Source organism: Gillisella taibaishanensis, assembly GCF_001938985.1.
Classification (GTDB): Bacteria; Pseudomonadota; Alphaproteobacteria; order Rhizobiales; family Rhizobiaceae; genus Allorhizobium; species Allorhizobium taibaishanense.
Genome location: NZ_MKIN01000016.1, coordinates 1 through 56,196, shown reverse-complemented (window position 1 = coordinate 56,196; position 56,196 = coordinate 1). Strand labels below are relative to the sequence as shown.

57 protein-coding genes and 1 tRNA gene are annotated in these 56,196 nt (G+C 58.2%); 38 read left to right on the top strand and 20 right to left on the bottom strand.

The window, feature by feature from the left end; all coding sequences use genetic code 11:
• Positions 1-15 precede the first annotated feature (15 nt).
• A tRNA-His gene (locus BJF91_RS01365) sits at positions 16-92 on the top strand.
• 167 nt (positions 93-259) lie between these two features.
• Here the strand turns inward: BJF91_RS01365 and BJF91_RS01360 are convergent.
• A complete protein-coding gene (locus tag BJF91_RS01360) occupies positions 260-991 on the bottom strand; it encodes a HupE/UreJ family protein (protein ID WP_234801507.1) in 732 nt (243 codons plus the stop codon).
• 241 nt (positions 992-1,232) lie between these two features.
• Between BJF91_RS01360 and BJF91_RS01355 the strand changes: the two genes are divergently transcribed.
• The 3 genes from BJF91_RS01355 to BJF91_RS01345 are packed head-to-tail and all read left to right on the top strand — an operon-like array spanning position 1,233 to position 3,312.
• Positions 1,233-1,841: a HupE/UreJ family protein gene (locus BJF91_RS01355; RefSeq protein ID WP_075612698.1), complete on the top strand. Its 609-nt coding sequence runs from the start codon at positions 1,233-1,235 to the stop codon at positions 1,839-1,841.
• Entirely contained in the window at positions 1,841-2,701 is an 861-nt protein-coding gene (locus tag BJF91_RS01350) for a hypothetical protein (protein ID WP_075612697.1), read from the top strand. Before BJF91_RS01355 ends, BJF91_RS01350 begins: the two co-directional genes overlap by 1 nt.
• Entirely contained in the window at positions 2,698-3,312 is a 615-nt protein-coding gene (locus BJF91_RS01345) for a DUF1007 family protein (protein WP_075612696.1), read from the top strand. The genes BJF91_RS01350 and BJF91_RS01345 overlap by 4 nt, the downstream gene beginning before the upstream one ends.
• A gap of 13 nt (positions 3,313-3,325) precedes the next feature.
• Here the strand turns inward: BJF91_RS01345 and BJF91_RS01340 are convergent, their stop codons facing one another.
• Both BJF91_RS01340 and BJF91_RS01335 read right to left on the bottom strand, forming a co-directional pair.
• Positions 3,326-3,754 carry an OsmC family protein gene (locus BJF91_RS01340; RefSeq protein ID WP_075612695.1) on the bottom strand — a complete coding sequence of 143 codons (429 nt, stop codon included), beginning with the start codon at positions 3,752-3,754 and terminating at the stop codon, positions 3,326-3,328.
• A 21-nt stretch (positions 3,755-3,775) separates the two neighbouring features.
• Entirely contained in the window at positions 3,776-4,657 is an 882-nt protein-coding gene (locus BJF91_RS01335; RefSeq protein WP_075612694.1) for a LysR family transcriptional regulator, read from the bottom strand.
• A 113-nt stretch (positions 4,658-4,770) separates the two neighbouring features.
• On the opposite strand from BJF91_RS01335, the gene BJF91_RS01330 reads away from it, so the two are divergent.
• The 3 genes from BJF91_RS01330 (at position 4,771) to BJF91_RS01320 (ending at position 7,909) form a co-directional block, all read left to right on the top strand.
• A complete protein-coding gene (locus BJF91_RS01330) occupies positions 4,771-6,267 on the top strand; it encodes a CoA-acylating methylmalonate-semialdehyde dehydrogenase (protein ID WP_075612693.1) in 1,497 nt (498 codons plus the stop codon).
• Positions 6,268-6,529: 262 nt separating this feature from the next.
• Positions 6,530-7,000 (top strand): iron-responsive transcriptional regulator RirA, encoded by a 471-nt coding sequence (gene rirA, locus BJF91_RS01325; protein WP_075612692.1) that lies wholly within the window; start codon positions 6,530-6,532, stop codon positions 6,998-7,000.
• 366 nt (positions 7,001-7,366) lie between these two features.
• On the top strand, positions 7,367-7,909 hold the full coding sequence (locus tag BJF91_RS01320) for a gluconokinase (protein ID WP_210289109.1): 543 nt from the start codon (positions 7,367-7,369) through the stop codon (positions 7,907-7,909).
• Positions 7,910-7,916: 7 nt separating this feature from the next.
• Here BJF91_RS01320 and BJF91_RS01315 read toward each other — a convergent pair whose 3' ends face one another.
• The 4 genes from BJF91_RS01315 to BJF91_RS01300 form a co-directional block, all read right to left on the bottom strand.
• Positions 7,917-8,687, bottom strand: coding sequence for a CDP-diacylglycerol diphosphatase (locus BJF91_RS01315; RefSeq protein WP_234801506.1), 771 nt, complete (start codon positions 8,685-8,687; stop codon positions 7,917-7,919).
• Positions 8,688-8,873: 186 nt separating this feature from the next.
• Positions 8,874-10,121 carry an NAD(P)/FAD-dependent oxidoreductase gene (locus tag BJF91_RS01310; protein WP_075612750.1) on the bottom strand — a complete coding sequence of 416 codons (1,248 nt, stop codon included), beginning with the start codon at positions 10,119-10,121 and terminating at the stop codon, positions 8,874-8,876.
• Positions 10,122-10,317: 196 nt separating this feature from the next.
• The gene (gene bglB, locus BJF91_RS01305; RefSeq protein WP_075612690.1) at positions 10,318-11,442 is read right to left on the bottom strand and encodes a beta-galactosidase BglB; all 1,125 of its coding nucleotides are present in this window, start codon (positions 11,440-11,442) and stop codon (positions 10,318-10,320) included.
• Positions 11,443-11,678: 236 nt separating this feature from the next.
• A complete protein-coding gene (locus BJF91_RS01300; RefSeq protein WP_075612749.1) occupies positions 11,679-12,689 on the bottom strand; it encodes a LacI family DNA-binding transcriptional regulator in 1,011 nt (336 codons plus the stop codon).
• Positions 12,690-12,964: 275 nt separating this feature from the next.
• On the opposite strand from BJF91_RS01300, the gene BJF91_RS01295 reads away from it, so the two are divergent.
• The 5 genes from BJF91_RS01295 to BJF91_RS01275 all read left to right on the top strand — a co-directional run bounded on the left by BJF91_RS01295 (position 12,965) and on the right by BJF91_RS01275 (position 18,701).
• Complete coding sequence (locus BJF91_RS01295) at positions 12,965-14,011, top strand: ABC transporter substrate-binding protein (RefSeq protein ID WP_075612689.1); 1,047 nt, start codon at positions 12,965-12,967, stop codon at positions 14,009-14,011.
• A gap of 69 nt (positions 14,012-14,080) precedes the next feature.
• Entirely contained in the window at positions 14,081-14,902 is an 822-nt protein-coding gene (locus BJF91_RS01290) for an ATP-binding cassette domain-containing protein (RefSeq protein WP_075612688.1), read from the top strand.
• Positions 14,899-16,158, top strand: a complete 1,260-nt coding sequence (locus BJF91_RS01285) for a sugar ABC transporter permease (protein ID WP_075612687.1) — start codon at positions 14,899-14,901, stop codon at positions 16,156-16,158. Before BJF91_RS01290 ends, BJF91_RS01285 begins: the two co-directional genes overlap by 4 nt.
• 22 nt (positions 16,159-16,180) lie before the next feature.
• Complete coding sequence (locus BJF91_RS01280; RefSeq protein WP_075612686.1) at positions 16,181-16,909, top strand: SDR family oxidoreductase; 729 nt, start codon at positions 16,181-16,183, stop codon at positions 16,907-16,909.
• A 154-nt stretch (positions 16,910-17,063) separates the two neighbouring features.
• The gene (locus BJF91_RS01275; RefSeq protein WP_075612685.1) at positions 17,064-18,701 is read left to right on the top strand and encodes an FGGY-family carbohydrate kinase; all 1,638 of its coding nucleotides are present in this window, start codon (positions 17,064-17,066) and stop codon (positions 18,699-18,701) included.
• A 38-nt stretch (positions 18,702-18,739) separates the two neighbouring features.
• On the opposite strand, the gene BJF91_RS01270 is transcribed toward BJF91_RS01275, so the two are convergent.
• Positions 18,740-19,642 (bottom strand): LysR family transcriptional regulator, encoded by a 903-nt coding sequence (locus tag BJF91_RS01270; RefSeq protein ID WP_075612684.1) that lies wholly within the window; start codon positions 19,640-19,642, stop codon positions 18,740-18,742.
• A gap of 114 nt (positions 19,643-19,756) precedes the next feature.
• Between BJF91_RS01270 and BJF91_RS01265 the strand changes: the two genes are divergently transcribed.
• Both BJF91_RS01265 and BJF91_RS01260 read left to right on the top strand, forming a co-directional pair.
• Positions 19,757-20,077 (top strand): nuclear transport factor 2 family protein, encoded by a 321-nt coding sequence (locus tag BJF91_RS01265; protein WP_075612748.1) that lies wholly within the window; start codon positions 19,757-19,759, stop codon positions 20,075-20,077.
• Positions 20,077-20,856 (top strand): SDR family oxidoreductase, encoded by a 780-nt coding sequence (locus tag BJF91_RS01260; RefSeq protein ID WP_075612683.1) that lies wholly within the window; start codon positions 20,077-20,079, stop codon positions 20,854-20,856. The genes BJF91_RS01265 and BJF91_RS01260 overlap by 1 nt, the downstream gene beginning before the upstream one ends.
• Positions 20,857-20,958: 102 nt before the next feature.
• Here BJF91_RS01260 and BJF91_RS01255 read toward each other — a convergent pair whose 3' ends face one another.
• Positions 20,959-21,507, bottom strand: coding sequence for a TetR/AcrR family transcriptional regulator (locus tag BJF91_RS01255; protein ID WP_075612682.1), 549 nt, complete (start codon positions 21,505-21,507; stop codon positions 20,959-20,961).
• 110 nt (positions 21,508-21,617) lie between these two features.
• Here BJF91_RS01255 and BJF91_RS01250 point away from each other — a divergent pair, with 110 nt between their 5' ends.
• From BJF91_RS01250 to BJF91_RS01230, 5 genes are all read left to right on the top strand, one after another.
• Positions 21,618-22,406, top strand: coding sequence for an SDR family NAD(P)-dependent oxidoreductase (locus BJF91_RS01250; protein ID WP_139310550.1), 789 nt, complete (start codon positions 21,618-21,620; stop codon positions 22,404-22,406).
• Positions 22,407-22,460: 54 nt separating this feature from the next.
• Positions 22,461-23,555, top strand: coding sequence for an alkene reductase (locus tag BJF91_RS01245; RefSeq protein ID WP_075612680.1), 1,095 nt, complete (start codon positions 22,461-22,463; stop codon positions 23,553-23,555).
• Between the two features lie 111 nt (positions 23,556-23,666).
• On the top strand, positions 23,667-24,491 hold the full coding sequence (locus tag BJF91_RS01240) for an oxidoreductase (protein WP_075612679.1): 825 nt from the start codon (positions 23,667-23,669) through the stop codon (positions 24,489-24,491).
• Between the two features lie 51 nt (positions 24,492-24,542).
• A complete protein-coding gene (locus BJF91_RS01235) occupies positions 24,543-25,406 on the top strand; it encodes an alpha/beta fold hydrolase (protein ID WP_075612678.1) in 864 nt (287 codons plus the stop codon).
• A 31-nt stretch (positions 25,407-25,437) separates the two neighbouring features.
• Positions 25,438-26,439 (top strand): NADP-dependent oxidoreductase, encoded by a 1,002-nt coding sequence (locus tag BJF91_RS01230; RefSeq protein WP_075612677.1) that lies wholly within the window; start codon positions 25,438-25,440, stop codon positions 26,437-26,439.
• Between the two features lie 121 nt (positions 26,440-26,560).
• Here BJF91_RS01230 and BJF91_RS01225 read toward each other — a convergent pair whose 3' ends face one another.
• The 3 genes from BJF91_RS01225 to hutC form a co-directional block, all read right to left on the bottom strand.
• On the bottom strand, positions 26,561-27,316 hold the full coding sequence (locus BJF91_RS01225) for an SDR family NAD(P)-dependent oxidoreductase (protein WP_075612676.1): 756 nt from the start codon (positions 27,314-27,316) through the stop codon (positions 26,561-26,563).
• A gap of 170 nt (positions 27,317-27,486) precedes the next feature.
• Positions 27,487-28,428: a LysR family transcriptional regulator gene (locus tag BJF91_RS01220; RefSeq protein WP_075612675.1), complete on the bottom strand. Its 942-nt coding sequence runs from the start codon at positions 28,426-28,428 to the stop codon at positions 27,487-27,489.
• A 227-nt stretch (positions 28,429-28,655) separates the two neighbouring features.
• On the bottom strand, positions 28,656-29,411 hold the full coding sequence (gene hutC, locus BJF91_RS01215) for a histidine utilization repressor (protein WP_075612674.1): 756 nt from the start codon (positions 29,409-29,411) through the stop codon (positions 28,656-28,658).
• A gap of 173 nt (positions 29,412-29,584) precedes the next feature.
• Here hutC and BJF91_RS01210 point away from each other — a divergent pair, with 173 nt between their 5' ends.
• The 5 genes from BJF91_RS01210 (at position 29,585) to BJF91_RS01190 (ending at position 34,209) form a co-directional block, all read left to right on the top strand.
• A complete protein-coding gene (locus tag BJF91_RS01210; protein ID WP_075612673.1) occupies positions 29,585-30,421 on the top strand; it encodes a transporter substrate-binding domain-containing protein in 837 nt (278 codons plus the stop codon).
• 79 nt (positions 30,422-30,500) lie between these two features.
• Entirely contained in the window at positions 30,501-31,226 is a 726-nt protein-coding gene (locus BJF91_RS01205; RefSeq protein ID WP_075612672.1) for an ABC transporter permease, read from the top strand.
• Complete coding sequence (locus BJF91_RS01200; protein WP_075612671.1) at positions 31,226-31,930, top strand: ABC transporter permease; 705 nt, start codon at positions 31,226-31,228, stop codon at positions 31,928-31,930. Before BJF91_RS01205 ends, BJF91_RS01200 begins: the two co-directional genes overlap by 1 nt.
• Positions 31,931-31,942: 12 nt before the next feature.
• Positions 31,943-32,719, top strand: a complete 777-nt coding sequence (locus BJF91_RS01195) for an ABC transporter ATP-binding protein (protein ID WP_075612670.1) — start codon at positions 31,943-31,945, stop codon at positions 32,717-32,719.
• On the top strand, positions 32,716-34,209 hold the full coding sequence (locus BJF91_RS01190; protein WP_075612669.1) for an HAL/PAL/TAL family ammonia-lyase: 1,494 nt from the start codon (positions 32,716-32,718) through the stop codon (positions 34,207-34,209). The genes BJF91_RS01195 and BJF91_RS01190 overlap by 4 nt, the downstream gene beginning before the upstream one ends.
• A gap of 107 nt (positions 34,210-34,316) precedes the next feature.
• Here the strand turns inward: BJF91_RS01190 and BJF91_RS01185 are convergent, their stop codons facing one another.
• Positions 34,317-34,904, bottom strand: coding sequence for an isochorismatase family cysteine hydrolase (locus BJF91_RS01185; RefSeq protein WP_324615698.1), 588 nt, complete (start codon positions 34,902-34,904; stop codon positions 34,317-34,319).
• Positions 34,905-35,160: 256 nt separating this feature from the next.
• On the opposite strand from BJF91_RS01185, the gene BJF91_RS01180 reads away from it, so the two are divergent.
• The gene (locus tag BJF91_RS01180; protein ID WP_075612667.1) at positions 35,161-35,670 is read left to right on the top strand and encodes a winged helix-turn-helix transcriptional regulator; all 510 of its coding nucleotides are present in this window, start codon (positions 35,161-35,163) and stop codon (positions 35,668-35,670) included.
• Between the two features lie 170 nt (positions 35,671-35,840).
• Here the strand turns inward: BJF91_RS01180 and BJF91_RS01175 are convergent, their stop codons facing one another.
• Positions 35,841-36,650 carry an oxidoreductase gene (locus BJF91_RS01175; RefSeq protein WP_075612666.1) on the bottom strand — a complete coding sequence of 270 codons (810 nt, stop codon included), beginning with the start codon at positions 36,648-36,650 and terminating at the stop codon, positions 35,841-35,843.
• Positions 36,651-36,735: 85 nt separating this feature from the next.
• On the opposite strand from BJF91_RS01175, the gene BJF91_RS01170 reads away from it, so the two are divergent.
• Positions 36,736-37,188 carry a winged helix-turn-helix transcriptional regulator gene (locus BJF91_RS01170; protein ID WP_075612665.1) on the top strand — a complete coding sequence of 151 codons (453 nt, stop codon included), beginning with the start codon at positions 36,736-36,738 and terminating at the stop codon, positions 37,186-37,188.
• 394 nt (positions 37,189-37,582) lie between these two features.
• Positions 37,583-38,158, top strand: a complete 576-nt coding sequence (locus BJF91_RS01165) for a DUF1349 domain-containing protein (protein ID WP_075612664.1) — start codon at positions 37,583-37,585, stop codon at positions 38,156-38,158.
• A gap of 518 nt (positions 38,159-38,676) precedes the next feature.
• Here the strand turns inward: BJF91_RS01165 and BJF91_RS01160 are convergent.
• Positions 38,677-40,053, bottom strand: coding sequence for an MmgE/PrpD family protein (locus BJF91_RS01160; RefSeq protein WP_075612663.1), 1,377 nt, complete (start codon positions 40,051-40,053; stop codon positions 38,677-38,679).
• A gap of 107 nt (positions 40,054-40,160) precedes the next feature.
• Between BJF91_RS01160 and BJF91_RS01155 the strand changes: the two genes are divergently transcribed.
• From BJF91_RS01155 to BJF91_RS01105, 11 genes are all read left to right on the top strand, one after another.
• On the top strand, positions 40,161-41,066 hold the full coding sequence (locus BJF91_RS01155) for a LysR family transcriptional regulator (protein WP_075612662.1): 906 nt from the start codon (positions 40,161-40,163) through the stop codon (positions 41,064-41,066).
• A gap of 38 nt (positions 41,067-41,104) precedes the next feature.
• Entirely contained in the window at positions 41,105-42,016 is a 912-nt protein-coding gene (locus BJF91_RS01150; RefSeq protein WP_075612747.1) for a LysR family transcriptional regulator, read from the top strand.
• 173 nt (positions 42,017-42,189) lie between these two features.
• Positions 42,190-43,134: an ABC transporter permease gene (locus tag BJF91_RS01145; protein ID WP_075612661.1), complete on the top strand. Its 945-nt coding sequence runs from the start codon at positions 42,190-42,192 to the stop codon at positions 43,132-43,134.
• The gene (locus BJF91_RS01140) at positions 43,131-43,949 is read left to right on the top strand and encodes an ABC transporter permease (RefSeq protein WP_075612660.1); all 819 of its coding nucleotides are present in this window, start codon (positions 43,131-43,133) and stop codon (positions 43,947-43,949) included. Before BJF91_RS01145 ends, BJF91_RS01140 begins: the two co-directional genes overlap by 4 nt.
• Positions 43,946-45,574, top strand: coding sequence for an ABC transporter ATP-binding protein (locus BJF91_RS01135; protein ID WP_075612659.1), 1,629 nt, complete (start codon positions 43,946-43,948; stop codon positions 45,572-45,574). The genes BJF91_RS01140 and BJF91_RS01135 overlap by 4 nt, the downstream gene beginning before the upstream one ends.
• A gap of 17 nt (positions 45,575-45,591) precedes the next feature.
• Entirely contained in the window at positions 45,592-46,452 is an 861-nt protein-coding gene (locus tag BJF91_RS01130) for a serine hydrolase (RefSeq protein ID WP_407639850.1), read from the top strand.
• A gap of 24 nt (positions 46,453-46,476) precedes the next feature.
• On the top strand, positions 46,477-48,018 hold the full coding sequence (locus BJF91_RS01125; RefSeq protein WP_075612657.1) for an ABC transporter substrate-binding protein: 1,542 nt from the start codon (positions 46,477-46,479) through the stop codon (positions 48,016-48,018).
• Between the two features lie 104 nt (positions 48,019-48,122).
• Positions 48,123-49,577 (top strand): M20 family metallopeptidase, encoded by a 1,455-nt coding sequence (locus BJF91_RS01120; protein WP_075612656.1) that lies wholly within the window; start codon positions 48,123-48,125, stop codon positions 49,575-49,577.
• A 747-nt stretch (positions 49,578-50,324) separates the two neighbouring features.
• On the top strand, positions 50,325-50,867 hold the full coding sequence (locus BJF91_RS01115; RefSeq protein WP_075612655.1) for a hypothetical protein: 543 nt from the start codon (positions 50,325-50,327) through the stop codon (positions 50,865-50,867).
• A 293-nt stretch (positions 50,868-51,160) separates the two neighbouring features.
• Complete coding sequence (locus BJF91_RS01110) at positions 51,161-51,532, top strand: DUF7674 family protein (RefSeq protein WP_075612654.1); 372 nt, start codon at positions 51,161-51,163, stop codon at positions 51,530-51,532.
• Positions 51,533-51,681: 149 nt separating this feature from the next.
• Positions 51,682-52,311 carry an SMI1/KNR4 family protein gene (locus BJF91_RS01105; RefSeq protein WP_075612653.1) on the top strand — a complete coding sequence of 210 codons (630 nt, stop codon included), beginning with the start codon at positions 51,682-51,684 and terminating at the stop codon, positions 52,309-52,311.
• A 333-nt stretch (positions 52,312-52,644) separates the two neighbouring features.
• Here the strand turns inward: BJF91_RS01105 and BJF91_RS01100 are convergent, their stop codons facing one another.
• The 5 genes from BJF91_RS01100 to BJF91_RS01080 form a co-directional block, all read right to left on the bottom strand.
• Complete coding sequence (locus BJF91_RS01100) at positions 52,645-53,271, bottom strand: AP2/ERF family transcription factor (protein WP_234801504.1); 627 nt, start codon at positions 53,269-53,271, stop codon at positions 52,645-52,647.
• Positions 53,272-53,308: 37 nt separating this feature from the next.
• Positions 53,309-53,524, bottom strand: coding sequence for a PAAR domain-containing protein (locus BJF91_RS01095; RefSeq protein WP_407639848.1), 216 nt, complete (start codon positions 53,522-53,524; stop codon positions 53,309-53,311).
• Positions 53,525-53,626: 102 nt separating this feature from the next.
• Positions 53,627-54,238, bottom strand: coding sequence for a hypothetical protein (locus tag BJF91_RS01090; protein ID WP_075612652.1), 612 nt, complete (start codon positions 54,236-54,238; stop codon positions 53,627-53,629).
• 24 nt (positions 54,239-54,262) lie between these two features.
• Positions 54,263-55,054 (bottom strand): hypothetical protein, encoded by a 792-nt coding sequence (locus BJF91_RS24675; protein ID WP_075612651.1) that lies wholly within the window; start codon positions 55,052-55,054, stop codon positions 54,263-54,265.
• Positions 55,051-56,067: a DUF4123 domain-containing protein gene (locus tag BJF91_RS01080; protein WP_075612650.1), complete on the bottom strand. Its 1,017-nt coding sequence runs from the start codon at positions 56,065-56,067 to the stop codon at positions 55,051-55,053. Before BJF91_RS01080 ends, BJF91_RS24675 begins: the two co-directional genes overlap by 4 nt.
• Between the last annotated feature and the right edge of the window lie 129 nt (positions 56,068-56,196).

The following is a 56,196-nucleotide window of genomic DNA, read 5'->3' as shown; positions in this document are numbered from 1 at the left end:
TTGAACGCTTGATGTGCGGTTGTAGCTCAGTTGGTTAGAGCGCAGGTTTGTGGCACCTGAGGTCGGAGGTTCGAGACCCCCCAACCGTACCATTCTAAATTCCACAAAATTTGGTATGTTTCGCGAGTGAGATATGCGGCCTCACCCTTGCTTGTCGTATGCAGCTGGGTGGTTCGCGTTTGGTGGCATTCGAGTGCCATTTCATGCCCTTGCCGCTTAACTCCGGCCAAGCTCGTCGCCTCGGCCAGTTAGTCGCCCCTCACATCTGCCCTGTCACCAGATAATACACCCCGGCCGCCACGATCAGGGCGCCCAGCGCGCGCACCACGCGGCCTTCGTAGAGCCGGCCGAGGCCGAAGCCAATGGCGATGCCGAGGAGGTGGATCATGCCGGTCGCTACCACGAAGCCGACCGTATAGGCGGCGGGGTCGGTGGCGTTGGGGGCCATTTTGCCGTGCGGGTAGCCGTGGAACAGCGCAAATACGGTGATGACCGAAAGCGAGGCGAATTCCGGCGCGCGCCAAGCGGCGGCAATCGAGGCGCCGAGCGCGAGCAGCGATATGGCGATGCCGCCTGAGATCACGGGGTCGGGGATATCGGCGAGCATGCCCACCACGCCGCCGATACACATGATCAGCGGGAAGGTGGCCGGCAGGGTCCAGACCGAGCGACCACCGATCTGCGTGCCCCAGAGGCCGACGGCCAACATCGCGAGAAAGTGATCGGCGCCGAGCAGCGGATGCTCAAAACCGCTTCCGAAACCGCCCATCGGTCCGCCCAGTACATGGGCAAAGGCGGGTGCTGCGCTGAATGCAAATCCAAAAACGGCTAAAAAACATGTCCAGGGAAAGCGGGAGCCGGTTTCCTGTCCAAACATGCTCAGAAGCGTTTCGACCAGCGTCCGTCGCTGGGGTTGCCCCTGGTTTTCCGGGGAGGCTGCCAGGCGTTTTTCGCGGAAACCTGCGCCTTTTCGTGGATCCAACACCGTCATTCTCGCTTTGCCCTTGCCGTCTTTGCCCAAACCGGGCGATATCTGACCAAGCCCTGCTGCCTGCTTTGGTATAGGAAACGAGCCACGCGTTGACAACGCCATGCGCGTCACTCGATGCCGCAGCCGGCCGTTAACCAATTTTTTCGGGGCAGCGGGCGAGGCACCACAATTTCGTCTCAGTAGCAGTTTGCAAGAGCGATAGACAAAGAGCGATAGAGACAGGCATTTTCGGGAGGTCGACATGCGGGACAGAAACAGGGAGCGGTTGCTTGCCGCGGGACGGGTTGCGGCGGCAGCAGCATTTGTGGCGCTGATGCCAGGCCTTGCGCAGGCGCATATCGTTCAGGGCGGCTCTGGCGGCTTTCTGCAGGGCTTCGAACACCCGCTTTCGGGCGCCGACCATCTGCTGGCTATGTTTTCCGTCGGTCTCTGGGGCGCGCAGCTCGGCGGGCGCAATGTCTGGGCGCTGCCGATCACCTTTCCGCTGATTATGGTTCTTGGCGGCATTCTCGGCATAGCCGGCGTGCCGCTGCCGGCCATCGAAACTGGCATCGCGTTGTCCATCGTCGTGCTTGGTGCGGCCATCGCCTTCGTCTGGCGGCCGCCTGAATGGCTGGCGCTGACGGTGATTGGCCTGTTTGCCATCTGCCATGGTTATGCCCACGGCGCCGAATTGCCTGTTGCCGCTGATCCGGCAGATTTCGCCATCGGTTTCGTCATCGCCACCGGCCTCATTCACCTTGCCGGCATCGGTGTCGGGCTTGGTGTGTCTCGCGCCCTGGGCGACAGGATGATCCGCATTCCCGGTGGCTTGATCGCGGTCGGCGGTCTCTATTTCCTCGTGACCTGATGGCAGAGCAGAGGCCGCGCCTCGCCCACCCGCAGCCTGGAAATTCAAAACAGCACACCCCTAGGCTGGCGCGGTTCGGCCTCGGTCTGGCTGTGGCTGCCGTCTTTACGGGGGTGGTTGTCGTTGCGCTCTCCGCAGGATGGACCTGGTTTGCTCAGGGGACCCTCGATCATTGGCTGCTGTCGACAACCTTCACCATCGAGCGGCTGCTGCCGCTGGTCGGCGCCGGTTTTCTACTGGGCCAATTGCCTGCCCGCTTCAGGCTGCCAGTGCTGCTCATCCTGGGCTTTGGCCTTGTGAGCGCCTTGATCACGCGCGACACGCTCATGCTGTTGCTGGCGCCTTTGCCCGGGGCGGCCACGCATTTTTTTCTGGTCGGACCGATTGCCTGCCTGATTGTCGGCCTGCTTCTGGTCTTGCCGGCGCAGATGCGATTCTGGCCGGCTATGATCCTGATGCCCTCGTTCGGCAGCGCCCTGGGGTTGGCTATTTATTTCTCCGATCCAAGTCTGCATGACCGGTTTTATCTGCCGCTCGCCCTGCCGGTCGCTCTCTGGTTGATCCTGATCGCGGCGCTTGTTACGGGCCTCGTCACCGCTGCCTGGACGAGGATTGGCGTGCGCGTTTACGGAAGTTGGCTGGTTGCCATCGGCATGCTCTACGGGGGCGCGTATATGGCCTCGAAACAGACGCAACTCGTGCCGCCACCCTTCGTCGAACCGCCTCCGGCAAGCGGCGACTACCCCGGCTTTCAGCCGCTGCTGAAGTCGCTCGATCGCCATGGTCCGCAGCGGCCGGTGCTTGGAACCGACCATAGCGGCATCGGCGACCTGCCGCCTGGTGAGGAGCGGGGCACATGACGGGTAACCGTTGCGCTTTTTGCGGCAGCCGGTCGATTTTCGCCGTGCTACTGTTTTTGCTGCTGCCAGCCCTGCCAGCCCTCGCTCATCCCGATATCGCCATAACGCTCAGGGTGCTGTTCGACATGCGTCGTGGAGTGCTGACCGGCCTTGGCGAAAGCTGGACCTTCGATGCTGCCTATAGCCGGGTGCTGCTCGACCAGTTCGACCGCGACCGGGACGGACAATTCAGCGCGGAGGAAGTGACGGCCCTGCGCGACAAGCTGATTGCAGATCTCTCCCACAAGCGCTTCTTCACCGAACTGACCATGGATGGCAAATGGGCCACGCGGCTGCAGCCGGTCGATTTCGCCGCTGAGAGCCATGACAGTGTTGTCACGGTTACCTTTGCCTTCGACCTTGCCGGCCCGCTCGACCTGCGCGGCCGCAGCCTCGACCTTGAGATCAAGGACAAGGATTACGTCGCTGCCTTCAAGCTGGCCGACACCGCAGCCCTGCAATTGCGCAGCGATGGCGGCCATTGCCGCACCAGCCGCCGCTCTGCACCTGATCACGCCTATTTCGTCGGCCTCGTCATTCCAGACCATATCAGTTTGACCTGCGACCCCTGACGGACGATGTGCGTTAGGCCAGCACAGTCGTCAGGAATTCCGGCGTTCCGGAAATCGTGTTGCTGACCGTGCAGATTTCGTGTTCGGCCTTTTGCGCAATCGCTCGGCGGGTGTCGTCGTCGATATCACCTCGAATCGTCAGGGTGATATCGAAGCGTGCGACACGCGACAGGCCTTCCGTTGCCTTTTCGCCCGTGACGGCGGCGGTGATGTCGGTAATCTTGTCCATCACCTTGAGCTCGGTTGCCGCAAGCCGGGCGCTGATCGCAAGGCAACCGGCGAGCGACGCGTAGAGCAGGTCGAGCGGGTTGAAACCGGGCTGCGATGGGCCGGTGACGATGCTCAGCTCTCCGCCGGTTGCCGAGGTGATCTGCGGAAAGCCGGTGCGGCCGATAACGGCGCTGGCGCCCACCGGACGGGTTCTGATTTTCGGATCGGCCATTGGGGCTCCTTTGTCGGCTGATTATAGAAAGATCGAGCGCTCGGCATCGACCCGCTCGCTTAAGTAATCCACGACGGTGCGAATGCGGGCGAGGTCGCGCAGGCTCTCGTGATAGGTGGTCCAATAGGCCCGACGCAGGGTAAGATCGGGCAGGACCCGCACCAGATTGTCGTGCTGGCGGGCAATATAACTGTGCAGGATGCCGATGCCGGCGCCGGCCAGCACCGCTTCCGTCTGTCCGATGGCAGACGAGATCTCGAAGCCGGCATTCCAGTTTCGCATCACCTCGCCAGTGAAATTCAACGACTGGGTAAAGAGCAGATCCTCGACATAGCCGATCCGCCGATGGTTCTTCAGCGCCTCGACGCTTTCGGGCAGGCCATGGCGCTCGAGATAGCGGCGCTCGCCATAGAGCCCGAGTGTATAATCGGTCAGATGCGCCGAGACGAGCCGGCCCTGGTCTGGCCGCTCCAGCGTGACGGCGATGTCCGCCTCGCGCTGAGACAGTGAGAAAGAGCGCGGCACGGGCACCAGCTGTATTTTCAGCTCCGGATGCCGCTCGATCAATCCGCTCAGCCGCGAGGCAAGGAAGAATACGCCGAAGCCGTCGGGCGCGCCGATCCGCACCGTGCCCGCAACCTTGGTATCGGTGCGGCCGAGCCTGGCTTGTGCTTCCAGCATCTCGGTTTCCATCCGCTCGGCAGAAGCGAGAAAAGTCTCGCCCTCGGCGGTCAGCTCGCAGCCATTGGTGCGCCGCACGAAAAGCCGGGTCTTCAGCGCGTCCTCAAGCGCCGTTAGCCGCCGCGACAGAGTAGCGTGGTTCAGCCCCAGTCGGCGTGAGGCTGCAAGGATCTGGCCTGTGCGGGCCACAGCTAGAAAAATCCGGACATCATCCCAATTCATAATCGTGACCCAACATCAATTTACGCACAACGGATACCTAAATCAGCGCATTGCTTTGCGCAAATCAGTGCGCGATAGTCTGGGCAGGAAAAAAGCAAAGCTGGAGGAACATCATGTATCAGATCGGTCATTTCATTGGCGGCAAGCATGTCGCGGGCACATCCGGCCGCAAGCAGCCGATTTTCAACCCCGCCACCGGCGAAGCACAGGGCGAGATTTCGCTGGCCAGCGCCGCCGAATTGAATGCAGCAGTGGAAAATGCCAAGGCCGCCCAGCCCAAGTGGGCAGCCACCAATCCGCAGCGCCGCGCACGCGTCTTCATGAAATTCGTCGAATTGCTCAACAAGCACATGGATGAGCTGGCTGAAATTCTGTCGCGCGAGCATGGCAAGACCATCGAGGACGCCAAGGGCGACATCATCCGCGGTCTCGAAGTCTGCGAATTCGTGATCGGCATCCCGCATCTCTCGAAGAGCGAGTTCACCGAAGGCGCCGGCCCCAATATCGATATGTATTCGATCCGCCAGGCCGTCGGCATCGGCGCCGGCATCACGCCTTTCAACTTCCCCGCCATGATCCCTATGTGGATGTTTGCGCCTGCGATCGCCTGCGGCAATGCCTTCATCCTGAAGCCATCGGAACGTGACCCGTCCGTGCCGATCCGTCTTGCCGAATTGATGATCGAGGCCGGCCTTCCCGCCGGTATTCTCAACGTCGTCAACGGCGACAAGGCTGCTGTCGATGGACTGCTCAGCCATCCAGATGTCGGCGCGATCTCCTTCGTCGGCTCGACGCCGATTGCCCGCTATGTCTATGGCACGGCAGCGGCCAACGGCAAGCGCGCCCAGTGCTTCGGCGGTGCCAAGAACCACATGATCATCATGCCGGATGCCGATCTCGATCAGGCCGCCAACGCGCTGATGGGCGCAGGCTATGGCTCGGCCGGTGAGCGTTGCATGGCGATTTCGGTGGCCGTGCCTGTTGGCGAGGAAACCGCCAACCGCCTGATCGAAAAGCTGACCCCCATGGTCGAAAACCTGCGGATCGGTCCTTATACCGATGACAAGGCCGATCTGGGTCCTGTTATCACCAGGGAAGCCCGCGACCGCATCATCGGCCTGATCGACAGCGGCGTTGCCGCCGGCGCCAAGCTTGTCGTCGATGGCCGCGACTTCAAGCTCCAGGGCTATGAAAACGGCAATTTCGTTGGCGGTTGCCTGTTCGACAACGTCACGCCTGATATGGACATCTACAAGACCGAGATCTTTGGGCCGGTTCTGTCAGTTGTGCGCGCCAAGAATTACGAAGAAGCCCTCGACCTGCCGATGAAGCATGAATACGGCAACGGTGTCGCCATCTACACCCGCGACGGCGATGCTGCCCGTGATTTTGCTTCGCGCATCAATATCGGCATGGTCGGCGTCAACGTACCGATTCCGGTTCCGCTCGCCTATCACTCCTTCGGCGGCTGGAAGGCATCTTCCTTCGGCGATCTCAACCAGCACGGCACCGACTCGATCAAGTTCTGGACCCGCACCAAGACCGTCACCAGCCGTTGGCCCTCGGGCATCAAGGATGGCGCAGAATTTGTTATGCCGACGATGAAGTGATGCCCTCGGGCGTTTTCATCTGATTTGATTATGAAAGGCGGGTTTTCGAACCCGCCTTTTGCATATATGGCCAGCAGGCAGCCATGAAAAAGTTTTCTTGAGGGGAACACTCAGAAAACGTTAATTTGGAATTGTTCAAAAGTACAAAAGCCATTATATATGCCTCGACCAACGCACGAAGGGCTGACATGCCCGCTGACATCTGGCAGCTTGCCAAGGGGTTCAGCGGTCGGGTTGCCGGGACGAGCTTAAGGAGTGTCGCATGCGCTTGACGAAGCAGACCAATTACGCGGTACGCATTCTGATGTATTGCGCGGCGAACAAGGACCACCTGAGCCGCATCCCCGAAATCGCCAAGGCTTATGGCGTGTCGGAGCTTTTCCTGTTCAAGATCCTGCAGCCGCTGAACAAAGCCGGCCTGGTTGAAACCGTGCGTGGCCGCAATGGCGGTGTACGTCTTGGCCGCGCGCCGGAAAAGATCAGCCTGTTCGACGTCGTCAAAGTGACGGAAGACAGCTTTGCCATGGCGGAATGCTTTGAAGATGACGGCGACGTCGATTGCCCGCTGATCGATAGCTGCGGCCTGAATTCGGCGCTGCGCAAGGCGCTCAATGCGTTTTTCGCCGTTCTCGCCGAATATTCCATCGACGACCTCGTCAAGGCGCGCCCGCAGATCAACTTCCTGCTGGGCATCGAAGACATGCCGCGTCTGGCTGCCGCACCTGCCGCCTGACGCCGGAACTCCAAATTTATTCATGAGATGCAGCGCTCCGGCCATAGCACCGGGGCGTTTTTCGTTTATGCGCTACGGCCTTGCCGCAGCGATGGAAATTTACTCCCTTCCAGAATGCGCAAAAACGAGAGGCTGGAATGGTTCAGTGGTTCACGAAACACTGAATCATTCCAGCGATCTTTTAAAACGGAGCGTTGACCCTTGGCGCCAATGCGTTACCTCATGAGAGGTTATGACAGTGACTGAACGAGAACCCGTCCGGTTCAGATAGAACCAGACTGATGTTCGTTTCCTTTGTTTCTGTTTGTGTTTTCGGGAAAACCAGTGTCCACTTCCGTGACAAACTTGATGCTGTGGAGAAGCCGTATGACTCAAGAAATCGCCGATAAACTTCGAGACCGGCCATGGGCCATTATCGTTATGGGTGTCAGCGGCTGCGGTAAGAGCTCCATCGGCGCTGGCCTTGCCAAAATGCTCGACGTGACTTTTCTCGAGGGCGACAGCCTGCATCCGATTGCCAATGTCCAAAAAATGGCGAAGGGTACGCCGCTGACGGATGAGGACCGCTGGCCGTGGCTGGAAGCGATCGGCGACCGTCTTGCAGTTGCTTTGCGGCAGGGAACCTCGATCATAGTGTCGTGTTCGGCGCTGAAAAAAAGCTATCGCGACCGTCTGCGTGAAGCGACAGGGCATCGTACCGCTTTCGTCTATCTGGAGGGCTCAAAGGCGCTATTGAGCAAGCGGATGGGCGAACGCACCGGTCATTTCATGCCGGTCAGCCTCCTGGAAAGCCAGCTTGCAACGCTTGAAACGCCAACCGGCGAGCCTGCTGTCATCACGGTCGACATCGACCAGAACATCGATGCCATCGTAGAATCAGCCGCCGCCGGTCTCTCCCAGTTAAAGTGAAGTACAACTATGCGGGATCGATCAGGCAACTGTGGTCCTGCACATCTTCTCCCCCGGCATGACCAATCACGGCGGGTGGCGCGATATCGGACAGCACGATGAAGCCTGGGCCGTGAGAGAACGTCGCGCCGACCACGACGAGATTGCGTGCGGACATCTCCGTCTGAGGGTCTTTCAGTGTCTTGGCCAGCGCCAGGAAAGGATTGTAATTGCCGAGATCCTCTCCCTCGAACCGCATCGCCTGAAAATGATGGCCGGCAATCTCGATCGGCAAAGGTGCCCAGTCGGTACCGATCGTGTCGGCGACTTTTGCCAAGGCGGCATGCGCGTCGGTGCTCAGGCAATCGATGTGAATATGCAGTTGGTTTTGCGAACGCGCATTCTCGGCATTCACCGCAAGGCTGACGGCGTCACGGGGCAGGGGATGTGGCAGTTTGGCATCGACGGCGGCGCGCTCCTTCCAGGCATCGGCCAGGAAATTTGGCGTGGATGACAGGAGCAGGGCCGGGCTTTCGATGCCGGTGATCTTGTCGGTCGGGATCAGCAGATGCTGAGCCACGCCGCGTTGGTCCTTGAGCAGGGCATAGTGCTCGCCCGCATTGACCTTGACGCAGGGCGCTGTCGCCACGACGCATTTCTCGTGAACGATTTTCCACAGCGCATCGGGATCGGCGTATGCCACCGACGCCAGCGCCGTTAGGCCAAGCAGCCCCAGCACCAACGGGCGCACAAGGCGTGAAAGCATGGTTGCAGGAAGCCGACCGCAGTTTGATGTCATGACATACCTCTTAAGAATTCCAGCCAGCTCTCGATCTCGATTGGATAGAGAACCAGCGATTTGGAAAACTTTAAGCATCGCCGGATTGCGAAGACATGACGGAATGCGCCCGGCCGGTCACAGTTTCGCGATCCTCTCGGCGACACCGCGAAGCAATGATTTTGGGATCGGGAATGCGGGGCCGGCTCAGGCGCCGAAGCGCTCCGGCCGGTATGGGGTGATGTCGAGAAAAGGGGTCTCGCCATACATCGCCTCGGCCAGCAGCCGGCCCGTGACCGGGCCGAGCGTCAGCCCATGATGGGCGTGGCCGAAGGCGAACCATAGACCCTTGTGGCGCGGTGCCTTGCCGATGACGGGCATCATGTCGGGTGTGCAGGGTCGCGCACCCATCCAGGGCTCGGCATCCAGCCGCTCGGCCAGCGGGAAGATGGTGCGCGCCACGGCTTCGGCCCGTGCCAACTGCACCGGTGTCTTCGGCGCGTCGCGCAGGGCAAATTCCGCTCCTGTCGTCAGGCGGATGCCCTGCGTCATAGGGTTGAGGAAATAGCCGCGCTCCTTGTCCATCAGCCAGTTGTTCAGCACAGCATTGCCGGTGCTGCCGTAATGCATGTGGTAGCCGCGCTTGACCCCGAGCGGAAGATTGTAGCCGAGCTGCGTGGTGATATCACCCGCCCAGGGGCCAAGCGCCAGAACCAGCTGCGCGCCATCGACGGTGCCGTCGTCGGTCATGACCTGCCAGCCGCTACCGACCTGTTTCAGGCTCTTGGCATCGCCCTTCACAAAGCGACCGCCGAGGCTTTCGAAATAGGCGAGATAGGCCTTGGTCAAGCCTTCAGGGTCCAGAACCGACCAAGGATCGTTCCATTTCAAGGCGCCGATGAAATCCCGGCTGAGATGCGGTTCCGCACGGGCCAACTCCTCTGACGTCAGCACCTGACAGTCGATACCGTATTCCCGTGCCAGCCGTTCGGCCTCGGTTGCCGCCTTGTCGCGTACCGCGCCAGTGCGAAAGGCCTCGACCCAGCCGTCCTTGCGGATGAAGCGCTCCGCGCCCGCTGCCTCGATGAGTTCCTTGTGCTCGTTGATCGAATTTTCGATCAACGGCGCATAGGAACGGGCGATGACAGCATGACGCGCCGGGTTGGAGTGCCAGAAATAGGAGGACAGAAAGCGGAAAACCTTCGGCAGGGCCGTGAGGTGATAATGAGCGTCGATCCGGTTGTTGAGGCCGTAGCGCAGGATAAGCCCGAGATCCTGCGGGAAGGCATAGGGCACAAGGCCTTCGCGCTGGATCAGTCCGGCATTGCCAAAGGAAGTTTCCTCGCCGGCGCCGCGTCTGTCGACCAGAACAACCGATTTCCCGCGCCTTGCCAGCTGAACGGCGGTGGACACGCCGACAATTCCGGCGCCAAGAACAATTGCATCGACAGACATGAGGAAATCCACGGTCAGACAGAGACTGTCATGACCATGCAAAAGCTGATGCAGCTACGCAATTGAAAACTTTCTGAAATAGAAGCTTTCAAGCACAATTGCGCAGCGGCAGTGCGTCCCGCCATTCGTAAAAGCCGGAACGCCAAAGGATGTCCTCCTGTGGCGCCTCGTTACTGCAATCTCTGGCTGTGGCTGCTCAGATATATGTACGCAAATATTCCGACAGGCAGAGAATGGCCATGGCCTGACCGTAAGGCATCGAGGTCAGCTTGATATTGCGGTAAAAAGCGAGATCCGATCCCATCGCGGTGCCGAAGGAGACCTGGTTCAATTCGCCCTTGTCATCGATATGTCCGATCACGCCGCGCACCGCTTTTTCAGCGACGGCCCGGTAGTCGGCGCTGATATAGCGTTTGCGCACCGCTTTCATCAGGCCATAGGCGAAGCCTGCCGTAGCCGAGGCCTCCAGATAGCTGTTCTCGTCATCGACAAGCGTGTGCCACAGGCCGGATGAGTGCTGATATTTGGCAAGCGCTGCGGCCTGGCGATCAAGCGTCGAGATCAGATGCCGGCGCAGCGCATCGCCCTCTGGCAATTGCAGGAGGTCGATGAATTCGGGAATGGCGATCGTCACCCAGGAATTGCCACGCGCCCAGAGCGCCCGGGCAAAGTTGTGATTACCGTCGAAAGTCCAGCCGTGGAACCACAGGCCAGAGGCGCGGTCGGCCAAATATTGGCTATGGATCAGGAACTGATACTTCGCCTCCTCGACATATTCGGGCCTATTCAGCAAAAGGCCGATCTTGGCGAGCGGCATCACGCTCATCATCAGCGTATCGTCCCACATCTGCTGGTCGTTGACGCTGTTATAGACAATATGCTGCAGCCCGCCCTCCCGCGTGCGCGGCATGTCATTCATCACCCAGTCGGCCCAGGTCTCGAGATAGGGAATGAAGGAGGGGTTGGGCGCATGCTCGTAGAGGCAGGCAAGCGTCAGGAACGGGCAGACGGTGTTGATGTTCTTGGTCGGCGTGCCCTCGGCCAGCCGTGCCGAAAACCAGTCGGTGATCACGGCCATCGCCTTGGCGTCGCCAGTCTGCCGCCAATATTTGAACAGGCCGTAGAGGCCGATGCCATGCGTCCATTCCCAGCCGGCCCAGCCCTTGGTGTCGATCACCCGGCCATCGTCCAGCCGCAGCAGAAATTCGCCGGTCTTGTCTTCGATATTGATGAGATTGTCGGTCAAGCGACCGATCAGCTCGATAACCGCCTGGCGCGGCAAGAAACGGTCCGGCTGGGCCAGCAAGGGATGCATGCTCATAGATTTTCCTCCTCCCGCATAATTCCTGAAACCGGCATCGATTTGAGGAGAAATTATGCAGCAAATTTAAAGTCCTACAGCGAACCTTTGTGCGTCCTATATGGCGCAAGGCACTGTAGACGCCCTCCACAGCGTCAGCGCGAAGGGAGCATGGACCGCACGCGATTGCAAGTGTGAAAGGGCACGACTTTGGGTGTCGAGCGAGGGGGAGTGGTAAATCACAAGGAGTTGCGGACCTAACCGAAGATCGGAGCAATCTCGATCAGCTTTTTGTCGCTGCCGCCTTTTTCGAGGATATCGAAAGTCGCCTTCAGCATGCCGGAGACGTCCTGCCGGACCATCTCGATATCCTGGCCAAGCAGGGCAACGAAGGGGTCCCAGTCGAAGCAGCCGATGATGGGCGGGGCGCCGTCGAACAGTGGCGAGGACTTGATCCAGCGCATCACCCCTTCAAGCGAAATGGTCGAATTGACGAACATGCCGCGCGGCACGCTGCCTTCCGAGGCGGAAAGGGCGCTCAAGGCCTGTGCCGCCTTTTCAGGCGCGTAACCGTTGGCGAGGATGTGGTGTTCTTCGATCGGCACGCCGAGGTCTTGATGAGCCATGCGAAAGCCCCGGATACGCTCTGCCGTATTGTGGTCGCTGCCGCGACCGCCGATGAACAGCAGCGGCGCCAGCTCTCCGGTCTTGCGTTGGTGGTTAAGAAGCGTGCGCTTCGTCAGTTCGCGCGCACCGGCAAAATTGTCGGAAATGATCGACGGCGCCCGGGTGCCTGGCAGGTCGAGATTGAGGCTGCGCGCACCGGCGGCGTGGCAGATATCCGTGATCCGATCCGGGTCCGTTGCCCCGGTTGAGATCAGCCATTCCACCTGGTAGGACAGCATGGTACGCGCCGCTTCCACTTCCAGATCCGGATCTCGCAGCGTGCAGGTGATGATCGGGAACAGGTCGCGCTCGCGCGCCATGATTTCGAAGGTCTCGACGATCTCGCCGAAATAGCGGTTATCGTATTTGGGTACGATCATGCCGATGATGCGGGATTTTTCCCGCCGCAAAAGGCTGGCCTGCATATTGACCGCATAGCCCTGTTCCTCGGCAATCCGGGTGATCTTTTCGGCAAGCTGGCTGCTGATCCGCCGCTTTTTCCAGTTGCCGGTCAGCACGGCGCTGACGGCACTGGCCGACGTGCCGGCAAGCTCGGCCAGATCGTAGATCGTCGTCTTCTTCTGCGGGCGCTGCTGATTCACGAATTCCTCCTGCTTAAGCCACCTTGACATCAATCGTATGAAGTGGCAATTCTTGCTTCATCGATTGAGCAGCGATGCTCAATCGATGTTACAAGGTTGGCTGTGGAGGGCCGACCGGGAGGCGTTCAGCCAGTATCCTGCCCAGCGGCGCCGATCGGACCGGCGACGGACAATGGTCTGCGTCCTGATGTCGGGGCGACGCGGAGGGAAGCGGAAGGACGGCCGGACTGGTCTCTCGACCCGGGCTTTGCCTACTCAAGGAGGAGAAACAAGAGATGACATTTCGTTCCATGCTGCTGACCAGCATTGCCGTTGCGGCGATGGTGTCCGGCACTGCCCGCGCGCAGGAAGCTGCCACGGTTGCTTTCCTGATGCCTGACCAGGCCTCGACACGCTACGAGAAGCACGACTTCCCGGGCTTCAAGGCGGAGATGACCAAGATCTGCCCGTCCTGCACGGTCATCTACCAGAATGCCAATGCCGACATGTCGCTGCAGCAGCAGCAGTTCAATTCGGTCATTGCCCAGGGCGCAAAGGTCGTGGTTCTCGATCCGGTCGACTCGGCGGCAGCCGCCGGGCTCGTCGAAATCGCCCAGTCCCAGGGCGTCAAGGTCATCGCCTATGACCGCCCGATCCCGGACAAGCCTGCTGACTATTACGTGTCCTTCGACAACGAAGGCATCGGCCATGCCATTGCCCAGTCGCTCGTCGAGCATCTGAAGAAGACCGGCGTTGCCAAGGGTGCGGGCGTTCTGGAAATCAACGGCTCGCCGACCGACGCTGCCGCCGGCCTTATCCGCGACGGTATCCACCGTGGCCTGAAGGACTCCGGCTATAAGACGCTTGCCGAATTCGACACGCCGGAATGGGCGCCGCCGAAGGCGCAGGAATGGGCTGCGGGCCAGATCACCCGCTTTGGCGCCGATATCAAGGGCGTGGTCGCTGCCAATGACGGCACCGGCGGCGGCGCGATCGCTGCCTTCACGGCCGCTGGCGTCAATCCGGTTCCGCCTGTGACAGGCAATGACGCGACGATCGCTGCCCTGCAGCTGATCATCTCGGGCGACCAGTACAACACGATTTCCAAGCCATCGGAAATCGTAGCCGCTGCGGCGGCCAATGTCGCGGTCAAGCTGCTGAAGGGCGAGACGCCGGAAGCCAAGACGACCCTGTACAAGACGCCGTCCCAGTTGTTCGTGCCTGCTGTCGTCACGGCCGAGAACATCAAAGCCGAAATCTTCGACAAGGGCATTCAGAAGCCCGAGGAAGTCTGCACCGGCGAATATGCAGCCGGCTGCAAGAAGCTCGGTATCACCAAGTAATAGCTCCCAAGCCGCTCGGTCGGGGCTTTCCCGGCCGGGCGTATCCCTTTCAAAGAAGAGCGCTTCGTTATGCAACGCAATGACAACGGTTTGCCGACCAAGGGCACGACCATCTTGAAGCTGAGCAATGTCTCGAAGAACTTCGGCGCGGTGTCGGCCCTCACCGATATCGAGCTGGAAGTGAAGGCCGGCGAAGTCGTCGCGCTCGTGGGCGACAATGGCGCGGGCAAGTCGACGCTGATCAAGGTTCTGGCGGGTGTCCACCAGCCGAGTTCCGGTCGTATCGAGTTCTGCGGTCAGGAAGTGTCGCTGGATAGCCCGAGCCGCGCGCTCGAGCTTGGTATCGCCACCGTGTTCCAGGATCTGGCGCTGTGCGAAAATCTCGATGTCGTCGCCAATCTGTTTCTCGGCCACGAGATGTCGCCGTGGAATCTCGATGAGGTGGCCATGGAGGTCCGGGCGTGGACGCTGCTGCGGGAACTTGCGGCCCGCATTCCCTCCGTTCGCGAACCGATCGCCTCTCTGTCGGGCGGTCAGCGCCAGACGGTTGCCATCGCCCGCTCGCTGCTGCTCGACCCGAAGATCATCATGCTCGACGAGCCAACGGCGGCGCTTGGCGTTGCCCAGACGGCGGAAGTGCTGAACCTGATCGAGCGGGTGCGCGAGCGCGGCCTCGGCGTCATCATCATCAGTCACAACATGGAAGACGTGCGCGCCGTCGCCGACCGCATCGTGGTCCTGCGCCTCGGCAAGAACAATGGCGTCTTCACGCCTGACGCCTCCAATCAGGAACTCGTGGCCTCCATTACCGGTGCCACCGAAAATGCCGTGTCGCGCCGCATCGGCCGCAAGACCGGCGAGCAGGCCGAACACGGCGGGAGCCACGCATGAGCAATCCGATGTCGAACGAAAACAAAACCCCGCTGGCGCTCGATCGCAGTGACGAGCGCGTCAAACATTCCGTCGGGCTTGCCGGCATGCTCAGTGCCTTCATTGCCCGGGTTCGCTCCGGCGATCTCGGCATGCTGCCGGTGGCCGTCGGCCTCATCGTCATCTCGACGGTGTTCAGCATTCTCAACCCAATCTTTCTCGCGCCGAACAATCTGGTGAACCTGCTATTCGACTGCGCCACTGTCGGCATCATCTCGCTCGGCATCGTCTGCGTGCTGATCCTCGGTGAAATCGACTTGTCGGTCGGATCGATGAGCGGTCTCGCTTCAGCGATCATAGGCGTACTCTGGGTCAATACCGGCCTGCCGCTGCCGCTTGCCATTGTCGCAGCACTTGCGACCGGTGCCGTGGTCGGCGCGCTCTATGCCCTTCTTTATAACAGGCTGGGCATGCCGAGCTTCGTGGCAACGCTTGCCGGGCTGCTCGCGCTCCTGGGCATGCAGCTCTATATCCTTGGCCCCACCGGCAGCATCAATCTGCCCTATGCCTCGCCGCTTGTCCGCTTCGGCCAGATCCTGGTCATGCCGCACTGGCTCTCGCATCTGCTGGCTCTGGTGCCCGGCGGCGTGATGATCCTCGCGGGGCTGGTGATCCGGGCGCGCCGTCAAAAGGTCAATCTGTCCTCGCAGCCGCTCAGTACGATTGTGGTCAAGGCTGTCGCCGTCACCGTCATTGTCGAGGCTGCGGTCTATTACCTCAATCTCGGCCGTGGCGTGCCGTGGATGTTCGGCTTGTTCGTCGCCCTTGTCATTGCCCTCAACTACGCGCTGACCAAGACCAAATGGGGCCGCTCGATGTTTGCCGTTGGCGGCAACCGCGAGGCCGCACGCCGCTCCGGCATCAACGTGCGCCGCATCTATACCAGCGCCTTCATGCTCTGCTCGACGCTTGCAGCGCTTGGCGGCACGCTGTCGGCGGCTCGTCTGGCTTCGTCCAGCCAGCAGGCAGGCACCGGTGACGTCAACCTCAATGCCATCGCCGCAGCCGTTATCGGCGGAACCAGCCTGTTTGGCGGTCGCGGCAGCGCCTATTCGGCCCTGCTCGGCATCATCGTCATCCAAGCCATTTCCAACGGTTTGACGCTTTTGAACCTGAGTTCGTCGCTGCGCTACATGATAACAGGTGCCGTGCTTGCCATCGCCGTCATCGTCGACTCGCTTGCCCGTCGCTCCCGCGTTAGCCACGGCCGCGCTTGATCCATAGAATCGGAGATTTGTTATGACTGAATTGATGAAGGGCAAGACTGCCGCCATCACCGGCGCCGCTTCCGGCATCGGCCTCGAATGCGCCCGCACCCTGATTGCCGAAGGAGCAACCGTCGTGCTGATCGACCGAGCCAAGGAAAAGCTCGAAACGCTCTGCGCCGAGCTTGGCGAGCGCGCCAAGCCGCTGGTGGTCGACCTGCTCGACGGTCCCGATGTCTCGAGCATACTGCCGCGCATTCTTGATCTCGCCGGCCGCCTCGACATCTTCCACGCCAATGCCGGCGCCTATATCGGTGGCCCGGTGGCCGAGGGCGATCCGGATGCCTGGGACCGGATGCTGAACCTCAACATCAATGCCGCCTTCCGCTCGGTGCATGCGGTTCTGCCCCATATGATCGCGCAGAAGTCGGGCGATATTCTCTTCACCAGCTCGATTGCCGGCGTCGTTCCCGTCATCTGGGAGCCGATCTACACCGCATCAAAATTCGCCGTGCAGGCCTTCGTGCATTCCACGCGCCGCCAGGTTGCCAAGCATGGGGTTCGTGTCGGTGCGGTATTGCCGGGTCCCGTCGTGACCGCGCTGCTCGATGATTGGCCAAAGGCCAAGATGGAAGAAGCGCTTGCCAATGGCAGCCTGATGCAGCCGAAGGAAGTGGCCGATGCCGTGCTTTTCATGCTGTCGAGGCCGCGTAATGTGACGATCCGCGATCTGGTGATCCTGCCCAACAGCGTCGATCTCTAGAGTCTGTCAGGTTCAGATTGAACCAGACAGACTCTAGTTTTCTTTGTTTTCGTTTGTCTTTTCGGGAAAACCGGTTTCCACTTTTCCCTGACAAACTCTAGTACAGATCTATCGCCCGACCTCAAAACAATAGCTGGCAGCAGAGCATAAACCGATGACCCAAACCCCGACTCCGTCCTCCACGCAAAAGCCACGTTACGTCATTGGCGTCGATGTCGGCACCGGCAGCGCCAGGGCGGGTCTTTTCGACCTTGAAGGCCGGATGCTGTCGGTTGCCAAGCGCGACATTTCGCTGTTTCGCGAGGCAGGCTCTGTCGTCGAGCAGTCGAGCACCGAAATCTGGGATGCCGTCTGCGCCATCGTCCGCGAGACCGTTGCATCGGCAGGCGTTGACCCCGCCGACGTGGTCGGGCTCGGTTTCGATGCGACATGCTCGCTTGTGGTGCTGGGGAAGGGCGGGACGCCGCTGGCCGTCGGTCCGTCAGAGGTTGCCGAGCGCGATATCATCGTCTGGATGGATCACCGCGCCGTCGCGCAGGCCGAGCGCATCAACGCCATGGGCCATGAGGTGCTGCGCTATGTCGGCGGGCGGATTTCGCCAGAGATGGAAACGCCAAAAATCCTGTGGTTGAAGGAAAACCGCCCGCAGACCTTTGCCGCCGCCTGGCAGTTCTTCGATCTTGCCGATTTCCTCACCTGGAAATCGACCGGCGACCTCTCGCGCTCGACTTGCACCGTGACCTGCAAATGGACCTACCTTGCCCATGAGGCCCGCTGGGACGCCGATTATTTCCACAAGATCGGGCTGAAGGACCTGGCTGACGAGGGCTTTGCCCGCATCGGCACTGAGATCGTCGAACCGGGCACGCGGCTCGGCCAGGGCCTGACGGAAGCAGCGGCCGCCGCCATGGGGCTGAAGCCTGGCACGGCGGTTGCCGCTGGCATGATCGACGCCCATGCGGGCGGCATCGGCACGGTCGGCATTGGCGGCAAGCCGGCCGAAAACCTGGCCTATGTCTTCGGCACTTCTTCCTGCACCATGACCTCGACCGCAGAGCCGGTCTTCGTGCCCGGCGTCTGGGGGCCTTACTATTCCGCCATGGTACCTGGCATGTGGCTGAACGAGGGCGGCCAGAGCGCGGCAGGTGCGGCAATCGATCAATTGCTGTCCTTCCACCCCGCAGCACCTGAGGCGACGGCAATCGCCCGCCGTGAAGGCAAATCGCTTCCCGCCTTCATGGCTGAAGCTGCCGCAACAAAAGCCTCGCATGCCTCAAAGGCCGTGGACCTTGCCGAGGGACTGCATGTGGTGCCCGAATTTCTCGGCAACCGCGCTCCTTTCGCCGACCCGCACGCCCGCGCGGTGATTGCCGGGATCGGCATGGATGGGGATTTCGACAATCTCGTCGCGCTTTATATCGCCGGCCTGTGCGGCATCGGTTACGGCTTGCGCCAGATCATCGAAACCCAGGCTAAGGCCGGAGCCTCCGTCGAGCGGGTGGTGATCAGCGGCGGCGCCGGCGCCAATCCGCTGGTCCGCCAGATCCTGGCCGATGCCTGCGGCAAGCCCGTTGTCGCCACCGCTGCCGAAGAACCGGTCCTGCTCGGCTCCGCCATCCTCGCCAGCGTTGCTGCCGACGCCTTTCCCGATGTCAGCCAGGCCATGGCCGCGCTCTCGTCCATTGCCTCGCAATACACGCCGGCAGGCGAAGAGATCGCAGCGATTCACGAACGCCGCTATCAGGCCTTTCTCAGCCTTCAGGATGTGTCGAGGGCGATCAGGTCGAGGTGAGATGTGCCTTTATCCCTGAAGGCGCAGGCGCGGAGCAATCAGCTTCGGTCCTTCGCAAACGCCCTGGCCATGTCCAAGAAAGCTTTCATGGCGGCGGAGAGATTGCGGCGTCCGGGATAGTAGAGACAGAGCGTTCCAAAAGACGGCGTCCAGTCTTCCAGCAGGCGGACAAGGTGCCCGGCGGCGATATCCTCCTCAACGCCTTCTTCCATGAAACAGCCGATGCCGACGCCTTCCAGGACTGCGGTGCGGGCAACGCTCGTCTCGTCCAGCGTGATCCGGCCAGGCACGTCCAGTTGCACCGTCTCGCCGTCCTTTTCAAAGCGCCAGCGTAGTCTTGATCCATCTGGCAGACGGACGCGGATGCAGTGATGGTTCAGAAGGTCTGACGGCACCTTTGGCGAACCGTGTCGTTCCATGTAATCGGTAGAGGCAACAATGGCATAGCGCTGGCCGCGCCCGAGCGGCACGGCAATCATGTCGCTCGGCACGAGCGTCCCCACCCGGGCTCCGAGATCGAAACCTTCAGCGACGATATCCACCAGCCGCGCCTCGGTAACAAGATCGACATGGACCTTGGGATAGCGGCGCACGAATGTGGTGATGAGCGGCGACATGATCTGGCGGGCCGCAAAAGGCGCTGCGTTGATGCGGATCATGCCTGTTGGTTCGTCCCGCTGGGATCGCACGACGTCGAGGGCGCCATGCATGTCTTGCAGCGCCGGCCCGACCTGCTCCACGAACAACCGCCCGGCATCGGTCAGCGACACGCTTCGCGTTGTCCGGTTGAAAAGGCGCACACCCAGATGCGCCTCAAGCCGGCGGATCATATGGCTGAGCGCCGTGGTCGACATGGTCATATCCACCGCCGCCGCCCGGAAGGTTCCGCGGCGCGCAATGGCGAGTACGGCATTCAATTCCTGTAGGCTTGCCGTTTCCATCGTCTCGCCGCTATTATCCCGTTTTTGTCATCATTTCATCCCGCATTATCCTCCTTATTAATAGATATCGGGCGCGCTAAGTCTACTGCAACGACGCAGAAGATGGAGGCAACCGTGACAATACCCGCCGTTATCGAGGCTTATTTCGCCGCAGACGATCAGGCCCAATCCGACAGCCTGAAGACGCTGTTTACTTCAAATGCCGTGGTTTCGGACGAGCAAAACAGCCATAAGGGGATCGACGCGATCACCGCCTGGTGGGCGGCGGCGAAAGCCCAGTACGAGCATAAAAGCGAGCCTCTGGAGGCGACACACGCCGATGGGCGCCATATCGTCCGCGCCCGCGTGACTGGTCGATTTCCCGGCAGCCCGATCACGCTCACCTATCGTTTCCGCCTCGATGCGGGGAAAATCGCGACGCTGGAGATCGGCTGATGGAAAACTTCATCGACTTCAAAGGCAAACGCGTACTTGTGACTGCGGGAACAAAGGGTGCCGGCGCAGCAACCCTTGATCTGTTGCGACACATGGGGGCGACCGTGTTGACGACCGCGCGTTCACGACCGGCAAAGATCCCACAAGAGCTGTTCGTCGCAGCCGATCTGACCAGTGACGCAGGCTGCCACGCTGTGGCAACCGCCGTGCGAGAGCGTCTCGGCGGGGTCGACATCATCGTCCACATGCTGGGCGGTTCGTCCGCGCCAGCAGGCGGTTTCCAGGTGCTGACAGATGACGAATGGCGAAGGGAACTTGATCTCAACCTGTTTCCGGCCGTCCGCCTGGACCGATTGCTCATACCCGACATGATCGCCCAGGGTCACGGCGTCGTCATCCATGTCTCATCGATCCAGCGGCTGCTGCCGCTGCCCGAGGCAACCACCGCCTACGCGGCCGCAAAGGCCGCGCTATCGACCTACAGCAAGAGCCTGTCCAAGGAAGTGTCGCCCAAGGGCGTACGTGTGCTGCGCGTCTCGCCCGGCTGGATCCTGACGGAATCGTCGATGCATCTTGCCCAGCGGCTGGCAAAGGAAGCGGGTACGGATCTCGAGGGCGGCAAAAAGCTGATCATGGACTCCCTCGGCGGCATCCCGATCGGCCGTCCGTCCACGCCGGAGGAAATTGCCAATCTCATTGCCTTCCTCGCATCCGATAGAGCGGGAACGATCACCGGCGTGGAATATGTCATTGATGGCGGCACGGTGCCGACCGTGTGACGGCTGCGGGCTTGCGCCGCCGCTCCCCCCGCCGAGAATTTCTCAACAGCGGCCCCGCGTGCAGTGGGGCCGTTCTAATTCCCACAGTGAGTTAGCGCTCGCCTAGCCGGTATGGCTGTCGATCCATGCGCGCGTCTGTTCAAGGACCTCGTCTGACAATTGAGGATCATCGACCGCTCTGGCGAGAATGACGGCTCCGATCATTGCTGCCCAGCTTCCGATCGCTGCACGGCGCTTGTCGGCTATGCCTTTGTCTGGGAGCGCCTGTTCGATTCGGGCGATCTGTGCTCGCAGGCCTTCGCTCATGGCCGCGAGCGCTGCCGGCGTCTGGTGGCGGATGACGGCGGCCAGGCCTGCCGTTGGACAGCCATTGCCTGGATTATCGCGATGACGAGGCGCCAGGTAGGATCGAACGAAACTGCTGAAGTCACCGTCTCCGAAACTGTCAGCCGCCAGCGCGTGCGCCAGCGCTTGCGCCACGAGATCGTCCTTTGACGTGAAGTGTCCGTAAAAGCCGCCATGGGTCATGCCGGCTGCCTTCATGACCTCAGCGACGCTGACCGCATCGATTCCCTTGTCCTTAAACAACCGGCTGGCGACCTCCAGGATCCGGCGACGGTTTTCCGCCATCTGTTCTCGGCTGACCTTCATTTCAAAATTCTCCGCGACGGCTGTTGACATTTACATGATGGCTATCATATTTAAATCCAATCATGATGATGATCATGAATATAGGGTCAATTATAGAAAAGAGCAATCCAATGAGCCAAATTCCTGCAGTCCTGATCACTGGCGCCTCCACGGGCATTGGCGCGACCTATGCGGAGCGGTTCGCCCGTCGCGGGCATGACCTTGTGCTGGTCGCCCGAGACGTGGTGCGCATGGAAGCGCTTGCGAGCCGCCTTCGCCTGGAAACCAACGTAAAGATCGACATTCTCCCAGCCGATCTCACCCAGCCGACGGATCTTGCCAAGGTCGAGACCAGGCTGCGCGACGACGCGCATATCGGCATTCTCATCAACAATGCTGGAACGGCTTTTGGTGGAAGTTTCATCGACCAGAGCGTCGATGACATGACCAGACTTGTTGCGCTCAACGCGACAGCGCTCGTCCGGCTTTCCGGCGCCATTGCTCCGCGTCTTGTCAAGGCTGGCGAAGGCGCGATCGTCAATGTCGGCTCTGTTGTTGGTCTGGCGCCGGAATTCGGCATGACCGTCTACGGTGCGACCAAGGCTTTCGTTCTGTTCCTGTCGCAGGGGCTTGCCCATGAGCTTGGACCGAAGGGCGTCTATATCCAGGCGGTGCTTCCTGCCACGACACGGACCGAAATCTGGGATCATGTCGGTGTCGACGTCAATACCATGAGCAATGTCATGGAAGTGACCGATCTAGTCGATGCGGCGCTGGTCGGGTTTGACCGTCGCGAACTGGTGACAATCCCGCCGCTTCACGATGTCGGCCAGTGGGACGCCGTCGATGGCGCGCGCAAAGCCATGCTTGGCAATCTCGTCAACGCGCTTCCCGCCGAGCGGTATCGTACGCTCGCCTGAGGGTCACCCACCCCTGAGCCGACCCCGCTCCAGAGAAAATTCCAAAGGTAAATCATGACCAGCAACACACTTTTCGAACCCTATGCCCTTGGCGCCATCACCCTTTCAAACCGGATCGTGATGGCACCGCTCACCCGTAATCGCGCCGGTGAAGGCTTCGTGCCGGGCGATCTGAATGCAGAATATTACGGTCAGCGCGCTTCGGCAGGGCTGATCATTACCGAGGCCTCGCAGATCTCGCAGCAGGGTCAGGGTTATCAGGACACGCCCGGCATCTATACGCAGGCGCAGATCGATGGCTGGCGCAAGATCACTGCCGCCGTCCACGAGAAAGGCGGACGCATCGTCCTGCAACTCTGGCATGTCGGCCGCATCAGCCATGTCGACCTGCAGCCCAATGGCGGCCAGCCGGTCGCGCCCTCGGCCATTCGTGCGGGGACCAAGACCTTCGTCAACAATGGTTTCGTCGATGTTTCCGAACCCCGCGCGCTGGAGATCGATGAACTCGCAGGCATCGTCAACGATTTTAGACAGGCGGCCGCCAATGCCATCGAGGCTGGTTTCGATGGGGTCGAGGTTCACGGGGCCAACGGCTACCTGCTCGAGCAGTTCGCCAAGGACGGCGCCAATGTCCGAACGGATGCCTATGGCGGCTCCGTCGAAAACCGCGCACGGCTTATGCTGGAAGTTACCGCTGCGGTAGCGAAGGAGATCGGCGCCGAACGGACCGGCATCCGGATTTCGCCGGTCTCGCCTGCCAACGGCATTTCCTGCAGCGATCCTCAGGCTCAGTACGACTATATTGTCGATCACCTCAATGCTCTCGGCATTGCCTATATTCATGTCGTTGAAGGCGCGACCGGCGGTCCTCGTGACGTAGCGCCCTTCGATTATGGGTCTCTGCGCCGCCGTTTCTCCAAGACCTACATCGCCAACAATGGTTACAGCCTCGACCTCGCGACCTCGCATCTGGCCGACGGCAAGGCGGATCTCATCGCCTTCGGACGCCCGTTCATCGCCAATCCGGATCTTGTGGAACGGCTACAAACCGGCGCGCCCTTGGCTGAGATCAATCCGGCCACACTCTATGGCGGCGGCGCTGCGGGTTATACGGATTATCCCCGCTTCAACGACACGGCGGCCAATTGAGCCATCAGGAGCCGTCCTTCGGCGCGGCTCCTGTATGCCGATCATCATTGATCTCTGAGAATTCTTAAGGGTGCGCGGCGTGATGTCGCGCGCCAGACGGAGAAGAAAATTATGGCGACCTTTGCACCAAAAGGACAGAAGACTGCATTCGTCACCGGCGCGTCCAGCGGCATCGGCAAGGCGGCTGCGTTGGCGCTCAGCCGGATGGGTTACCGTGTGATCGGCACAAGTCGTAAAGCGGAACCCGACGAAGTCCGCGACGGCATCCTTATGATTGCTTGCGACGTCACCTCTGATGCCTCCGTTATCGCCGCTGTGGCGCAGGCCCATGCCGAACTCGGTCGCATCGACCTCCTGGTCAACAATGCAGGCTACGCCATCTCCGGTGCGGCGGAAGAGAGCTCGATCGAGCAGGTTGGTGCGCTGTTCGACACCAACTACCTTGGCGTTGTTCGCGTCACCAACGAGGTTCTGCCGATCATGCGCCAGCAGGGCAGTGGACGGATCCTGAACGTCGGTTCAGTCATGGGGCTCATTCCCGGTCCTTTCGGCGCGCACTACACGGCGAGCAAGCACGCCATCGAAGGCTATTCCGAATCCCTTGATCATGAAGTGCGGCCATTCGGTATCCGGGTTGCGGTGATCGAGCCATGGGCGACGAAGACGTCCATCGAAGCCAACTCACCGCGTGGCGATCGTCCTATTGAGGCCTACATCCAGTCTTTCGCCCGTTACCGGGCTGCGTTCAGTGCAGCCATGGCGGTCGGCGACACGGCAGACGATGTCGCGGCAACGATTGTGGCGGCCGCGCAGGCCAGGACACCGCGGCTACGCTACCCTTCCGGCAAAGCTGCCCGACAGACTTCTTTTGCCCGGCGATTTCTCCCGCGAGCGCTGTTTGATCGCATCTTGCGCAAACAGTTCAACATCGCCTGAGACCGCCTTTTCCTTCATCGACCCGCGCCGCGGATAGAGAGTAGACCCATCATGATCGATGCACCCATGACGATCACATCGACAAATCATTATCGCTATGCTCCCAACCGCTTCGTGACCGTGGACGCTATTCGCTTTGCCTATCGGGAGCTTGGTCCTCACGGCGGCGTGCCGCTGATCCTGCTCAATCATTGGGGTGCGGTGCTGGACAACTTCGATCCGCGCATTGTCGACGAACTCGCCGTTTCCCATCACATTATCGCGTTGGACTATAGGGGGATCGGCCTTTCCGATGGGGTAGCCCCGTTGACCATCGATGAAATGGCTCTCGATGTCATAGCTGTCATCAGCAAGCTGGGTTTTGCCACGGTCGACGTCTTGGGTTTTTCGCTTGGTGGCTTCGTAGCGCAGGATATTGCGCTGAAAGCGCCGGGTCTGGTGCGCAAGCTGATCCTGACCGGTACAGGTCCTGCCGGGGGAACAGGCATTGCAAGGGTCGGTGCTGTCTCCTGGCCTTTGATCCTCAAAGGTATGCTGACGCTGCGCGACCCGAAGACTTACCTGTTCTTCACCTCAACCAGGAACGGACGCCGGGCGGCGAGAGACTTTCTGGCACGCCTGAAAGAGCGTCAGTTCGATCGCGATAAAGATCCGACACCCCGTGCCTTCCTGCGCCAGCTTGCCGCGATCAAGGCATGGGGTCGTCAGGCGCCGCAGGATCTGGGGCGCATCCGCATTCCCGTTCTAGTCGCCAATGGGGACAACGATATCATGGTGCCCACATCCAATAGTCGCGATTTGGCCCAGCGCATCCCAGATGCCGAACTCGTGCTCTACGCTGATGCCGGCCACGGCGGTATCTTCCAATACCATACCGAATTCGTGCCGAAAGCCCTGGCGTTCCTAGGTGCATGACCCGATAATAGTTTTACACTGGAGAGAGCTCTTGAAAGCCTTCATCGTCGAAAAATACAAGAAGAAGGGCGCGTTGCGCCTGGCCAATCTGCCCGATCCCGAGATTGGTGCCAATGATGTGTTGGTTCGCATTCACGCGACCGCAGTCAATCTTTTGGATTCCAAAGTTCGCGACGGTGAGTTCAAGCTGTTCCTGCCCTACCGGCCGCCTTTCATTCTCGGCCATGATCTGGCCGGAACGGTCGTCCGCGTCGGCGCAAATGTGCGGCAGTTCAAGGCAGGCGATGAGGTTTATGGCCGGCCGCGCGATCTGCGGGCGGGCACCTTTGCTGAATTGATTTCAGTCGATGCCGCAGACCTCGCGCTGAAGCCGAATGGCCTTTCCATGGAGCAGGCTGCGTCCATCCCGCTCGTAGGACTAACAGCCTGGCAGGCGCTCGTTGAGGTGGGAAAGGTCAAGCCCGGCCAGAAGGTATTCATTCAGGCCGGTTCCGGTGGCCTCGGCACTTTTGCCATCCAGCTTGCCAAGCATCTCGGCGCCACCGTGGCCACCACCACCAGCGCTGTAAATGTCGACCTGGTCAAAAGTCTCGGCGCGGATGTGGTGATCGACTACAGGACGCAGGATTTCGAGCAGATGTTGTCCGGTTACGACCTGGTGCTGAACAGCCAGGATGCCAAGACATTGGCAAAGTCGCTGAACGTGCTGAAGCCGGGCGGAAAGCTAATCTCGGTCTCCGGTCCGCCGGACGTTCCCTTTGCCAAATCGCTTCGGCTGAACCTCTTCTTGCGCTTCGTGATACGGATGCTGAGCCGGGGAATTCTGAAGAAGGCAAAGAGCCGCAGCGTCGACTACTCTTTCTTGTTCATGCGCGCGGAAGGGCATCAATTGGCTGAGATCGCCACGCTGATCGACTCCGGCGTTATCCGCCCAGTCGTGGACAAGGTATTTCCCTTTAGCCAAACGGCTGAGGCTTTGGCCTATGTCGAGACCGGACGCGCCAAGGGGAAGGTTGTGGTCAGCGTCTCTTAAATGATGCTTGGCTTGCTGGGGGCCGCGCAGAGGTCGCGTCCTTCTAAAAGCTGCCGGATCATGCAGCTTGCCTGATGATTGTTGATGGGGGGAGCGGTCATCGGCCGCTCCCCTTCTTGAATCAGACCTGAGCTTGACCGCCATCGGCAAACAGCTCGGCACCGTTCACGAAGCTTGCATCGTCAGATGCAAGGAAGAGGCTGGCCTTGGCAATTTCCTCCGGATTTCCGACACGGCCGAGCGGAATGCGGGATGCCAGAAAATCGAGCAGCCCTTGTTGCTGAGCCTTATCGTCGCCGGCAAGTTCAACGAGGCCGGGTGTGTGCGTGGCGCCGGGCGAGACGACATTCACCCGGATGCCTGTCCCCTTCAGATCCAGGGCCCAGGAGCGAGCGAGATTGCGCACGGCCGCCTTGGATGCGGAGTAGACCGAGAAGGCAGCAGTTCCTTCTGTGCCGGCGGTCGAGCCAGTGAGAACGACGGATGAGCCTTTGCCCAGCAATGGCAGGGCCTTCTGAACAGTAAAGATAACGGCTTTCACGTTGCGGCCGAATGTGTCGTCGATCTGTTCCTCTGTGATTTCGCCAAGCGGGAGCATGCTGCCGCCACCGGCATTGACAACGAGAACGTCCAGACGGTTCTGTTCGGCCTTTACCTGTGCGAAGAGCCGGTCAAGGTCCGCATTGCTGCCTGAATCAGCCTGGACACCCACGGCGTCGTGGCCAATTTCAGCAATCGCTTTGTCGAGTGCATCCTGACGGCGCCCCGTAATGTAGACACGTGCACCTTCGGCTGCAAAGAGCTTGGCCGTTGCAAGGCCGATGCCGCTGGTGGCGCCTGTCACGACGGCAATCTTGTTTTGAAGTCTGTTGGTCATCTTGATCTCCTGTCGTCAGCCGTGCGCAATGGTTCAGCCCGAACGCGACCGGCCTGTTGAAGCTTTGGATTTGTCGGGAGGAGGCATTGGCTTGCAGCCTGTCGTCGCCGTCCGATAGGTGAAAGGTAGGCGCTCAGGCATGTTTGGAGAAGTTGCCGACTCTAGAATGACTATCCACCCGGATGGATAATTCCGTCGTCATATTCTCGGCGGTAGTCGGCTTGCTTGAATATGTCTGCCGCCCAATCTGCAAACACGCGCAGCCTTGCGTTTGGAAACCGGTCTGCGGGATAAACAAGGTGCAGTGGCCGCAGTGCAGGCTTCCATTCAGGCAAAAGTTCGATCAGCGATCCGGTTTTAAAGTGGGGTCGGGCGAGGAAGCCGAAGCTTTGGCCGATGCCAAGGCCAGCCAGCATACAGTTCAAGTGGGCCGTACTCTCGTTGACGGACATCCCGGGCATTGCAGGCGCGTACTCGTATCGCTCCTCGCCCCGCTGAAGAAGCAGAGGAAAAGGCTTTCCCGATGAAGCCGAGAAATAGCTTGCAATCCGGTGCTCTCGAAGATCGTCCGGATGCTCGGGGCGACGCTTGCCTGCGAGATAGGAAGGTGCCGCGCAGACGACAAAATCCAGTTCGCAAAGTTTGCGGGCCTTCATGGAGGAATCGGCGAGCAGGCCACCGCGGATCACGCAATCTATGCCCTCTCCGACAAGATCTGCGGAGCGGTCGTTCACACCAAGCAGAAGGTCGATATCCGGGTACAGGCTCTGAAATTCCGGGAGACGCGGGATGAGGATCTGGTTGGCCATGACGGACCCGATGTCGACGCGCAGCCGGCCCCTAGGCGCGCTGCGCGCGCCAGCCACCGTGCCATCCATCTCGTCGAGATCGGCAAGCAGGCGAAGCGCTCGCTCATGGTAGGCGAGCCCCTCTACGGTTATCGTCACAGATCGCGTGGTGCGTTCGACCAACTTGGCGCCGAGATGTGCCTCCAGATCTTGCACCAGTTTGCTGACGGAAGAGCGGGGCAGGTTCATCTGATCCGCCGCTTTGGCAAAGGATCCGGCTTCGGCAACCCGGACAAAGGTTCGTATGGCGAGTATCTGATCCAATTGGCAGCCTGATCATGACTTGACGATTTACCCAATATAGCCTGGTCGTGGTGAGGAGCGATGCCTATTATGACGCGCGACCGTATCTTTCTGCCCAAGCAGTGCATGGCGCCGGTGACTTCGAGACAGAACGTTGCGCGGCGAGCGGCCGAGCATGCCATCTTCACGCCCTGGCTTCGGGCCTTGATCAACAGGCTGCAAGGGATTTGACTGGGTTCCATATACAACTAGAGCGGAACACTGGTGCCATTTCTGTTCTCGAGCTTGTATCGATGGCCGGGATAGATCAGGCGCGCCAGGGATACGACGTCGCGGCCCGACCATGTTCTGCGTCGGATCACCAGGCAAGGCTCCGTCTTCAGCATCATAAGAAGCCGGCACTCCCAAGCCTGCGGCATGGTCGCTTCCACCGTATGCTCGGATCCGCTTAACGGCGCGACGGCAGACAGGTAGGCGTTCGGCGTTTTGATGGAAAAGTCCTGCGCCAGATAATCCGGCGCTGCGCCCGGCCGCACATATCGGTCTTCGATCTGCACGGGCACTCCTTCTTCCCGGTGGACGATGAGGGAGTGGAAAACGTCTTCGCCGATATGAAGCCCGAGGGCATCTGCGACGTCAGGCGATGCAGCTTCCCTTGTCATTACGACAACGCTTGCTTCATGAGCATGACCACGGTCGGTAATTTCATCGGCGATATTGCGAACTTCAAACAGGGCAGAGACGCCTTTTCGTTCGGCGACGAAGGATCCCACGCCCTGGACGCGGATCAATTCGCCTTCATTTGCCAGTTCGCGCAATGCCCGATTGGCCGTCATTTTACTGACCCCAAGCTCTGCAACAAGCTCGTTTTCCGAGGGCACCCGATGCTTTGGCGGCCATTCACCACTGTGAATGCGATCCAGGATAATCTGTTTGACGCCAGCATAGAGCGGAGTTGCGTCAGTTGCCGCCAACTCTTTTTTCATCATGCTGGTTTGCTTCATTGCCTATCTCCTAAGCACGTCAATGATTTGCCGCAAAACTAAACTTCTTTCTTGCAAGGCACAAATTTTTTCTTATGGTGCCATATACAACTTGCCTCCGGGCAGATGTTTATAAAAGCCGACGCAGAGCGGCGCGAGACAAGCCACGAAAAAAGCTTCAGAGGAGTCCTCAGATGAAACTACATAAAATCATTTTGGCAGGCGTCGCCGCTTTTGCCGCAGTGACGGCGCCAGCCGTTGCGAAGGACTGGAAAACTGTCACCATTACCCTCGAAGGCGCCTATGCGCCCTGGAACATCACCAATGCCGACGGCAGCCTTGGCGGCTTCGAGCCGGAACTGGCCAAAGTTCTGTGCGAGCGGGCAAAGCTCGAGTGCAAGCTGGTCGCATCGGATTGGGATGGCATGATCCCGGCGTTGAACGCCGGCAAATTCGATGTGATCATGGATGCTCTGTCCATCACCGACGAGCGCAAGCAGGTCATCGATTTTACCGTGCCTTATGCAGCAACCCCGGCAGCCTTCGCCACGGCAAAGGATAGCCCGCTTGCAAAGGCCGCTGGAACGGGAACGACAATCACGATGACGCCCGGTCAGACCGGCGTCAAAGAAATCGAAGCGCTGAAGCAGGCCTTCAAAGGCAAGACGATCGGCATTCAGGCCGCGACCGTCTACGCCAAATTCGTCTATGACAACTTCAGCTCGATCGCCGACATTCGCGAATACAAGACCAGTGCGGATCGCGACCTCGATCTTCAGAACGGTCGCATCGATCTCGGCTTCGATGATGCCGTCTACTTGGCCAACGCATTCGGCACCAGCGATGCCCTTACCTTCACCGGTCCGGAAATAGCCGGATCAATTTGGGGTGAAGGCGAAGGCCTCGGCGTCCGCAAGGCGGATACGGATCTGCGCGATAAATTCAGCGCTGCCATTAAGTCCGCATTGGCAGACGGGACGGTCAAAACCCTTTCGATGAAATGGTTCAAGATGGACGTCAGCCCTCGCTAAGACCTCGAGCCGGACGATCTTCGCATAGGCTGAAGGTCGTCCGATTTGTTTGACGCAGGTGCTCGCGGGACATGATCATATGGCAACCTTGTCACTTCTAGGCTTTGGTCAGAACGGGTGGGGAGCGCTCCTTCTGACGGCAACGCTTCTCACGCTGCTGGTCACAGCGGCGGCGCTTTTCATTGGTGCGGTTTTGGGCACAGTCGTCGCAACAAGTAAGCTTTCGGGCAACTTGGTGCTTATCGCTCTCGGAAACGTCTATACGACCGTATTCAGAGGCGTGCCCGAACTGCTGATCATCTATCTGATCTATTTCGGCGGTTCATCCGCTGTGACGGCGGTCGGTCAGTGGCTGGGCTATGAGGGCTTTTTAGGACTGCCTTCGTTTGTCGCAGGCGCCCTTGCCGTTGGGATCATATCGGGTGCTTATCAGGCTGAGGTCTTTCGGGGTGCTTATCTGGCCATTCCCAGGGGTGAACTCGAGGCGGCCTCCGCCATCGGCATGCATTTCACGCTCAAACTGAGACGGATCATTATCCCTCAGGTTCTGCGCTTTGCGATCCCGGGCCTTGGCAATGTCTGGCAGTTGAGCTTGAAGGACTCCGCGCTGATATCGGTGACCGGGCTCGCTGAACTGATGCGAACCAGCCAGGTTGCGGCCGGTTCGACGCGTCAGTATTTCTTCTTCTTCATCGTCGGCGGCGTGCTTTATCTTGCCTTGACCAGCCTATCCGACCGCATCTTCAACACAGCCGAGCGTCGCGCAAACCGCAGCATGCCGCATTCGGCAATGGGGAATGCGTGATGGATATTGCCTTCCTTTCGTCGACCATGATCACCCTGCTCAAAGCGGTGCCAACGACGCTGATACTCTTTTCCCTGTCGGTCGCCGTGGGCGGTTTGCTCGCTCTCGTCATCGTCTGGATGCGCGTCAGCGGAAACCCTCTGCTGGCGGGATTTGCCAAGGCCTATATCTTTGTGTTTCGCGGCTCGCCCTTGCTTATTCAGATGTTTCTCATCTTTTACGGGCTCGGCCAGTTCGCGATCATCCGGTATTCCTTTCTTTGGCCATTCCTGCGCGAACCACTCGTCTGTGCCGTTCTGTCGCTGGCGCTGTGCACGGCAGGCTATTCCGCTGAAATCTTCAGAAGCGGCATTCGCGCCGTTCCGGCAAAGGAAATAGAAGCTGCCCGCGCCATCGGAATGTCCGGCTTTCTTCTCGTCCGGCGGATCATCGCGCCGATCGCCTTTCGCCATGCCTTGCCAGCCTATTCCACCGAGATCGTGTTGATGATGAAATCGACCGCGCTTGCAAGCCTCGTGACCGTCTGGGAGGTGACCGGTGTGGCACAGCGGCTGATCCATCAGACGTACCGGACGATGGAGGTCTTTCTTTGTGCGGCGCTGATCTACCTGGTGCTCAACTTCATCATCCTGCAGGCGATGTCTCTGCTGGAACGCTCTCTCTCAAAACATCGCCGGGCCATTGCGCCAGCCGTAAAAGCGTAAGGAGCTTTGCTCATGTCTGATGCAATCCGCCTATCCGTGCGAAACATCCGCAAGAGTTTTGGAACTCATGAGGTCTTGCGCGGCATATCGCTGGACGCGCGTGATGGCGATGTCATCTCCATCCTCGGCGCGTCAGGTTCCGGTAAATCGACGTTTCTGCGCTGTATCAACCTTTTGGAGACGGCAAGTGGCGGCGACATCGTGGTCGACGGCGAACAGATCCGCATGACGGTTCGAAAAGGCCGGCCTCACCCGGAGAGCCGAAAGCAGGTGGACCGGATTCGTGCCGAACTTGGGATGGTTTTCCAGAGCTTCAATCTCTGGTCTCATATGACGATCCTTGAAAACGTCATCGAGGGACCGGTGCATGTGCTGAAACGCCCGCGTGCTGAATGCATTGCGGAAGCCGAGGCACTGCTGGAGAAGGTTGGCATCGTCGACAAGCGTCATGCCTATCCCGCCCATCTGTCTGGCGGGCAACAACAACGCGCAGCAATTGCCAGAGCCCTGGCGATGAAACCGAAAGTCATGCTCTTTGACGAGCCGACGTCGGCGCTCGACCCGGAATTGGTGGGCGAGGTCCTCCGTGTGATGCGCGCCCTGGCGCAGGAGGGAATGACGATGCTTGTGGTGACACACGAGATGAGTTTTGCTCGCAACGTGTCCAACCGGGTCATCTTCATGCGCGAAGGTTTGATCGAAAGCAGCGGAACACCGGATGAAATGTTCGCGACGCACACGTCCCCGGCATTCCGGCAGTTCATCGGCCATTTCGGAAACGGGCAATGACAGTTGTTATCGATAATCCCCTGACATGGCGAGATGTGGCGCGTGTCGGCGCAGGTGAAGACCTTGAAGTCAGCGATGCTGCACTGACCCGGGTGAAGACGGCGCGAGATGTCGTCGACGCCATTATCGAGAAGGGAATTCGCGCCTATGGGATCAATACCGGCGTCGGCGCGCTCTCGGACACGATTGTAGATCGCCCTTCGCAAAGCAGGCTATCGCAAAACATCATCCTCAGCCATGCCTGCGGGGTCGGTCCTTTGCTGCCGGCGCGTGAGGTCCGGGCAATCATGACGGCGCAGGTCGCGAATTTCTGCCATGGCTATTCCGGAATTCGCCCCGAGGTGGTCAACTCTCTCGTAAGTTTGCTCGCCGCCGGATGTATCCCTGAGGTCCCCAAGAAAGGATCTGCAGGCTATCTCATCCATAACGCACACACGGCACTCGTCTTGATCGGCAGAGGCTATGCCACGATCAAAGGCGAACGCAAAAGCGGGGCAGAGGCGCTGGCAGCAATCGGTCTTCAACCGCTGACGCTCCAGGCCAAGGAAGGTCTGAGCCTCGTCAACGGCACCGCCTGTGCCACCGGGCTTGCGTCGGTCGCTCTTGCTCGCACTGAACGGTTGCTTGCGTGGATGGATGCCGTGGCGGCCCTCACACTTGAGGCAGCAGGCTGTCAAATGGCCGCGTTCAGTGAGGATGTGCTGTCGCTCCGGCGATCAGCCGGCATCGCCAAAGTGGGGGCGACGCTTCGAAGCCGCCTTGATGGCAGCGAGTTGATTGCACGCGCCGTTGGAAGGCGAACTCAGGATGCGCTGAGCCTGCGCTCGGTCCCCCATGCGCATGGAGCCGCATGGGATGTTTTCGTGCAAAGCGGTGAGGTCGTCGACCAGGAGCTTGCCTCGGTCACCGATAATCCCGTCGTGTCGGGTACGCCCGACCATCCCGTCGTTTCATCCGAGGCGCATGCCGTCGCCCCGGCGCTTGCGCAAGCTGCGGACAGTCTGGCGATTGCAATTGCGCAGATTGCCGCCATGAGCGAGCGACGCATGGATCGGCTGATCAACCCTTTGGTCAGCGGATTGCCGCCCTTTCTTGCCAGCGACGCCGGTAGCCATTCCGGCTTTATGATCGCCCAATATACCGCAGCCGCTCTCAGCAACGAAAACCGGCGATTGGCTGCCCCCGCGTCGACGGACGGCGGTATCACGTCAGCGCTGCAGGAGGATTTTCTGGCGCATCCAACGGCCGCGGCCCAGAAGTTGCTGACCGTCATCGACAATGCCGAATCTATCCTGGCCATAGAACTCATGGCCGCAGCACAGGCGCACGACTTTCTCCTCCAGGACGGCAAGATGGCGCCGAGCAATCGGGCACTATACGATATGGTCCGGGAGACTACGCCGCAGTATCAGGATGACAGGCCCTTGGGCGAGGACATCAAAATATTGACTGCGCTGATTGCCGAAAACCAGCCGATGGATTTGGCATAACAATCGCAGTCATCGATGTTCTGCGCATGTGCCGAACTACGCTTTTCTGAACCTAGTAGCTGGGAAAGCACGACAGAATCGACTGTCGTGCTCTCCCGGATGCAACGTCATTGCTTAGGCAAGACTTTAAGAAATTCTTCAGTCGAAAGAATGGCGTGGGCATAGAATGGTGCATTGGTTTTCGCCGCAGCCATTCCTTCCTCATTGAAGGCGGCCGTCGCGTCGGGAATGAGCGTGACGTGATAGCCGATTTCCATCGCGTACCGGCCCGTCGCCTCGATACAGCTGTTGGCAACCAGTCCAACAAGAACGACCTTTTGAATGCCATGCTGCTTCAGCAGGAAATCAAGATCAGTATTTGCAAAGCCGTTCTGCGACCAGTGTTCTTTGACGACCACGTCTCCAGGCTGCGGTCCAAACTCCGGATGAAATTCACCACCCCATGAACCCGCTTCGAAAGCTTTGTATCCACGCCCTTGCTCCATGAACATGTTTAGATGCTGCCACCCATCGTAATCATGACCGTGGGGGTCGGCGTGATGATGGGGGACAATGAACACTTTGACGCCTGACGCACGCACGGCAGGAATAATCTGACGCAGGTTGTCGAAGAGCCCCGATTGGTCGGCAGTCGGCTTGATCGCTTCATAAAGCTTGCCACCCTCCGACATGAAGTCGTTGTAAGGATCGACAATCAGAAGAGCTGTCCTGTCTGCTTGATAGGCTGCATCAGTCAGATGCGTTCTCTGCTTTTGAGGTGACGGAATAATTTCACCAGTGGCTCTCGGCTCTTACAGTGCCACCAGCAAGTGACTACTAAATATGCAGCAACTATCAAATTCTGTCAATGTCACTACATAAAAAATAGTCACGCCGCTGGAACTGCGTCCTGGATTTCGCTAGTCTCCTCGCTTGTGCAGTCGGTGCCTGTTTGATGATTGGATACGTCACATGACCCCTGAAGAGGCAGTTGAGGAGACGCTGTGCCCCATAGCGCGCGCGCTGAGCGTGGCGTGCGACCGCGGGACGCTTTTGATCATGCGTGAGCTTTCAATGGGCAGTCATCGATTTGATGATTTACAGGCGCAGACAGGGCTGTCGCCGACGCTTTTATCGGCGCGTCTGAAACGCCTTGAGGAAACGGGCATCATCGAGCGCCGGATCTATTCCAGCAAACCGCAACGGTATGAATATCACGCGACTGATAAGGGCATGGATCTTGATGCAGTTCTGGTGATGCTTCGCGCTTGGGGCATGAAATGGACACCCTACGAAGAGGGGCAGGGGCCTGCGGTCGACCTCAAGGACAGGGAGACAGGCCAAAACGTGAACCACGACACGCCAATCACAGCAGGCTTCCGTCTTGGTGACTGTGATGCTGCTATAAGCCCGGAATTTGCAAACGAGCGCGCGTTACGACGCGTCAAGTTTCAACAAGGCCGGAGAACAAAGCCTTCGTAAAGCAGTGGCGATAAACGGCTGCCTGACCACATCACGAGCTTGTCTCTCCCTCGACCGCCGATCTTACGCTGGCCGCAAGCAGGCATTGTCCATTCGCAAGAGGGCTCGGAGACCTGGACAAACAGGGTCTCCGGCTTTCTGCAAATGGACAATGTGCTGTATTGCTGGGATCAGGCCGGCAGCTTGTTCGCGCTGCGAACGATTTTGTCGAAGACAAATGCAGGGGCGAAGCGCCTTAAGAAACCCACCTGGGTGGAAACTTTACCCGCACTGTAGCGCAGCTTTGGCGATTTGGCATTGGCCACCTTTACAACGACGCCAGCCACCAGTTCCGGAGTGTCGCCTTTATCCAGGCCCTCACGCATCTGCTTATCCGCAGCCTTGCGCGCCAGATCGTAGGTCGGAAGCGGGCTGTCCGGGTTTCTCATGCTGTCTTCGAACGAAGTGCGGGTAAAGCCAGGCTGCACCAGCGATACCCTTATCCCCTGCTTGCGGATCTCGTGGTCGAGCGTTTCCGAATATCCTTCGATTGCATGCTTGGTCGAAACATAGAAAGCATTGAATGGCGACGGGATCATTCCGACAATGGAACTCATATTGATAATTCGCCCCTGGCCTTGGCGGCGCATGACCGGCAGAACGGCATTGGTCATTCTGACGACCCCAAAGACATTGACGTCGAAAAGCGATTGAACCTGAGTTGCCGATGATTCTTCCGCCGCGCCGAGCAGGCCGCTGCCTGCATTGTTGACGAGCAGATCGATCCGGCCGGCCTTGCTGACGACGTCACGGACCAGGTTGAGAACCGAAGCGTCATCAACGACGTCACATTGAAGCATCTCCACGCCATCCTTATCCGCGGCGGGCTTCCTGCTTGTGCCGAATACGCGAAAACCGTCCTTGCGCAAGGCGCGCGCCGTTGCCAGGCCGATACCCGAAGACGCGCCGGTTACGATGGCGACACGTTGCTGATTACTCATGAACTCAGATCCTTTTTTTGTGGAGCTTTCCACGATTGTATGTTACTACTGAATAAGTACTAACTCACTATCAAAAGGATATCAAGTGAAAAATTTAGAGGCCCAACCCTGCCTCATAGCGCGGAGCCTCGCGCTTGTCGGGGATGCGTGGAGCACGCTGATTTTGCGGGATGCCCATTATGGCTTCACGCGGTTTGATCAATTTCGCAAAAGCCTTGGCATCGCGCCAACGATGCTGACCAAGCGATTGGCTGCTTTGACTGAAGATGGCTTGCTGGAAACGCGGCGATATAGCGAGCGCCCGCCCCGTGACGAATATGTACTGACCCAGGCCGGCCGGGACTACCTTCCCATTCTCATGGCGATCCAGGCATGGGGACAGGCACACTGCGAGACGTCTGCTGTAACGCGCTTTCTCGATGAGGAAACAGGTGTCGATATTGAACCTGTGACGATCGACAAACACACCGGCGCCCCGATTGGTTCGCGGCCCATCCGCATTGTCAGGCAAGGTGAAGACGATATCGTACAGTCTTGAGTTTGCCCGTGCCGGACAATTCTGGCTTCCCCGCGGGGGTGTTTGGTGCAGGACCATGCTCATCCTTCGCGAGCGACCCGGCGCCGTCGATACCACTCGTTCGACGCCGCCGAGCACCACGCTTCTGCCTATGCCAGATGCTGTCCGAGGAAGTCGGCAGTCCGATCGAACGGGATATTGTTCCTTTGGTCGTAGAGGTCCGTATGCCAAGTGAGGACCTACACGCATCGACATGTCCTTTCAGCATCCAAAGGACGGGCGAGCGCCAACACTTGACAGCCTGCTTTAAACCCGCTCGGTTATAGCGTTTTATGACGGTGCCGAGGTTCTTCCAGGAGCAGTCGGCGCAGTAACCCAGCAACATCGAGGCGGGTTTGATCTTTAAGGAGGAGTGATGTTCGACAACTGCCACTGGCACAACGAGCCTCAACAATGGACTCTTCATGACGGCATTCTCGATGTTGTCACGGACAAAAATACAGATTTCTGGCGGGAAACATACTACGGGTTCGAACGCGACAGTGGGCATCTCTTCGGCGCGAAGGTCACAGGCGACTTCACGGCATCTTTCCGCATCCAGGCAAGCTACGAGAGCCTCTATGATCAGGCTGGTATCATGGTGCGAATCGATGAGAGGCGTTGGATCAAGGGCGGAATCGAACTGTCGGATGGTGCAGCCTGCATAGGAAGCGTGTTGACGGTAGATCGCTCGGACTGGTCAACCGCCGCTTATGACGGTCGGCCTGAAGATTTTTATCTGCGCGTGACAGTCAAGAACGGCGTCTTGCGGCTGCAGTTTTCCGCCGATGGAAAGAGATGGCCTTTGCTGCGGCTTTGCCCGTTCCCGAATGCCCAATCCTACTTGGTTGGACCGATGTGTTGTACGCCCGAGCGCGAGGGGCTGCAGGTTCGATTTTCGGAGTTCCAGGTGGGCCCCCCGCTGGATAAAGCGCTCCACGACCTCTCGTGATATGCCAGATCCCCGCTGTTATTGAGGCAAGTCGTCGTGGCGGCTTAACGTCGTTGAAGTCGCTGAGTGTCACCTTCGGCCATCACGTCGCAAATGACGCCAAAACGCTATCCTGCGTCGCTGGAAAATCAAAGAATAAGGGGTTTAGGGAGAAGTGGCTGGGGAACCTGGATTCTCACATTATTTCAATGACTTAGTAGATAAGTCTTGAGATTCCCTCTGTTTTCCCGCCGCGAGCGACCGTGGATGCCACCTTTGTGCCCTGGCTTCGGGCATCAGTCAACTGGACGGGCAAAGCGGCAATAATTTCCGCTTCCTGTATCTTCAGCGGACGCAGACAGGCGGTGATTTAAGTTCAGAACAATCTGAAAGCTTTAGATCAATGGATGGCCGACGGCACGATGAGCGATGGGGTATCGTCGCAAGCAATTTCGACGTCGGAAGTTCTTTGAATGCTCAAGCTGGATCGACACATTATCTGCCGTTAAATCTCAAGTCAGGTTGCCTCAAAAGATGGCTTAACGGCGGAAATGACGGTTCAATACTTGCAACGCATAATCGGTAATGGTCCTCACGCTTTTTCCGGAGCAAATGGCTTTTAAGTCGGAGTGTGTGATATGCGCCGTGGAAAGTCCTGCCCACCGTAGGCAATCTTCAAACTTTGCAAGCTTCTGCCCGTCATTCGAAGGCGCAGCTATAGAGCCGTTGGCGTGAAGTCGCTCGGTGGAGAACCTACGCCCATCCTTTAACGAAATATGGACTTGATGCGGTAGCCGCTCGACCCCGCGCTCTTCTTCAACGCTATACGAAGTCATGTTGATCTTCGCCATAAGACAACGCAGTTCGGGCCGTATGGCGGCTTGCGGTGTGAAGTCACCAAGCGACAGCCCGCCGTTCGTCAATGCGACGGCAAGGCAATATTGCATCGAAAATCTGGCCTGCATTTCATTGGAAGGATCGGGGTAGGCGAGATTGTCGACTGCTGAGCGCCCGACTTTCGTGTCGATCCGTTGGATGTCCTCGATGGAAAACCCATGCTCCTTTTGCAGATCCAGAGCGGCATCAATGGCGCGATGAGTGGATGCGCAGCACGGATGGAGTTTCGTGACCAGACCGCGGGTTTCGATGATGTGTTTCTCGTCCCATGAAAGATTCGTCCAACCGGTCGCCTCGTCGCCCCCAAAAAGGTCGAGAAAGCCCTGCGGACGTTCCAGAATATCGAGCCTGCCCGTCAAACCCGCTTGGGCCAGTAGCGCGGCCTCAACCGCGTTTCGACCTGCGATGCCTGCATGAAGGGGTTTTGCTCCCGTTCCAAACTGTCCTTTGGGGCCGGAAGCCATGCTGGTGGCAAGGCTCATGGCGTTTGCGATCTGAGGCTCATCAAGCCCTAAAAGCACGGCCACGCCTGCGGCGGCCCCTATACAGCCTATTGTCGATGTGCCGTGCCATCCCCGGTTATAGTGCGAGGGGATGACGCCGAAGCCGACCGATGCCTGCGCTTCAAGGCCTGCAAGGTAGGCTTTTACCAGTATGGGGCCTGAAAAGTCATCGCTGCTTGTCGCAATCGAGAGAAGGGCTGGCACCAGAACAGCAGATGCGTGCGCGCGTGCGGGATGGAAATTATCATCGAAGTCCAGACAATGGGCGGCGGTGCCGTTAATCAGAGCGGCAACAGATCGTGACGCACGGCCTCCTGTGAAAACCACCGATGGTCCATCTCGTTTGATTTCATTTGCGAAAGCCGTGGCGATAGACCGGGGGGACGCGTCATTCATGCCCGCAATCATGCAACCGATCGTATCCACAATTGCGTCTTCCGCCCGCTTCGTCGCGAGAGCTGAAAACGATGTTCTGGATATGAGCTGTCGGGCAATTTTTTCGAGAACCGTTGTCATTCTGGCGCGTCCTTGCAAATTTCGCAGCGAGCGGCATTGATGAACGGGTGCCTTTTCCGGCGCAATCTTATGCAAATTACGGGTGACGTTATCCGGGAGATAAGAGAATGAAAAGGTCGGGCGACGTCCAGATCAGCATCAAGCATATTCAGGCCTTCGATGCGATTGCAGCTACCGGCTCGACCATCGCCGCTGCGGTCGATCTTGGTATCTCCCAGTCCAATACCAGCCGCCTTCTGCTCCAGTTGGAGGTTTATCTCGGTGTGCGGCTGTTCGACAGGGATAAGAACCGGCTCGCGATGACGCGCGAAGGAATGCAGTTGGGTCCGCAAATCCGGGCCATTGCGGACAAGCTGACGGCCTTGAAGATCACTGCCCAGGAACTTGAGGAGGGGCGTTCGACGGATATTCCGCTGAGACTGGCATTTCCCGCAAGTCTCTCTTCGACACTGGTGCCGCGTCTGGTCAAGAGATTTCTGGCCGAAGCCGGTTCGGTACGAATCGAGATTGCGTCTGGAAATTACCTGGCCATCGAGCGGATGGTTGCGGAAGGCGCGGTCGATCTTGGCTTCACACGTTTGCCTTCGCCAACGCCCGGACTTCGTGAAGAGCATGTTATGCCGACGCGCAATCTTTGCGTCCTTCACAAGAGCCATCCGCTTGCCGGTCAGGAGAAGATCAACGTTGAACAGTTGAAGACAGAGAGCCTCATTCTTCTGAACCGTGAGCGTGCTGTCCGTCACGAATTGGAGGCCATTTTTTATCGTGCCGGTCTACGCCGTCGCCCGGCCATCGAAGCGCACTCGGTGGGCTGCGCCTGTGCTCTCGCGGCTGAGGAGCTTGGCATTGCAATCGTTAGCGAATTGCTGGCGCTGGAATATCAGGCTTTGCCACTGGCATTCGTTCCCTTGGAGCCGACCATCCTGGTCGATTACGCGATTGTCAGTTCCGAGCTTTCTCCGCTTTCGAAAATGGCCATGCACTTCTTGAACTACCTCCGGGAATGGGCTTAAGCCAAGTATCAGGCTGATGAGGGAGTGGCGACGGCATGATCAATTTCAGGCAGCTTGAGGTTCTGAAAACGCTGCTCGCGACTGGCTCAACCATTGCCACCGCAAAAAGCATGGGGCTCAGCCAGTCCGGTGTCAGCCGTCTGCTCCAGCAGTTGGAAACCGATCTGCAACTGAGGTTGTTTGACCGGGATAAGGGCAGGCTTATTCCCACACCTGAGGCTGGCATTCTGGCGCGCGATGCTGAAACCATACTGCTTGGACTGAACCGATTTTCGGGACTGGCAGAAGATCTTCGAAGCGGTGCAAAGGGCCCGGAACTGGTGCGGGTCGGGCTTCCCAGCAGCATGTGGGAAAACTTTGCGCCCGCCATGATGACGGATTTCGTGCGTGACTACCCCTCAGTGCGGATCGAAACCTTTTTTGAAACGACATCGAACATCGCACGCCTGGTCGAACAGAAGGTCATCGATTTCGGCTTTCTGCGTCACGAAAATCCTGTGTTGCCGGGCATCGATATGGAAATCGTTGCGACTGGAACCAGCGTATGCGTTCTGCCTGAAGGGCATAAGCTGGCATCGCTAAACGAGATTCACGCCAAGGATTTGCGTGGAGTACCGCTCATCCTCATCGGCCGCCAGAGGCCAACGCGCATGCTGCTCGATCAGACTTTTTCGCGCGAAGCCGTGAGGCAAAACGTGAAGATCGAGACCCACACCAACAGCTCCGCCTGCTCTTATGTGGCGCACGGCTTGGGCGTTGCCATTTTGAGCAGCTTCTTTGCCAATCTATACCAGCACCTTCCCATCGTTCAGCGTCCGTTCGTTCCCGTCACCACACAGGAATTTGCCCTGGCGACACCTTCGGGAACATCAGCGTCTCTAGCGGCGAAAGCCCTGATGGAAGCACTCAAGCGACAGATCGAAATCTCCCAGAAAAGTGCGGCTGGTTGAAGTCACGATGGGCATTGGCCTGAGTTCAAAACCGGGCGGTGCTTTCAGATTATGCATTATTCTATGACGAAAATGCATAAGATTGCGCTCATTTTTTTGATCCGTCATAGTCTTGGCCATAACAGCCGGTGACTTTGTAGATCCGGTCCCGACAATCGTGTTCAGGGGAACCGATGATAAGATTCATATTCCATCGATTGCTGATGGCGATCCCGACATTGGTGATCGTCGCAGTCACAGTCTTCGCGCTCATTCGATTCATACCAGGTGATCCGGCAGCTCTGATGCTGGGAGATATGGCCACGCCGGATCAGGTTGCCGAGATGCGTGTAGAGCTTGGGCTCGATACATCGCTGCCCCGGCAGTTTCTGGTTTGGTCTGGTAATGTTTTGAGCGGAGATTTCGGTCAGTCCATCGTCAACAAGGAGCCGGTGCTGCCACTCGTCGTTTCGCGATTTATGGTTTCCGCTGAAATCGTCATCGTCGCCGTCATTCTGGCGAGCCTGGTCGCAGTACCTGCGGGTGTGATTGCGGCCTGGCGTCAAAATAGCGCGACTGACCTCTTCTTGATTGGCACCGCGACGGTTCTGCTTTCAATCCCGACATTCTGGCTCGGATTGCTTTTGCTTCTCTTCTTCGGACTGAAACTCGGCTGGCTGCCGGTGCTGGGCTATGTGTCCCTCTCTGATAATTTTGTATCGGGCCTGCTCTATCTGGTTCTGCCCATCATGACACTCGTCATCCACGAGGCTGGTGTTCTGATCCGCATGGCGCGTGCTTCCACGCTGGAAGTTCTGAGATTGGACTACATCACCCATGCCCGTGCTAAAGGCCTGTCTGAGCAGGCGGTTCTTTGGAAGCACGCTTTCAAGAATGCCTTTGGTCCGACATGGACCATGATCGGCCTGATCCTTGGAAATCTGCTCGGCGGCATCGCCGTCATCGAAACAGTCTTCACCATTCCCGGCCTTGGACGCCTGATGGTCGATAGCATTTTCCAGCGGGATTACCCCGTCATTCAGGGCTGCCTTTTGTTCGTCGCCATGTCCTACGTGGTCGTCAACCTGATTGTCGATCTCCTTTACCCTCTGTTTGATCCGCGCGTGGTGGCCGAATGAAACATGTTTCCCTCAATGGCCTGATCGGCGTCGTTCTCATCGCCTTCCTTCTGACAATTGCCATCTTGAGCCTGTTCTGGACGCCTTTCGATCCCATGAAGCTGAGCTTCACTGCACGGCTTGCGGCACCTGGCTCCCTCCATCTGCTCGGCACTGATGAGTTCGGTCGCGATGTCTTGAGCCGCCTGATGGTCGGCGCGCGGGCCAGCGTCTGGATCGGTTGCCTCACGGTTGGTTTTGCAGTGATTGCAGGCACCCTGATTGGCTTGGTGAGCGGCTATGCTCGCGGCTGGATCGATGGTCTGATCATGGCGGTCAACAACGCCCTGCTGGCTTTCCCTGGCATCCTGCTGGCGCTCGGACTTCTCGCAGTGTTCGGCGCCAACCAATACGGCATCATCTTCGCCCTTGGCATCGCCTACACCCCATCCATGGCGCGCGTCGTCCGGGGGGCAGTGCTGTCCCTGCGCGAGCGGGAATTCGTTGAAGCGTCGCGGGTGATGGGCAACCGCGAGATCTTCACGATGTTCCGGCACATCCTGCCTAACTGCCTTGCACCGATCACCGTGCTTGCCACCTCTATGTTCGGCTGGGCCATTCTTTCGGAAAGTGCCTTGAGCTTTCTCGGTCTCGGCGTGCCGCCGCCGGCACCAACCTGGGGCAACATGCTGGCGGCAGGTCGCCCCTTCATCGAACAGGCCGTCTGGCTCGGTCTCTTTCCCGGCCTCTGCATCGCTCTCACCCTGCTTGGCATCAACCTTCTCGGCGATGCCCTGCGCGATAAGCTCGACCCCCGCATGAGAGGTTTGAAATGATTGAAGGAAAACTTCTCAGCGTCGGCAATCTTTCGCTGCAGATCGCCCGTCGTGATGTCGGTGTTGTGAACGACGTCAGCTTCGACGTGGCACCGGGCGAAATCTTCGGCATCGTCGGCGAAAGCGGATCGGGCAAATCGCTTGCCACAAGAGCGCTCGTTTCCCTGCTGCCGCCCGTCATTCGCAAGGTGGCAGGCACAGTCATCTTCAAGGGCCGCGACATCACGGCCATCAGCGAGAAAGACTTGCGCTCACTACGTGGTGCGGAAATCGGACTGGTCTTTCAGGAGCCAATGACCTCTCTCAATCCCTCGATGACGATCGGGCGGCAGTTGGAGGAGGGGCTAGCGCTGCATACGCAGGATAAGCCTTCTGTTCGGCATGAAAAAATCCTTTCCATGCTAGGGCGAGTCGGTATTCGCGATCCCGAAAGGGCGCTTGACTCTTATCCGCACGAGTTTTCAGGCGGTATGCGCCAACGCATCATGCTGGCATCCGTCATGCTTTTAAAGCCGGCCTTGTTGATTGCGGACGAACCGACAACCGCGCTGGACGCCGTAATCCAGCGTGATGTCATGGAACTGATGGTGGAACTGACGAAGGCGGAGGGCACCGCCGTCCTTCTCATCAGTCACGACCTGCCGATGGTGGCACGCTACACCGACCGCATTGTCGTGATGGAGAAGGGCTCAATCGTAGAAGCTGGCACGACGGAACAGATACTGGAGCGCCCGCAGCACCCCTATACGCGAAAGCTCCTCTCGTCCTTGCCCGTGCGTGGCGAAGTTCGATCCATCGATACGACATCCGCACCGATGATCTCGGCTCGCAATATCGTCGTCGATTATCCCGGACGAAAATCCTTTCTCAAGAAGGGCGAGCCAAAGCGCGCATTGCATGGTGTTTCAATCGACATTCATGAAGGCGAAGTGGTGGCACTGGTTGGTGGCTCCGGCTCCGGCAAGACAACGCTCGGGCGAACAATCGCCGGCCTGGTCAAGGAAACTGAGGGTGAAGTTCTGTTCCAGGGACGCACACGGGACCATGACTGGCGCGACTATCGTCTCAACTGCCAGATGGTTTTTCAGGATCCCTATTCTTCGCTCGATCCCAGAATGACGATCCTTGCTCTTGTTGACGAAGCATTGCGTCTCGTTCCGGGCATCGAGCGAGCGGCGAAGATGAAACGCGCTTACGAAACGCTGGATGAGGTTGGCCTCAGTGCCGATTTTGCGCTGCGCTATCCGCACGAACTTTCAGGCGGTCAGCGACAGAGAGTGGCGATTGCCAGAGCAATTGCGCGCAGACCGCGCTTCCTCATTGCCGATGAACCTGTTTCAGCGCTCGACGTGACTGTTCGCGCGCAGGTGCTCTCGCTCTTTTCCGATTTGCAGAAGCGTTATGGCTTTTCCTGCCTGTTCATCAGCCACGATCTTGGCGTGGTCGAACAGGTGGCGGATCGCGTCATCGTCATGCAGGACGGCAGGATCATCGAGCAAGGTAATCGCAACACGATCTTCGACACGCCGAAGGAGGCCTATACGCGGCGGCTTCTCTCGGCAATTCCCGCGCTCGATCTCAACGAGACCGGCGGCGTAAAACTCAAATGGCGCTTGGAGGCGTGACGATGAATAAAGCACCCATGACATCTGCCAGCTTGGGATCAACGCCTGAGAGGCTGAACGCGGTTTGCGATGCGCAGCCCTTCATCACGCGGTTCTGCATCAAGAATTTGCGCACCGGCGAGGTTTTTGAACGTGGAGCGGATGAGGAAGCACCTTCGGCAAGTACGCGCAAGACTTCAATCATGATGGCAGCGCTCAAGGCCGTGCATGAGGGCAGGCTCGACCTTAATGAGCAGATTGTCTACGAGGCGCGTTTTGCCGAAGAGGTCGCAAGCGGAATGTTTCGCTACCTGACGCCGGGGATTGTGATTTCGCTCCGCGATGCCATCACCGGCATGATGGTCCTTTCCGACAATGTCTGCACCAAAATGGTGTTCGAGCGGCTCACTCTGGAAGAAGTAAACAGCTATTGCCAATCCATCGGGATGGTCGGCACGCACCACCGTTTTCTGATCCCGCCGCTGGCACTTTCACCCGATCATTCGCTGAAATCCGTCACCACGACGACGGCACGCGACCAGATGTTTCTGTTGCAGTCGATCCTCGATGCGCAGGGCTCCGAGGAGGGCTCAAAGAGGCTGGGCGTTTCTCAAGCCCTGAGCGCCTATGCCCTGCAGACGCTGAAAAATCAGATTCTGCGATACGCCATCCCCTCTCGTTTGCCGTTCGGCACGGTGGTCGCACACAAGGGCGGCACGGGAAAGCGCGGGCGGATGAATGCAGGCATCGTCTACAGCAACGGCGAGCCGCTCTACATCATCACTGCTTTTACGGATCAGGTTCCGCAGGACATGCCGGATGGAACGCCAGGCTACACCGTATCTCTAGAAACCATCGGACGCCTTTCCCGCGTCTGCTGGGACGATTTTCGAGCCTGAACGAACAATAATAGAGGGTAGAACATGAAAAGCTTACTTCTTGCCGGAACCATTTTGATGGCGCTTTCAGGCGTTGGGCAAGCACGAGATATCGTTGTGGCGCAGAGCTCGGATCTGCGCAGCAACAACCCTGGCGTCAACCGTGATGGCAATACGGACGGCATTATTCTGCATATCGTCGAAGGGCTTGTGGGTTATGCCAACAACGGCGAGGTAAAGCCTCTTCTGACGGAAAGCGTGGAGACATCCGCAGATGGGCTGAACTACACCTTCAAGCTTCGCCAAAACGTCAAGTTTCACAATGGCAAGCCGCTGACGGCAGATGACGTGGTGTGGAACTGGAACCGCTACATGGACCCGGCCACGAAATGGACCTGCATCAAGGATTTCGACGGCGGAACCGTGAAGGTGACAGCGATCAAGGCAGTCGATGCCCACACGGTCACCATGTCGCTGGATAAGCCTTCGGCAGTTTTCCTCGGTCTGATGGCGCGGCCAGAATGTGGCTACACGGGGATCATTTCCAAAGATTCGCTCAAGGCCGATGGCTCCTTCGATAAGCCAATAGGCACCGGTCCGTTCAAATGGGATGAATGGAAAAAAAGCGAATACATCCATCTTTCGAAATTCGATGAATATCAGTCACCGGCAAATGACGGAAAGCCAGACGGTATGGTTGGCTCAAAACGCCCGCTGGTGGATGGCATCAAGTTCATGGTCATCCCCGACGCATCGACCGTGAAGGCTGGTCTGCAATCGGGTGTCCTTGACACCGCGGAAATTTCTCCTGACCTCATTCCCGAGTTCGAAAAGAGCGAAAAGGCAAAGGTCATCATTTCGCAGAACAACGGCAAGAACCTATTCTACATCCAGACACGCGATCCCGTGATGAGCAAGCCGGGCGTTCGCCGTGCCATGGCGATGGCGCTCGACATGGATGAGCTTGTTGCTGCGGCCTCCAACGGAACCGGCAAGGCGAACGGCTCCATGGTGGCGTCGGATTCAATCTACTTCAGCGAAACCCAGAAGAAGCGTCTTCCCTACGATCTGGCTGCGGCGAAAAAGGAACTTGCAGCCTCTGGCTACAAGGGCGAGCGGATCAACATCATTGCCAATAAGCGCGGTAATGTTCCGAGCTTCCCGGCTGCCGTTATCGCGCAAGCCATGTTGCAGCAGATCGGGCTCAATGTGCAGATCGAAGTGCTGGACTATGCTACGCAGGTTGATCGCCGCCGCTCCGGCAATTACCAGATCATTTCGCAATCCGTTGCACCGCGTCTCGATCCCGCGCTGATGTATAGCTTCTATGTGGGCGACAAGGACAAGAATGCCTCGCTGATGTGGGACAATCCCAAGGCAGTCGAGCTAATGAAGGCCGCCTATGCGGAGATCGATCAGAAAAAGCGGCAGGTGATTTTCGACCAGTTTCACGAACTCATGTTGCAGGATATGCCGGGCATCTTCCTCTACGACATGATTGATGTCTGGGGTGCAACCAAGTCCCTGCAAGGCCAGCCTGTCTGGCAGTCCAATGCGCGGCTCTGGGAAGTGTCACTCGCCCAATAACCCGTCATGCAAGGCACCGTATCTGTGCGGTGCCTTTCTCCCTTACAGAAGCCACCGCCATCGTCGATGGGCGGACATGGTTTCGCTTTGCCTTGAGGAACAGCATGCCAGATCAAACAGCCTTGAAATCCCTGACGCAATCGATTGACCGTCTCGCGCCTGATTTTACCTCCCTGAGCGACCGGATCTGGGATTTTGCGGAACTCAAATTCGACGAATTCAAATCGGCTGAACTCCTCGTTCAGACGCTGAAGCAGCACGGATTTGCCGTCGAGCAGGGTATCGCGGGGATGGAAACCGCTTTCATCGGCCAGTATGGCAGCGGCAATCCCGTCATCGCATTTCTGGGCGAATACGACGCGCTTGCCGGCATGAGCCAGATTGCGGACATCGATGAACCGCTTGAGAGCAAACCCGGCGCCAGTGGCCACGGCTGTGGCCATAACCTGTTGGGCGCAGGCTCGCTGTTGGCTGCTGTCTCGCTGGCGAAGCATCTGGAAGCCAACTGCCTGCAAGGCACGGTGCGCTACTATGGTTGTCCCGGAGAAGAGGGCGGTTCCGGCAAGACTTTCATGGTGCGGGCAGGGGCATTCGACGATGTGGATGCGGCGCTGACCTGGCATCCCGCACCATTCAATGGCGTCAGATCGACAAATAATCTAGCGGTGCTCGAATACTACTACCGTTTCAAGGGCGTTGCGGCGCACGCCTCCAATGCTGCTCACCTTGGTCGCTCTGCACTTGATGCGGTTGAACTGATGAATGTCGGCGTGAACTTCCTTCGCGAACATATGCCGCAGGATTGCCGCGTCCATTACGCCATCACCGACGCGGGCGGGCGGGCTGCGAACGTAGTTCAGGCAAAGGCCGAAGTACTTTATCTCGTTCGTGCGCCCGAGATGTCACAGGCCTTGGCACTGGCCGAACGCGTCGATCAGGTCGCGCGCGGGGCGGCGATGATGACGGGAACAGAGGTCGAGATCATATTTGATACTGCTGCTACGAACCTTCTACCGAACCTGACGCTCGAAAATGCGATCCACGAAAATCTGGTGGCGATCGGGCCAGTCCCATTCGATGAGGCGGACATCGAATTTGCTCGTAAGATCCAGGCGACATTCACGCAAGAAGCTATCAACAGCAGCATCAAGCTTTACCAGATCAAGCAGGATGTTTTCTCCAACGAGAAGATCGATGGATCGACACCGCTGCACACGGGCCTGCGTGCCTTCGAAGGCCAATCCCATTTCCGGGCAGGATCGACCGACGTCGGAGACGTGAGCCGCGTTACCCCGACAGCGCAGTGCTGGGCTCCGGCCTGGGCAATCGGAACGAACCCTCATACATGGCAGGTGGTCGCACAGGGAAGAAGCGCTGCCGCTCATAAAGCAATGGTTCACGCCGCGAAAGCCTTGGCCTCAACAGGTCTTGATTTGGCCACCTCACCAGACCTTTTAGCGAAAGCAAAAGAAGAGTGGCAAAACGCCGTACAAAATGAGCCTTATGTTTGTCCAATCCCTAACCACATTATGCCGGCTGTCCACTTGTCGACTCAATAGGACCACTCGAAGTATCGGTGTTGTGAGTTCTTTGCTGTCCGAAGGAGGCTCAAGCGCGTTCTGGTGAAAAGGTAGTACAGCCGCTTGGAAGACGCGCCAGCCGGTCGAGATGCGAAGCAGCCAAGCGCTTCGGTGGCATCTGGTTGCAGGTCTGCATAACCTTTTTGGGTCCGTGCTATATTTTGACCTGACAACCATACGCCGTTGGGGTCATCGCTAGAGCGGTTCACTGTTTCACGGAAACAGTGAACCGCTCTAACTTTTTGTTTTTACGCATTTCCGGACGGAAAACCGCTACGCACTTTTCCTGGAAATGCTCTAGCAGGTCCCCAGCCGATTTTGCGAGACCCGTTTCAGCACGACGGATGGCCTGAAGAACAGCAGCCAGGATTGCTCAACTTGTTGAGAAGACGCCACTTTTCCGGGCGGGAAATAGGCGCAAATTTGGATCGAAAAATCGGTGAAAAATGACTTACCTGGGGGCTGGATTCTCACATAATTTCAATGGGTTAAAGGAAAAGTCTTGAAATTCCCTCTGTTTTTCCGCCGCGAGCGACCGTGGATGCCCCCTTTGTGTTCTGGCTTTGGCCATCAGTCAACGGGGTAGGCGAGCGGCAATAATTTCCGCTTTTGGGAAGAAGGTTACATTGCCGGGGATGGCCCCGTTGCGCCGACAGCGACCATTGCCAGCTTGCTGATCTGCCCTATGCTTTGCTTACTTGACGTTGCCACTGAGCGGAGAGACCAATGGATGTAGCCGAAATTGCCGACATGACCGAATGGGATTCCAATGAACTTGGAAACCTCAATCTGACTGTTCCGCTTTTCGCAGAAGACTTACCCTTTTTGCTATTTCCTGAGCCTGGGGCGGGGCCGGTTGTGACTGAAAAGATGACGGCAACCATAAACGACGTCCTCGCCTTACCTCCCGCTGAACTTCAACGTATCAAGCAGATGCTTTGGGATGAGGCGAACTTCGCTTTCCAGGTGGCGGATTACGGAGTCGATCCCGAAGGTGGCGAAACGCCGCTTCAAGCACATCTTCGGGAGTTCGGCATAACAACCCCGGAAGATGCCTACGAGAAGAGCACGGTGCGGGAAGTGCATATCTTCGATGAGTTCATTGGCCGCTTTGCCGAGATCAAGGTAGATACCGGGGCCGAAAACAGAATAAGCATCATCGTAAAAAATGGCCGGATCATCGATTGGGACGGCGACGGCACGCATCTCGGCTGGTTCGACAATGGCGAAGAGTCTGCCGCAAAGAAGCGCCACAAAATGCTAGAGTGACCATGGTACCTGAGCACCATGAAACATTGGCGAGCTGCAATAAACGAAACGTGACAGGCACGCCTGTGTCTTCAAAGCACGAGTCGCAGTCATTGGCTGCGGGGTATCGATTGGCTATGGTAACCTGAAGATTTATAGGACGGAATTCATGATGACGCCCCCTGTAGAACGATTGCAATGGGCCGATTGCGGTGATCATAACCGGGTTGAAGGACATTGTTGATCACGCCTATCAACTACCAGTCTTGTGCCGTTCACTACGGAACGCTGATGCGAAAGAAAGATGAAACCACATGAGCGCATGGCGGCGCAAAGCCATCGAAGCTGCACCGGAACTCAGCCAAACTATTCAACGCTCGTGTTCGGCAATGGCGGCTTGGATTGAGCTCCGCTTCTCGTTCAAGCAAGCGGTGAAGCGCGGCGACATGCAGCAATCCCGTCGTATTTTGGACTACGCCCGCTACTGCCTCGCAGCGCCAAGCGCAGAGATAAATACAGCCGTTGTCTTCGGCTTCATCGAGCATCTTGCCGAAGACGATGTCGTACGCTCCCAGTTACCGAAATTGATTAGCGCACGCGAGTTGAAGGATTGGAGGACAATCATGCTTAATCATGCTGGGGAAGAAGAGATCGAGAAGCTCGAAGCCGCTTTACGGCTAAAGTAATGTCACCATTACATTGAAGGCCACGTGAGTAAGGCGGGAGTATCAGTCCCCGGTTCGGGAGCACTTCCCCCGTTATCTAGTCGATATTGACCGGTTGCCGTTCCTCCAAAATCGCCTATCTGCATGCAGGGTTAACGAGAAAATGGACAATGATGGAAAGCAGCTTCGAAATCATTGCAAGGTGGCTTGAACAGCACGATCCTGACGCCAAGCCGCATTTCAATGAACCAGCATCCGAGGGGCAGATCGTGGCGGTTGAAAGCCGTCTCGGCCAGGAGCTACCTCCTTCGGTGCGTAGCCTCTATCTGCTGGCGAACGGCCAGCCATATAACGGAGTCGGCTTGGAAGGCGCCTTTACACTGATGTCTCTGGACGAGGTGGTCGAGACCTTCGGTTTCTTGAACGGAGAGTTTCCGGACGGCATTAACACGAATGCCTCCGATGACTTCTTTATCGACGCCGATCCCGGCATGCAGGCGAATTGGTGGTCGCGTCGCTGGATTCCGATCATGCAGAACGGTGGCGGCGACTACCTCTGCGCCGACCTTGATCCCGCAGAAGGCGGCACCTTCGGCCAGATCGTCGCCTATTATCACGACGAGAATTTCCGCTCCCTCGTGAGCAGCGGCATAGATGCCTTGATGGAGGGGCTCGCTCAACGGGATAGCCTCCGGCAGATGCTGGGTCGAAGAGGGTATGATCGAAGATGCTTGAGACCAACGGTAAATGCCCGCGGCTATATGCTTGAAGGGTTCAAGAATGAGGTGTCTCGGTCTTAAGCCGGCACCTCCGCTGCCGCTCCCACGGAAATGACTGTCGATCGTCTCATCGACATATGTACTGTTTCCAGCGTCAGTGAGGCGTTCTCAAAGAGCGACGAGTTCAGATGACAGCGCATGGCCGAGGTTCATATGTCGGTCGTGTCCGGTGAAATGAGGTGCGCTCCACCGTCCGCAGCAGACCATCAACCTAACTCCGGATTCTCAGACCCAAATGGGAAAAGTGTTCTGATCAATGACCGATAAGTATCACGGCAGGCTTCAGGCGAAGCAATCAACACCCCGTCTAAATGCTCACGCTACCGGTCACGGATCTAACCAAACTCAAGCCGGCTAGGTATCGCTCTCGGCTCTGGTGAGCTTGTCGTGCAAGGTTCGGGCTTGTGGGCTACGTAGTGCGGGATCTTCGCCGTTCTCGACGGCTAGCACCATTCGAATGCGCTCTTCTTCTGCCATGCGACGCGCCTCGTCCTGGCCGTATTTACTGACGTTGAAGGTGCGGGTAAGGGATTTTCGCTGCCGCTTTCCTCCAGTATTGGGCTTCTTCTCGTCGACGGGCAGTTCAATCCTTGCAATCCACGCACCGGATTGACGACGCTCATCCGGCTCTTTGTAATACACGCCGGGCACCTCGCTGCCTTCGGACCTGTTCTTGCGCATCAACATGCGCATGTCTTTGTTGGTCAAAGGTGGAACGACCCTGACGACTGCGTCCCGATAGGCTTGCGCCACTTCGAGCGCCTGCTCTTTACCGCCGTAGGTGCTATCGCTGAACGTCATATGGATGGACTTACCACCACGTGACATGTTGACCATCCACGCATCTTGTTTGTGCTTGCCGATATCTAGCCGATGGATCGCGTACATCGCCTCGTCATGGAAGCAAGATTTAGGGGAGTTCCGCTTCTTCGTTAATGCCTCTGCCGATGCAGATGGTTCAGTTGTATAGCCCATCATCATCCTTTTTCTTTGCCGACAGGTGGCCAAGCAAATGTCGTCATTCAAAGGTAATCCAGGGAACGCCCTGGGTTAACGTCCCGCCATGATTACAGGGGTCTCCAATTCTGGCGATCTTACGACCGTTGATATTGGCGACTGACGATCCGCCAGCAATGCTGTCGTTCGTCGGTACGCCGGTGCAGGTGCAGATGTCACCAACCGTCGCAATGGGGACGCCGTCTACTGTAACAAAGTTTTGCTGCGTCGAAATCACCGGCCGCCGAGATGTGGCTTTGGATTGGCCTTCGGGCAGCTATGCATGTGGCCTTTCAAGGTTACCATTCTTCCGGACATGAACTCACCGGCCTTTCGTAATTCAGAGGGCTAGTGGCTTATAAAGCGACAGATCCGTGCCCCCATGTCTGGGCGTGGCTCGCAATGTCACACTCCGCTCCGCAATATCTCCGTCAACAGGAGCTTCGGAGCCGCCCTGTGAACTGCTTGCGCGAAGAAACTGGAAAAGAAAAATCAAACTATCCGGAAAGACCACCTCTTCGCCCAGAAAGATAGGTGGTTCGCGAGTGACATCCGATATGCGGCGAACAACGTCGAGAGGTGAGGCCTCAAATATTGAAACGTCAGCGAATGCAAGCTTCTTGGATTTCGCCCCTACCAGGATTTCAGCAAGATGTCCATTTTCATAGGTAAGGACAAGCGAATGTGTTTCTCCGCGGACTTCAGTCGCGCTGGCTTTCGACGGCCCTTCGGACCGGTAGAGAGCCAAAATCTCTTCTTTTTCCTTCGGGCTAAGTTGGTCACCCAAATCACGGATGGTGGATGCGAGAAGATCTTCTGGAATTCTGTCCGATGACAATCCCTTCGAGACCCCATAGACATCGGCTAGACGATCCACAGCGCTTGGCGTCATACCGAACCTCAATTCTCCAAGTCCCTGTTTAGGGTAGATTTGCCACATGGCGTCCTCCATCTCGATCTCCCATTTGCTCTGGAGTTATTGAATAATACCATTTCGCTTCAGGCACGTTGCGTACGCTGTCGCATGAACTATTGCGTCGTCATACCGTCCTGGATCTCCGGCGATTGCCGCAACACGTTTGGCGTCTGCTACATCTACTAAAAATGCAGCGTAAACCTTCCCTTGAGACAATAGAGAGCGCTGCACGGCATAAGTCGGACCATTGACTCTACCCTTATAAGAAGCAGTTAGAGAGTGGTCAGATGGTTCCATTTGAATGGCCGGCCCGACTTCCTTATTGAGTGGTGATTTCGAATCGGCAGGCATATGGTGGCTATCGAGTTCATCATTCCTCGGAAGTTTCATGCATCCATGCGCTCCGCCTTTATACTTGCTGTTGCTAGGTGGGATGTCACCACAGGCAAGCGCAGCGCAAGGATTTTGTGGGCATGTCGCGCAGGTAATTGTACTAGCTTTTGCATTGGCTTTATCCGCTGCCTTATCTGCCGAGGTCATCTGTGTGATCTTGTCATCGAGCCATTTCCCGGCATTTCCTCCGGCATCCCAGCCAGCGTTGGCACCTGGACCAAACCCTTCGACAAAGCCTTTGCTTCCTCCGGCAATGCCACCGACAACCGCTCCTCCAGGCACGGTAACAACCTCACCCACTCCAGCGGTCACCATTCCCGCCGCAGCTCCACCTGCGGCACCCGCCATCGCACCGGCGTAGGTCTCAGGCGACGTTGCAGCTTTACTGAGGCCTCCACCGACGCCTCCAATCAGCCCGCCGACAACTTTTCCGACTCCTTCGAAGCTCAACCAGCTCATAGGCATGCCTCCAATTGCCGTTGCTGTCTAAGCGCGGCAATGGTGCTCTTCATAACCAGACCGACTTGGTCATCTGGATGAGTGCCACCATTGCGGATGTAATCCGTGACCGCTGGAGACGCAGCGATCTGACCACGAGTTGCCACCATAAGATAAGCCCACCGGCAATGCGCCCCCTCCGAAACCAATCCGAGCTGTTTGCCTGTTTCCTCACTGATGCGCAGATGCTCTTCCAAAGCTTCATTTGACGCGCCCTGCGTCTCAGCGGGACAGGCTTCGCGGAGATAGGAAATTCTGCGGTGGCGTGCCGCAAGGCTTCGCTTCGCCTCAATTTCTCCCACCTCTTGCACCGTAAGCTTGAGCGGTCCGGCTGGCGGTGTCGGCATGTCATCTGCGCGACTGACCCGCATGGGCTTCTCGCTCCAGTCTGGATCGGCGGAATAGAGAATTTGCTGAGCCGGGCCAAGCACGCGCGCCAAGTGAGCATATGTAAGACTTGGCAGAACCTGTGCCATGACGTTTGAATCCGCATGACGGAATAGCACCACTTCGTGATCGGCGTTCTGCGCGTCGTCCGATGGCTGAGCCAACGGGTCGCCTTCATAGCCCTTGCCGCGATCCATAGCGACAGCGGTTGGCAGCATAATCATGTTGATGGTTCGAAGATGACGAAACAGTACGTCGCCACCGGCGTCGCAGAACCAGAATACCGCCGCGTGACGTTCTCCGACAAGATCGAAGAGACGATCCAGCATGAGTTCGCTGGTCGGGCGCGGCTGGCCCGTGTTGTCCTTGTCTACGTCGTGCCAGTCGCGATCTAGCCAGGCCAGTTGTGGAGCGGTCCGCAATTGATCGGCTGTTCCGTTTCCTCGGTCCAGATAAAGCGGTTTATGCACGAAATCGCCGTCGAACAAACTCTTGGGAAGATCCTCAAACTGCGCCCCGTCCAGAACAACAAAGACCGGTTGTTCAGCCTGAAGAATAATCTGCTTTAGACTAGCATTATCGGCCATGGCTCACCCTCTCACGAACGGCGTAGAGGATGCCGACATGTTCCTGAGACACGACGCTCCTTCACCAGGTCCGCCCTTCTTGAAGTTGATCTGGTTGCCCTCGATGTCGATCTTCAAACCGTGAATACG

Excerpts from the sequence above, each read along its gene's own strand:
- BJF91_RS01360 (WP_234801507.1), bottom strand. The coding sequence starts at position 991 with ATGACGGTGTTGGATCCACGAAAAGGCGCAGGTTTCCGCGAAAAACGC.
- BJF91_RS01355 (WP_075612698.1), top strand. The coding sequence starts at position 1,233 with ATGCGGGACAGAAACAGGGAGCGGTTGCTTGCCGCGGGACGGGTTGCG.
- BJF91_RS01350 (WP_075612697.1), top strand. The coding sequence starts at position 1,841 with ATGGCAGAGCAGAGGCCGCGCCTCGCCCACCCGCAGCCTGGAAATTCA.
- BJF91_RS01345 (WP_075612696.1), top strand. The coding sequence starts at position 2,698 with ATGACGGGTAACCGTTGCGCTTTTTGCGGCAGCCGGTCGATTTTCGCC.
- BJF91_RS01340 (WP_075612695.1), bottom strand. The coding sequence starts at position 3,754 with ATGGCCGATCCGAAAATCAGAACCCGTCCGGTGGGCGCCAGCGCCGTT.
- BJF91_RS01335 (WP_075612694.1), bottom strand. The coding sequence starts at position 4,657 with ATGAATTGGGATGATGTCCGGATTTTTCTAGCTGTGGCCCGCACAGGC.
- BJF91_RS01330 (WP_075612693.1), top strand. The coding sequence starts at position 4,771 with ATGTATCAGATCGGTCATTTCATTGGCGGCAAGCATGTCGCGGGCACA.
- rirA (WP_075612692.1), top strand. The coding sequence starts at position 6,530 with ATGCGCTTGACGAAGCAGACCAATTACGCGGTACGCATTCTGATGTAT.
- BJF91_RS01320 (WP_210289109.1), top strand. The coding sequence starts at position 7,367 with ATGACTCAAGAAATCGCCGATAAACTTCGAGACCGGCCATGGGCCATT.
- BJF91_RS01315 (WP_234801506.1), bottom strand. The coding sequence starts at position 8,687 with ATGACATCAAACTGCGGTCGGCTTCCTGCAACCATGCTTTCACGCCTT.
- BJF91_RS01310 (WP_075612750.1), bottom strand. The coding sequence starts at position 10,121 with ATGTCTGTCGATGCAATTGTTCTTGGCGCCGGAATTGTCGGCGTGTCC.
- bglB (WP_075612690.1), bottom strand. The coding sequence starts at position 11,442 with ATGAGCATGCATCCCTTGCTGGCCCAGCCGGACCGTTTCTTGCCGCGC.
- BJF91_RS01295 (WP_075612689.1), top strand. The coding sequence starts at position 12,965 with ATGACATTTCGTTCCATGCTGCTGACCAGCATTGCCGTTGCGGCGATG.
- BJF91_RS01290 (WP_075612688.1), top strand. The coding sequence starts at position 14,081 with ATGCAACGCAATGACAACGGTTTGCCGACCAAGGGCACGACCATCTTG.
- BJF91_RS01285 (WP_075612687.1), top strand. The coding sequence starts at position 14,899 with ATGAGCAATCCGATGTCGAACGAAAACAAAACCCCGCTGGCGCTCGAT.
- BJF91_RS01280 (WP_075612686.1), top strand. The coding sequence starts at position 16,181 with ATGACTGAATTGATGAAGGGCAAGACTGCCGCCATCACCGGCGCCGCT.
- BJF91_RS01275 (WP_075612685.1), top strand. The coding sequence starts at position 17,064 with ATGACCCAAACCCCGACTCCGTCCTCCACGCAAAAGCCACGTTACGTC.
- BJF91_RS01270 (WP_075612684.1), bottom strand. The coding sequence starts at position 19,642 with ATGGAAACGGCAAGCCTACAGGAATTGAATGCCGTACTCGCCATTGCG.
- BJF91_RS01260 (WP_075612683.1), top strand. The coding sequence starts at position 20,077 with ATGGAAAACTTCATCGACTTCAAAGGCAAACGCGTACTTGTGACTGCG.
- BJF91_RS01255 (WP_075612682.1), bottom strand. The coding sequence starts at position 21,507 with ATGAAGGTCAGCCGAGAACAGATGGCGGAAAACCGTCGCCGGATCCTG.
- BJF91_RS01250 (WP_139310550.1), top strand. The coding sequence starts at position 21,618 with ATGAGCCAAATTCCTGCAGTCCTGATCACTGGCGCCTCCACGGGCATT.
- BJF91_RS01245 (WP_075612680.1), top strand. The coding sequence starts at position 22,461 with ATGACCAGCAACACACTTTTCGAACCCTATGCCCTTGGCGCCATCACC.
- BJF91_RS01240 (WP_075612679.1), top strand. The coding sequence starts at position 23,667 with ATGGCGACCTTTGCACCAAAAGGACAGAAGACTGCATTCGTCACCGGC.
- BJF91_RS01235 (WP_075612678.1), top strand. The coding sequence starts at position 24,543 with ATGATCGATGCACCCATGACGATCACATCGACAAATCATTATCGCTAT.
- BJF91_RS01225 (WP_075612676.1), bottom strand. The coding sequence starts at position 27,316 with ATGACCAACAGACTTCAAAACAAGATTGCCGTCGTGACAGGCGCCACC.
- hutC (WP_075612674.1), bottom strand. The coding sequence starts at position 29,411 with ATGAAGCAAACCAGCATGATGAAAAAAGAGTTGGCGGCAACTGACGCA.
- BJF91_RS01210 (WP_075612673.1), top strand. The coding sequence starts at position 29,585 with ATGAAACTACATAAAATCATTTTGGCAGGCGTCGCCGCTTTTGCCGCA.
- BJF91_RS01205 (WP_075612672.1), top strand. The coding sequence starts at position 30,501 with ATGGCAACCTTGTCACTTCTAGGCTTTGGTCAGAACGGGTGGGGAGCG.
- BJF91_RS01200 (WP_075612671.1), top strand. The coding sequence starts at position 31,226 with ATGGATATTGCCTTCCTTTCGTCGACCATGATCACCCTGCTCAAAGCG.
- BJF91_RS01195 (WP_075612670.1), top strand. The coding sequence starts at position 31,943 with ATGTCTGATGCAATCCGCCTATCCGTGCGAAACATCCGCAAGAGTTTT.
- BJF91_RS01190 (WP_075612669.1), top strand. The coding sequence starts at position 32,716 with ATGACAGTTGTTATCGATAATCCCCTGACATGGCGAGATGTGGCGCGT.
- BJF91_RS01180 (WP_075612667.1), top strand. The coding sequence starts at position 35,161 with ATGACCCCTGAAGAGGCAGTTGAGGAGACGCTGTGCCCCATAGCGCGC.
- BJF91_RS01175 (WP_075612666.1), bottom strand. The coding sequence starts at position 36,650 with ATGAGTAATCAGCAACGTGTCGCCATCGTAACCGGCGCGTCTTCGGGT.
- BJF91_RS01165 (WP_075612664.1), top strand. The coding sequence starts at position 37,583 with ATGTTCGACAACTGCCACTGGCACAACGAGCCTCAACAATGGACTCTT.
- BJF91_RS01160 (WP_075612663.1), bottom strand. The coding sequence starts at position 40,053 with ATGACAACGGTTCTCGAAAAAATTGCCCGACAGCTCATATCCAGAACA.
- BJF91_RS01155 (WP_075612662.1), top strand. The coding sequence starts at position 40,161 with ATGAAAAGGTCGGGCGACGTCCAGATCAGCATCAAGCATATTCAGGCC.
- BJF91_RS01145 (WP_075612661.1), top strand. The coding sequence starts at position 42,190 with ATGATAAGATTCATATTCCATCGATTGCTGATGGCGATCCCGACATTG.
- BJF91_RS01140 (WP_075612660.1), top strand. The coding sequence starts at position 43,131 with ATGAAACATGTTTCCCTCAATGGCCTGATCGGCGTCGTTCTCATCGCC.
- BJF91_RS01135 (WP_075612659.1), top strand. The coding sequence starts at position 43,946 with ATGATTGAAGGAAAACTTCTCAGCGTCGGCAATCTTTCGCTGCAGATC.
- BJF91_RS01130 (WP_407639850.1), top strand. The coding sequence starts at position 45,592 with ATGACATCTGCCAGCTTGGGATCAACGCCTGAGAGGCTGAACGCGGTT.
- BJF91_RS01125 (WP_075612657.1), top strand. The coding sequence starts at position 46,477 with ATGAAAAGCTTACTTCTTGCCGGAACCATTTTGATGGCGCTTTCAGGC.
- BJF91_RS01120 (WP_075612656.1), top strand. The coding sequence starts at position 48,123 with ATGCCAGATCAAACAGCCTTGAAATCCCTGACGCAATCGATTGACCGT.
- BJF91_RS01115 (WP_075612655.1), top strand. The coding sequence starts at position 50,325 with ATGGATGTAGCCGAAATTGCCGACATGACCGAATGGGATTCCAATGAA.
- BJF91_RS01110 (WP_075612654.1), top strand. The coding sequence starts at position 51,161 with ATGAGCGCATGGCGGCGCAAAGCCATCGAAGCTGCACCGGAACTCAGC.
- BJF91_RS01105 (WP_075612653.1), top strand. The coding sequence starts at position 51,682 with ATGATGGAAAGCAGCTTCGAAATCATTGCAAGGTGGCTTGAACAGCAC.
- BJF91_RS01100 (WP_234801504.1), bottom strand. The coding sequence starts at position 53,271 with ATGATGATGGGCTATACAACTGAACCATCTGCATCGGCAGAGGCATTA.
- BJF91_RS01090 (WP_075612652.1), bottom strand. The coding sequence starts at position 54,238 with ATGGAGGACGCCATGTGGCAAATCTACCCTAAACAGGGACTTGGAGAA.
- BJF91_RS24675 (WP_075612651.1), bottom strand. The coding sequence starts at position 55,054 with ATGAGCTGGTTGAGCTTCGAAGGAGTCGGAAAAGTTGTCGGCGGGCTG.
- BJF91_RS01080 (WP_075612650.1), bottom strand. The coding sequence starts at position 56,067 with ATGGCCGATAATGCTAGTCTAAAGCAGATTATTCTTCAGGCTGAACAA.